At 53.7% G+C, this 57,671-nt stretch carries 34 protein-coding genes (3 of these 34 running past the window's edge); 9 read left to right on the forward strand and 25 right to left on the reverse strand.

Annotation, left to right across the window (positions count from 1 at the left end):
• On the reverse strand, positions 1 to 4 hold the beginning of the coding sequence (gene yjfF, locus MHH78_RS23795; protein WP_339313733.1) for a galactofuranose ABC transporter, permease protein YjfF. 965 nt of this gene lie to the left of the window's left edge; 4 of the gene's 969 nt are visible here — the first part of the coding sequence; it begins with the start codon at positions 2 to 4; its stop codon lies beyond the left edge, outside the window.
• Positions 1 to 1,034: the 5' portion of an ABC transporter permease gene (locus MHH78_RS23800; protein WP_341169020.1), read on the reverse strand. It extends 7 nt beyond the left edge of the window; the window shows 1,034 of its 1,041 coding nt (coding positions 1-1,034); its start codon is at positions 1,032 to 1,034; the stop codon falls past the left edge of the window. The genes yjfF and MHH78_RS23800 overlap by 11 nt, the downstream gene beginning before the upstream one ends.
• Before the next feature lie 7 nt (positions 1,035 to 1,041).
• Positions 1,042 to 2,553 carry a sugar ABC transporter ATP-binding protein gene (locus tag MHH78_RS23805; RefSeq protein WP_341169021.1) on the reverse strand — a complete coding sequence of 504 codons (1,512 nt, stop codon included), beginning with the start codon at positions 2,551 to 2,553 and terminating at the stop codon, positions 1,042 to 1,044.
• Between the two features lie 85 nt (positions 2,554 to 2,638).
• A complete protein-coding gene (locus MHH78_RS23810; RefSeq protein WP_036729933.1) occupies positions 2,639 to 3,679 on the reverse strand; it encodes an ABC transporter substrate-binding protein in 1,041 nt (346 codons plus the stop codon).
• A gap of 269 nt (positions 3,680 to 3,948) precedes the next feature.
• On the opposite strand from MHH78_RS23810, the gene MHH78_RS23815 reads away from it, so the two are divergent.
• Genes MHH78_RS23815 through MHH78_RS23825 form a run of 3 tightly spaced genes read left to right on the forward strand, consistent with a single transcriptional unit; the run spans position 3,949 to position 8,311 of the window.
• Positions 3,949 to 5,751: a cache domain-containing sensor histidine kinase gene (locus MHH78_RS23815; protein ID WP_076073783.1), complete on the forward strand. Its 1,803-nt coding sequence runs from the start codon at positions 3,949 to 3,951 to the stop codon at positions 5,749 to 5,751.
• Between the two features lie 2 nt (positions 5,752 to 5,753).
• Positions 5,754 to 7,352 carry a response regulator transcription factor gene (locus tag MHH78_RS23820; protein ID WP_341169022.1) on the forward strand — a complete coding sequence of 533 codons (1,599 nt, stop codon included), beginning with the start codon at positions 5,754 to 5,756 and terminating at the stop codon, positions 7,350 to 7,352.
• Positions 7,349 to 8,311, forward strand: a complete 963-nt coding sequence (locus tag MHH78_RS23825) for a sugar ABC transporter substrate-binding protein (protein ID WP_341169023.1) — start codon at positions 7,349 to 7,351, stop codon at positions 8,309 to 8,311. The genes MHH78_RS23820 and MHH78_RS23825 overlap by 4 nt, the downstream gene beginning before the upstream one ends.
• 3 nt (positions 8,312 to 8,314) lie before the next feature.
• On the opposite strand, the gene MHH78_RS23830 is transcribed toward MHH78_RS23825, so the two are convergent.
• From MHH78_RS23830 to MHH78_RS23865, 8 genes are all read right to left on the reverse strand, one after another.
• Positions 8,315 to 9,670: a hypothetical protein gene (locus MHH78_RS23830; RefSeq protein WP_341169024.1), complete on the reverse strand. Its 1,356-nt coding sequence runs from the start codon at positions 9,668 to 9,670 to the stop codon at positions 8,315 to 8,317.
• A 515-nt stretch (positions 9,671 to 10,185) separates the two neighbouring features.
• Positions 10,186 to 18,324, reverse strand: coding sequence for an endo-1,4-beta-xylanase (locus MHH78_RS23835; RefSeq protein ID WP_341169025.1), 8,139 nt, complete (start codon positions 18,322 to 18,324; stop codon positions 10,186 to 10,188).
• Positions 18,325 to 18,630: 306 nt separating this feature from the next.
• The gene (locus MHH78_RS23840) at positions 18,631 to 19,548 is read right to left on the reverse strand and encodes a carbohydrate ABC transporter permease (protein WP_339313724.1); all 918 of its coding nucleotides are present in this window, start codon (positions 19,546 to 19,548) and stop codon (positions 18,631 to 18,633) included.
• A 15-nt stretch (positions 19,549 to 19,563) separates the two neighbouring features.
• Complete coding sequence (locus tag MHH78_RS23845) at positions 19,564 to 20,481, reverse strand: ABC transporter permease (RefSeq protein ID WP_341170367.1); 918 nt, start codon at positions 20,479 to 20,481, stop codon at positions 19,564 to 19,566.
• A gap of 97 nt (positions 20,482 to 20,578) precedes the next feature.
• Entirely contained in the window at positions 20,579 to 22,261 is a 1,683-nt protein-coding gene (locus MHH78_RS23850; protein WP_341169026.1) for an ABC transporter substrate-binding protein, read from the reverse strand.
• Positions 22,262 to 22,394: 133 nt separating this feature from the next.
• Complete coding sequence (locus MHH78_RS23855; protein WP_341169027.1) at positions 22,395 to 24,119, reverse strand: sensor histidine kinase; 1,725 nt, start codon at positions 24,117 to 24,119, stop codon at positions 22,395 to 22,397.
• Positions 24,120 to 24,128: 9 nt separating this feature from the next.
• Complete coding sequence (locus MHH78_RS23860; RefSeq protein WP_341169028.1) at positions 24,129 to 25,688, reverse strand: response regulator transcription factor; 1,560 nt, start codon at positions 25,686 to 25,688, stop codon at positions 24,129 to 24,131.
• Positions 25,689 to 25,795: 107 nt separating this feature from the next.
• Positions 25,796 to 27,148: a glucuronoxylanase gene (locus tag MHH78_RS23865; RefSeq protein WP_341169029.1), complete on the reverse strand. Its 1,353-nt coding sequence runs from the start codon at positions 27,146 to 27,148 to the stop codon at positions 25,796 to 25,798.
• A gap of 249 nt (positions 27,149 to 27,397) precedes the next feature.
• On the opposite strand from MHH78_RS23865, the gene MHH78_RS23870 reads away from it, so the two are divergent.
• Positions 27,398 to 28,255 carry an AraC family transcriptional regulator gene (locus MHH78_RS23870; RefSeq protein ID WP_036729948.1) on the forward strand — a complete coding sequence of 286 codons (858 nt, stop codon included), beginning with the start codon at positions 27,398 to 27,400 and terminating at the stop codon, positions 28,253 to 28,255.
• Between the two features lie 182 nt (positions 28,256 to 28,437).
• Positions 28,438 to 28,830: a GNAT family N-acetyltransferase gene (locus MHH78_RS23875; protein WP_341169030.1), complete on the forward strand. Its 393-nt coding sequence runs from the start codon at positions 28,438 to 28,440 to the stop codon at positions 28,828 to 28,830.
• 81 nt (positions 28,831 to 28,911) lie between these two features.
• Here MHH78_RS23875 and MHH78_RS23880 read toward each other — a convergent pair whose 3' ends face one another.
• The gene (locus tag MHH78_RS23880) at positions 28,912 to 30,888 is read right to left on the reverse strand and encodes a hypothetical protein (RefSeq protein WP_341169031.1); all 1,977 of its coding nucleotides are present in this window, start codon (positions 30,886 to 30,888) and stop codon (positions 28,912 to 28,914) included.
• 149 nt (positions 30,889 to 31,037) lie between these two features.
• Between MHH78_RS23880 and MHH78_RS23885 the strand changes: the two genes are divergently transcribed.
• Positions 31,038 to 31,880, forward strand: a complete 843-nt coding sequence (locus tag MHH78_RS23885; protein ID WP_341169032.1) for an AraC family transcriptional regulator — start codon at positions 31,038 to 31,040, stop codon at positions 31,878 to 31,880.
• 519 nt (positions 31,881 to 32,399) lie between these two features.
• Here the strand turns inward: MHH78_RS23885 and uidA are convergent.
• Genes uidA through MHH78_RS23905 form a run of 4 tightly spaced genes read right to left on the reverse strand, consistent with a single transcriptional unit; the run spans position 32,400 to position 37,351 of the window.
• Positions 32,400 to 34,211, reverse strand: a complete 1,812-nt coding sequence (gene uidA, locus MHH78_RS23890; RefSeq protein WP_341169033.1) for a beta-glucuronidase — start codon at positions 34,209 to 34,211, stop codon at positions 32,400 to 32,402.
• Between the two features lie 36 nt (positions 34,212 to 34,247).
• A complete protein-coding gene (locus MHH78_RS23895) occupies positions 34,248 to 35,597 on the reverse strand; it encodes an ABC transporter substrate-binding protein (RefSeq protein ID WP_341169034.1) in 1,350 nt (449 codons plus the stop codon).
• A gap of 27 nt (positions 35,598 to 35,624) precedes the next feature.
• Entirely contained in the window at positions 35,625 to 36,455 is an 831-nt protein-coding gene (locus tag MHH78_RS23900) for a carbohydrate ABC transporter permease (protein WP_076073726.1), read from the reverse strand.
• Positions 36,456 to 36,466: 11 nt separating this feature from the next.
• A complete protein-coding gene (locus tag MHH78_RS23905; RefSeq protein ID WP_083684391.1) occupies positions 36,467 to 37,351 on the reverse strand; it encodes a carbohydrate ABC transporter permease in 885 nt (294 codons plus the stop codon).
• A 250-nt stretch (positions 37,352 to 37,601) separates the two neighbouring features.
• Here MHH78_RS23905 and MHH78_RS23910 point away from each other — a divergent pair, with 250 nt between their 5' ends.
• Both MHH78_RS23910 and MHH78_RS23915 read left to right on the forward strand, forming a co-directional pair.
• Positions 37,602 to 39,401: a sensor histidine kinase gene (locus tag MHH78_RS23910; RefSeq protein ID WP_341169036.1), complete on the forward strand. Its 1,800-nt coding sequence runs from the start codon at positions 37,602 to 37,604 to the stop codon at positions 39,399 to 39,401.
• On the forward strand, positions 39,391 to 40,998 hold the full coding sequence (locus MHH78_RS23915) for a response regulator transcription factor (RefSeq protein ID WP_341169037.1): 1,608 nt from the start codon (positions 39,391 to 39,393) through the stop codon (positions 40,996 to 40,998). The genes MHH78_RS23910 and MHH78_RS23915 overlap by 11 nt, the downstream gene beginning before the upstream one ends.
• 93 nt (positions 40,999 to 41,091) lie before the next feature.
• Here the strand turns inward: MHH78_RS23915 and MHH78_RS23920 are convergent, their stop codons facing one another.
• The 7 genes from MHH78_RS23920 to MHH78_RS23950 form a co-directional block, all read right to left on the reverse strand.
• A complete protein-coding gene (locus MHH78_RS23920) occupies positions 41,092 to 42,210 on the reverse strand; it encodes a GNAT family N-acetyltransferase (protein ID WP_341169038.1) in 1,119 nt (372 codons plus the stop codon).
• 79 nt (positions 42,211 to 42,289) lie between these two features.
• A complete protein-coding gene (locus MHH78_RS23925) occupies positions 42,290 to 43,597 on the reverse strand; it encodes an ABC transporter substrate-binding protein (RefSeq protein ID WP_341169039.1) in 1,308 nt (435 codons plus the stop codon).
• Positions 43,598 to 43,697: 100 nt separating this feature from the next.
• Positions 43,698 to 44,528, reverse strand: a complete 831-nt coding sequence (locus MHH78_RS23930) for a carbohydrate ABC transporter permease (protein WP_339313710.1) — start codon at positions 44,526 to 44,528, stop codon at positions 43,698 to 43,700.
• A gap of 11 nt (positions 44,529 to 44,539) precedes the next feature.
• Positions 44,540 to 45,451, reverse strand: coding sequence for a carbohydrate ABC transporter permease (locus tag MHH78_RS23935; RefSeq protein WP_341169040.1), 912 nt, complete (start codon positions 45,449 to 45,451; stop codon positions 44,540 to 44,542).
• A gap of 63 nt (positions 45,452 to 45,514) precedes the next feature.
• Complete coding sequence (locus MHH78_RS23940) at positions 45,515 to 46,828, reverse strand: ABC transporter substrate-binding protein (RefSeq protein ID WP_341169041.1); 1,314 nt, start codon at positions 46,826 to 46,828, stop codon at positions 45,515 to 45,517.
• A 383-nt stretch (positions 46,829 to 47,211) separates the two neighbouring features.
• Positions 47,212 to 48,798, reverse strand: coding sequence for a response regulator (locus MHH78_RS23945; protein WP_341169042.1), 1,587 nt, complete (start codon positions 48,796 to 48,798; stop codon positions 47,212 to 47,214).
• A gap of 2 nt (positions 48,799 to 48,800) precedes the next feature.
• On the reverse strand, positions 48,801 to 50,621 hold the full coding sequence (locus tag MHH78_RS23950; protein ID WP_340826861.1) for a sensor histidine kinase: 1,821 nt from the start codon (positions 50,619 to 50,621) through the stop codon (positions 48,801 to 48,803).
• A 435-nt stretch (positions 50,622 to 51,056) separates the two neighbouring features.
• On the opposite strand from MHH78_RS23950, the gene MHH78_RS23955 reads away from it, so the two are divergent.
• On the forward strand, positions 51,057 to 56,309 hold the full coding sequence (locus tag MHH78_RS23955; RefSeq protein WP_341169043.1) for an S-layer homology domain-containing protein: 5,253 nt from the start codon (positions 51,057 to 51,059) through the stop codon (positions 56,307 to 56,309).
• A gap of 679 nt (positions 56,310 to 56,988) precedes the next feature.
• Here MHH78_RS23955 and MHH78_RS23960 read toward each other — a convergent pair.
• Positions 56,989 to 57,671 carry the final stretch of an alpha-L-fucosidase gene (locus MHH78_RS23960; RefSeq protein WP_341169044.1) on the reverse strand. 742 nt of this gene lie beyond the right edge of the window, so the window shows 683 of its 1,425 coding nt (coding positions 743-1,425); its start codon lies beyond the right edge, outside the window — the gene reads right to left on this strand; its stop codon occupies positions 56,989 to 56,991.

The following is a 57,671-nucleotide window of genomic DNA, read 5'->3' on the forward strand; positions in this document are numbered from 1 at the left end:
ACATGACGGCTCATCTCCTTCTCAGCGGGGTAATGCCGCGACTTCCAGCGGGCGGCAATCGCGGCGCGGAAGGTATCCGACTGGATCAGGCAGACGGCCAGGACGACACAGGCCTTAACAACCAGCGTAATCTCCGGCGGGACGCCGATCATGTAGATGGTGGTGGTCAGCGTCTGGATGATCAGCGCTCCGATCACGGTGCCGGTAAGATAGAAGCGGCCGCCGTTCAGCGACGTCCCGCCGATGACCACGGCGAGAATAGCGTCCAGCTCATACCAGAGACCGGCATTATTGCCGTCAGCGCTGGAGACATTCGAGCTAAGCAGCAGGCCGGCGATACCGGCGCATAAGCCGCAGAACACATAGACAGACAAGATAACTAAGTGGGCACGGATGCCGGACATCTTACTGGCGGCCGGATTGCAGCCCACCGATTCGATGAACAGGCCGAGGGCCGTCCGCCGGGTAAGCAGCAGAGCGATCACCAGAACCAGAGCTACGACAAAAATAGAGAATGGCAGCGCCGCCAGTGAACCGGACCCGATGTACGCATACTTGGTGCTGGTTACCGTAATAATCTGTCCGCCGGTAATGAGCTGGGCGATGCCTCTTCCCGCAACCATCAGAATCAGCGTGGCAATAATCGGCTGAATCCCGGCCCCGGAGACCAGCAGTCCGTTCCAGGCCCCCAGCATCAGGGACAAGCCTGCGGCGAGCAGCACCGAGGTCAGGATCAGCCCCAGACTGTTCTGATCCGCTGCTCTGCTGATGCTCAGACAGGCGATGGCGCCTGAGATGGCTACTATGGAACCGACCGACAGGTCGATCCCCTTGGTAGCCACTACCAGCGTCATCCCGATAGCTACCAGAATCAGCGGGGCACCGAAGTTCAGAATATCGATCAAGCTGCCGTATAAATGCCCGTCATGGACGGTGATCGAGAAGAAATCCGGCGAATAACACAGGTTGAACAGCAGCAGTGCAGCCAGAACGCACAGCGGCCAGAATAAGTGATGCTTCATTATTGAGCTCATGATCGGTTCAGCCTCCCGCAATCGCCTGCATAATCTGCTGCTGCCTCATGTCCTTCTCTGAAATTTCCTTCACCTTGCGGCGGTCGCGCAGAATGGCGATCCGGTCGCTGACCCGCAGCACCTCCTCCAGCTCCGAGGAGATGAACAGGAACGACATCCCCTGCCGGGAGAGCGTCAGCACCAGCTTCTGAATCTCTGCCTTGGCTCCGATATCGATGCCCCGCGTCGGCTCATCGAGGATGAACAGCTCCGGCTCCGTCAGCAGCCAGCGGGCCAGCAGCACCTTCTGCTGATTGCCGCCGCTGAGGTTCTTGATCAGCTGGTCCGGGCTGGGAGGGTTGATATTCAGCATGCGGATGTATTCTCCGGCCAGCTCCTCCTGCCGCTTGCGCGGGATCGTCTTGAACATCCCGTCCTTGGCCTGGAGCGCCAGAATAATGTTCTCTCTTACTGTCAGATCGCCGATGATCCCCTCGGTCTTGCGGTTCTCCGAGCAGAAGGCGATCCGCCGTCCTATGGCTTCCCGGGGGGAGTGCACCCCGCCGCCAGTTGACGGCAGGATCACTTGCCCGAAGTCCGGCTTGTCGGCACCGAACAACAGGCGTGCCGCCTCCGTCCGCCCGGAACCCAGCAGCCCGGCCAGTCCGACGACCTCTCCCTTACGGATATTCAGGTCGAACGGCTCGATTCCGCCCCGGCGGCCCAGCCCTTCCGCCCTCAGCAGCTCTTCGCCCAGGCTGTTCTTGTCCTGTGCCGCAAGCGTTGGCAGCTCATCCAGCAGATTAAGCTCCTTGCCGATCATTTTGAGTACGAGATCCAGGCGGCTTAGCTCGTTCGCCATGTATTCACCGACCAGCTCGCCGCCGCGCAGAATAGTGACCCGGTCGGAGATTTCATACATCTGGTCCAGAAAATGCGTCACAAACAGGATCGACAGCCCCTCCTGCTGAAGCTTCCTCATAATGCGGAACAGCTGATCCACTTCGTTCTGATCCAGGCTTGAGGTCGGCTCATCGAGAATCAGCACCTTCGCCGAGATATTCAGCGCTCTGGCAATGGCAACCAATTGCTGAACCGCTACAGAGTAGCTCTGTAGAGGCAGGGTGACGTCAATGTGCAGATTCATCCGTTCCCGGAGCAGCTCCGCTGCCCGCAGGTTCATCTGCTTCCACTGGATGCAGCCGAACCGCCGCGGCTCCCGGCCGATGAAGATATTCTCAGCCACGGTCAGGTTGGGGCACAGATTCACCTCCTGATACACGGTGCTGATGCCCGCAGCCTGCGATTCCTGCGGGCTGCGCATGGAGATCGCTGTGCCTTCCATCTCTACAAGGCCCTCGTCAATCGAATAGACGCCGGTCAACACCTTGATCAAGGTGGACTTGCCGGCGCCGTTCTCGCCCATCAAGGCATGAACCTCGCCGGGGAACAGGCGCAGACTCACATCTGTCAGAGCTTTCACCCCCGGAAACCGTTTATGGATCCGGGTCATTTGCAGTATGGGCTGCTGTGTGCTCATAGCTATATCCACTCCTTCTTCTCCATAGACAACCGCTCCGGCGGTTCAAGGACCGCCGGAGCAAGTTTTCTACCCGACTTACTGATTAATACTGGCGGCTAGGCAAAGCTTCCTTGGCCTGCTCGGAAGTGAAGGTTGTCTCCTCGGTCACGATCCGGGCCTCTACCGGCTTGCCGTCGACCACATCTTTAACTACCTGCATCAGCTGAGGTCCAAGCAGCGGGTTGCACTCGACGATGAAGTTGATTTTACCTTCACTGGCCGCCTGCATGCCGTCCTTCACGGCATCGACAGAGATAATCTTGATATCCTGGCCCGGCTTCAGACCTGCTGCTTCAATCGCCTGAATCGCCCCCAGCGCCATATCGTCGTTATGGGCATACAGCACATCGATATCCTTATTGGCCTTCAGAAAGGCCTGCATGACTTCCTTGCCCTTGGCGCGGGTGAAATCGCCGGTCTGTGAAGCAATGACCTTGAGGTGCGGGTTATCCTTAATGGTCTCGGCGAAGCCTGCCATCCGGTCATTAGCCGGAGCTGAGCCTGTAGTTCCCTGCAGCTCTACAATGTTAACGTCCTCGGAAGCGTCCTTATACTGCTCAGTCAGCCACTTCCCTGCCTTGCGGCCTTCTTCCACGAAATCGGAGCCCAGGAAGGTAACATACAGTGAGGTATCCTTGGAATCCACCGCACGGTCTGTCAGAACAACCGGGATGCCCGCAGCCTTAGCCTCCTTCAGCACCGTATCCCAGCCGGATTCTACTACCGGAGAGAAGGAGATGACATCGACCTTTTGCTGGATAAAAGAACGCAGTGCCTTAATCTGATTCTCCTGCTTCTGCTGGGCATCCGAGAATTTCAGCGTGTAGCCTGCTTCCTTGGCTGAATCCTGAATGGACTTCGTATTCGCGCTGCGCCAGCCGCTCTCCGCCCCAACCTGTGAGAAGCCGAGCGTGATGTCCTTGGCCTCTTTGGTGGCATTGGCCGCCGGCGCCTTCGTTGCTGCACTGTCTGTCTTACCCGCATCCGCCGCCGTGTTCCCGCCGTTATTGCTGCTGCATGCCCCTAACAGGGTCATGGACAGGGTCAGGGCCAGCACAGCCCCCACTTTTCCAAGCTTCTTCATATCTCCTTATTCCTCCCCCTTGACGTTCACCTTGTTCCGGTGTTGTGCCCATTATAGAACGCTTACAGAAGAGCATTATACGGGCAGCCTTTGGCGTTTACTTTCTAATTTTGGGTTTATTCCCTCCGAATAGGTATTTTGGTGTACTTTTTTATTCAAAAGGTGGATATTTTGTTTGCGCTTTCTTTTTTGTTTCGGTATTCCAATATTTGTTATAAAATAGAGTTAGGAACGGCATCTACTCTACTTGTGAAAGGGAATTCCCGATAATGCGGATTACACGCTGGATCTCCTCCAGTCTTAGAGCCAAACTGCTGGCTTTGTTCATAGTGCTGTCCACCATACCGCTGATTGCCGTCGGCCTCATTTCCTACCAGAAATCCTACCAATCCATTTCCAGTCACAGCAAGGCTTCAAGCATGCTTCAGGCCGAAATGCTGGGAACGAATATGGACAACCTGTTCAAGGATACCGAGCGTCTGCTGGAGCTTAGCAATAATCCTCAGGTCATCCACTTTCTGTTCTCACAGTCGGAGACCTATCAGGAGGCCAAGGACATTCTGCAGACCTTCACCCTCTACCGGGACACCTACAAGTATGAGAATGTGCTCAACATCAGCCTGATTAATCTGTACGGCAAAGGCATCAGCGAGCGCCGGGGAATCTTCCAGTCGGCTAGCAACCCGCTGCGCAATCCGCATTTTCAGGCGTTATCCCAGCATCCGGAGCTGATCCTCCGGGTGCCCCCGCCGCTGATAACCGGCTATGACCGGGTGGACGGATTCACCTACGGGGACGAGGGCGTGATCTCGATTATGACGGCGGTCAAGCAGCGGATTACGCATGAGGTCATCGGTTATATCATCGTGGATCTGAGCGATTCCTTCATTAAAGAGTTCTGCGACAAGGTGACGATCGGCACTACCGGATTCTTCTACCTGCTGGACGAGCAGAACAATCCCCTCTATGTTCCTCCTGTGAGGGCGGGAGAACTTGCCGTTATTCAGGACAACCTGATTCCTGCGGGGGAACGCGGCAGAAGCGGCAGCTTCGTGCTTCAGACGGGCGGACCGCCCCGGTTCATCGTCCATACCTCCTCGCTGGCAACAGGCTGGACGATTATCGGCATAGCCCCGCTGCAGGAGATCGTGGCCGAGGCGAACCGGATCAGGCAGCTGATTATTGTGAGCGTGGCCTTAAGCATTATTTTTGCGATCACGCTCCATTATCTGTTGACCCGGCGGCTAACCCGGCCCATCCAGCTGCTCCAGCACAAGATGCGCCTGACCGCAAGTGGCTATCTGGAAGCCAAAGTCAAGCCGGACGGTACCGATGAGATCGCCGATCTCGGGCAGAGCTTCAACATTATGGTGGAGCAGATCAAAGAGCTGCTGGCCCAGAGCATCCGTAAGCAGCAGCAGCTGCAAAAGGCAGAGCTGCGGACGCTTCAGGCGCAGATTAACCCTCATTTTCTATATAACACGCTGGATTCTATTGTCTGGATGGCGGAAGCGGGGAATCACGATGGCGTGATCCGGCTGGTGAAGGCGTTATCCGCGTTCTTCCGGCTTAGCCTCAACAACGGGCGCGACTGGATACAGATCCGCTCCGAGCTTGCCCATGTGCAAAGCTATCTGATTATCCAGCAGATGCGCTACCATGACATCCTGGAGTTCAAGCTGGAGGTGGCGGAGGAGCTGCAGGAGTATCCGATTCTGAATATGACCCTGCAGCCGTTGGTCGAGAACGCCCTGTATCACGGAATCAAGAATAAGCGGGGCATGGGACTGATCCGCATCGGCGCGTACACCGACGGAGGCTCCATTATGCTTACGGTCTCCGACAATGGCATCGGCATTCCCGCCGGGCGGCTGGAGACGCTGCGGGAATCGATCGAGCATCCCATCCAGTCGGAGGAACCCGAGGACACCGGCCAGGGCGGCTTCGGTTTGCAGAATGTGCATCAGCGGCTGCGGCTGTATTTTGGACCCGAATATGGTATCCGTCTGGACAGCTCGGAAGGCTATGGCACACAAATTACGGTTCGCATACCCAAGAACAGGGGGGTCTAGTGATGAAGAAGATTATGCTGGTGGATGACGAGATCCTGATCCGCGAGAATATAAGGGAATGCATCGATTGGGAGAAGGAGGGCTTCCTCTATTGCGGTGACGCTCCCGACGGTGAGCTGGCGCTCCCTATTATTGAAGCGCAGCTGCCCGACATTCTGATTACCGATATCAAAATGCCGTTCATGAACGGCCTGGAGCTTACCTCTGTCGTCCGCCAGAAATTCCCGCAGATCAAAATCATCATTCTCAGCGGCCACGATGACTTCCAGTATGCCCAGCAGGCGCTGCGCCTGGGGGTCGAGGATTACTGCCTGAAGCCGTTCAGCGCAGCCGACCTGCTGGAGCTTCTGCGCAGCGTCAGCGCCCGGATTGATGAGGAATTACGGATCAGGCACAAATATGCCTACACCCCCGAGAATCTGTTCGCCGATCTGTGCGGAGGCCTGATCAGCACCGCTGCCGCCTACGAAGCGGCGGCCCAGCTTGAGCTGCAGTTAACAGCTCCTTACTACGCCGCCGCTATATTTACTCTGCATCCGCCCAATATGGAGGAGTCCCCGGAGCTTCCCCCCGCTTCACCGGATGCTGAGGCGCTGTTAGCGGGCCTGCTCAAGGAGGCGGCCGACAGCTTCATCTACAAGCGCAGCCGGATGGAGATGGTTCTGATCTATAAAGGCAGTGATCCGCTCCGGATGAACCATACTCTGGATGACCTGTGTGCGGCTGCGAAGAAGCGGCTGAGGGAAGGCTGGGGGCTGGAGCTGTCCGTCAGCCGGGGCAAGGTCTGCGAACGTCTTCAGGGCATTCACCTCTCCTATCTGGAGGCCGAGAATGACCGGATGTTCAAGCAGATGTCCAGAATGCATTCCGCCGCTATGCTCGAGGCGTATTATGACCCTAGCGCCCATGGGGTTCTGCTCGATAGAAGCCGGCTGGTCCAGTTCCTGAAGTCAGGCGACCACAGGCAGATGTCCGGCTTCCTGCTGGAGCTGTCCAAGGAGCTTGAGCAGATGAACTGGAACTCAGGATATGCCTGTTACCTGATGAACGATATCACCCTGGAGCTGGTGCAGACGGCGAAGAACGGGTTCCGCGCAGCCGCGGGCTACGCCGGCATACTTCAAGAATTGCAGACAGAGCTGAAGCAAATCTCCAGTAGTGATGACGGCCTTCAGTATCTCAAGCAGCTGTACGAGCGGCTGTGGGAATGGCGGTCCGAAGGAGCAGACAAGCACCGTGAGCTGATCGACCGGGTGAAGCAGTATATCCGTGAGCAATACGACAAGGAGCAGCTCTCCCTGAATGACATCTCCAAGGTGGTCAGGGTCAGTCCCAGCCATCTGAGCAAGACCTTCAGTCAGGCGACCGGGCAGACCATCACGGAATTTCTGACGGCTACACGTATGGACCGGGCCAAGGAGCTGCTGAAATCCACGGGGCACAAAACCTTTGAAATCGCCTATCTGGTCGGCTACAACGATCAGCATTATTTCTCCAATCTGTTCAAAAAAGTAACGGGGATGACGCCCATGGAATTCCGCAGGCAGGGAAATACCGGGGAGCAGCTGCACACGATCCGCAGAGGGGCGGGACATGCGTGAGCGTAAACAGGCTTAGGGGATGGTCCGTGGTTCTCCTGCTGCTGACGGCAGGCTTCCTGCTTGGCGGCTGTCTTAAGGCAGCCGGAGCAGCGGATATTCCTGAGAAGACAACGGGAGATTCTCCGTTAAGTGCAGGTGAAGAACCTCCGCTGACCTTCGGCATTATCTACCCTATGGTGAATGCCACTTACGAGATGATCACCGGAAAAGCGGAAGCGGTAGCCCGGAAGCATAATGTAGAGCTGCTGGTCCAAGCTCCCGATGAAGCCAATCTGGAGCAGCAGATCCGCATCATGGAGATGATGATTAAGCGGGGGGTAGACGGCATTGCGATTGCTCCGGTGGATTCGCAGGCGATCACCGCCATGATTAACAAAGCGGCCGCCCAAGGAATTCCTGTGGTCTGCTTCGAATCAGATTCGCCTGCCAGCCGGAGAGCAGCCTATATCGGGGCGGATAACCGGGCAACCGGCGCAGTGATGGGACAGACGGTGGAACGTCTGCTAAGCGGCAAAGGAATGATTCTGGTGGAGTCCGGAATGTCCCGGATGCAGAGCACCCGGGAACGACTGCTGGGACTTGAGACTTACCTGACTCAGCATACGGACATTGATGTACTGGAGATCCGTCACAATGACGGCAGTGAGGAGCGGGCTGCCGGGCAGCTGGAGCAGATGATCTCGGATCATCCCCATTTCAGCGCACTGGTTAATCTGGATTTCGTCTCCAGCACCAGCTCTGTCCTGGTCTGGAAGGCCAAGGGGCTGAAGCGTTATAACCTCGCCCTCGGCCTGACCCCAGCCTTGCAGCAAGCGCTGGATAACGGCCAGATTACCCGCGTAATCTCACAGAACGAGCAGAACTGGGGCGAGGATATTATTAACACACTGCTTCTACAGGCCAAGAGTGTAGACACAGCCAAATGGATCAACACGGATATTGCGATTATTGGGGAGTAGCCATTAATAAGACCCGGCGCTCAGCTTCAGAATCGTGCCGGTGGAAGCCGGAAGGACGTCGGCATAGCTCCCCAGTCCAAAATAGAAATCGCCACTCTGTTCCTCGAAGGAACGGGCGAACGTATCCCGGCTGAAGTGGAAGACCTGGCTCCAGCCTTCCCCGCCGGCTGCGAAGCTGGAGGTGCTTTTGCGGTAGACGTAATTCGTATATTGTCCCGAGGCTTCCTTGACATAACCGAGCACATATACCGTCTCCCCGCGCTCCAGAATATCCATAGGCACTACAGCAGAGTCAGGCAACAGCTCCTTGCGCACATTCTGGAAGTTGGCCGCTGCCGAGTACAGCCCTTGCGGGATAGATTGATGGTCGTTATAGATCACACCCGGAATATAGAGCAGCCGGTCGTTCACCGGGGTCGTACGCAGGAGCTTCAGCCAAGGCTGGCCGCTGACACCGGGAACATTCACTTCACCCGCTTTGATAACGAAGCTGAGACCCGGGAACAACTGGGTACTGGTAAAAGTCAGCTTGGACGTCTGAATTCCCCCGCTTGTGCTCTGCTTGATGGAGGTCATATACCCCTTTTCATTTGGAATCCCCTGGGTCTTCCCTGCCGTGGCTGAGGACGCATACAGTGTATCGCCCAGCTCGAACAGATTGTAGGCACGCATAATCCCGTACTGCGAGACGGTACCGAAGCGGGTCCAGGTGCTGCCTCCGTTAGAAGATACGTAAATCAAGGGCCCTTCGTTAGCGCCCAGTGCTGCGTACAGCTTGCCTTTGTAGTAAGCCATATCGTATACATGGATGCCTCCGGGAATGTTCATGTATTGGTCCCAGTGATCCCCGTTCAGGCGATAAAAATTCCCGTAAGCCCACCCTGGTACCCTGGAGTCATGTCCGGGAATATACAGCTCCCCATTCAGCACCTTGAAAGTGTCGATCTGCTCATCCATGACATAGACATTGGTGGTCACCTTGCCTGTCGCCGGGTTCGTATACGTAACATCCTGCACAGAGAATTTATTCTGGGCAAGATCCCAGTAATAGATTGGAACCGGCCCCGCATTGGGCGAAGGCGCATTGTTGCTGCTGTTGCCGTGGCCCAGATAGATTTTGCCGCCAAAAAGCTGCATGTCCCAGACATTACGCGCATAAGCCGCTTTCTTGAACGGGCTGCCCAGCACTGTAATGGAAGAACTGACGTCCACAGTAGCCAGAGCTGCTGCCCCTGTCCCGATCACCTGTCCACTCTGGACAGGCGAACCCAGTACCTGCTCCCCTCCCGCATATGTTACAGCACCCAGCAGCATAAGCCCCGCACACAATCGGCTTATATGTTTTATTACTCCACGCATAGTAAATCCTCCTAATCTTTGGAATGAAGCAATGATAAACTAATTATTTGTAAAAAAGAAGATGCAGAGGAAATATTAGTACTTCCGGTATAACAGCAAGGTAAACGCGTAGCGGCAGGTCTGGGCGGGAAGACCCAGGGATGCGGGATGCCCGATGCTATGTATTAGAGAGGATGAATAGTTGAGTAATTCAAGCAGTAAACAAATGGAAAAGTGTATCTTAATTCGCCGGTTTCCGTGAAATGTCCGGAAGCAAGTGGATAAACAGCATCTAATTTTTCCAGTTTCGCTACTTTGGATGAAATGGGATAAATTAAGTGTATTTTTTCCAACTGCTATTGTAATAGAGTCTATTGGTTCATCAGCAAGTGTACATTATCCAACTAATTCCGTTCTTGTTAGCCTTCATACTACTCAAAAAACCCTCCGGCCAGCCAACGTCTATCCCATCTTCCGATGTCTGTAGACGTTGACTGCCATAAGGGTTGTGCTTCTACGGATCTAACTATGGAGTGTTACTTCTGCAATATCCGGAAGATCATGACAGCAGCTTCCGCCCGCGTGGCTGTTCCGGTGGGATGAAGGGATTTCCCGTCTCCCCGGACAATTCCCTCTTGGACCAGTGCCGCTACACTATCAATGGCATACTTCGCCACCTTCATTCTATCTGTGTAGCCGACCAGGTCTCCGGCACTGCCGCCGGCAGATAATTTGTTCACTGCCTTCAAGGCTCTGGCTGCAATCACCATCATATCCTGCCGCGAGATTTCGCCCTTCGGATTGAAGTTGCTGCCGTCTGTTCCATTGATAATCCCCAGCTGCTTCGCAATACTGAGCGCTTCATAATAGTAGGCTCCCTGGCTTACGTCTGCAAAGCCGGAACCGGATTCCGCTTCGAGACCCAATGCTCTCACTACCAGCAGCACAAAGTCCGCTCTCGTAATATTCTTCTCTGGGCTGAAGGTGGCCGCGGAGGTTCCTTGGATGATGCCCAGACTGTACAGTGTGTCAATCGCCTCCGAAGCCCAGCTGTATTTGGCACCTACATCTTTGAACGGGCTGCTTGGCACTGGTGTCTGCGTAGGTGCTGGTGTCTGTGACACAGCCGGTGTACCTGTTGCTCCCGGCGTCGATGTTGGTGTCGGTGTTGGCGTAGCTGTTGATGTTGGTACTGACGTTGGTACTGACGTCGGTACTGGCGTCGGTACTGGCGTCGGCGTAGGTGTTGGTCTTGTTGTTGGTGTTGGCGTCGGCTCAGACGGACCGCCACTGTCTTTTAGCGTAGTTACAGAGAGGGCAGGACCATTCTTGCTCCAGTTCCCGGCTTCATCCCCGGCCTGCACCGAGAAATGATACTCTGTTCCCGCAGCAAGCCCGGTTACCTCGTACCGCAGCTCTGTTCCAGACAACGCAGCGATTTCCTCTGCCCCCCTATAGACTTTGTAGCCGGTCACTCCCGTATCGTCAGCAGCCCGCGTCCAGGTTAGTGTCAGACCGGATGCTGTGATCCGTGAAGCTTCAAGCTTGCTTCCCTCCATCCAGACCGGAGGTGTGGTGTCGGTAGCAGGCAGTGTCGTTGCTGACACAGAAGGCCCACCCTCGCTCCAATTGCCGCCCGTGTCTCCCGCTTCTACTTTGAACGTATACTGCTTACCCGGCTGTAATCCCGTTACTTGATGACTGTATACAGCACCGGTTACGGTCTCCGTATACACAGCATCTGTAACCGTAATCGGCTTATCTCCGGTTCCATTCGTAATCTGGTACCCGTAGATGCCGCTGTCATCTGTGGCCGTAGCCGACCAGGTCAGCGTCAGTCCGCTACTCGTGATACCGGAAGCGGCAAGCGTGCTTCCTTCCGCCCAGACCGGCGGCGTGATATCTTCACCTGGAAGGGTGGTCACTATAACGTACGGTCCGTCCTTACTCCAGTTCCCCGCTGCATCGCCTGCCTCTACCTTGAAGGTATATGACGTGTTCGGCAGCAGTCCAGCTACCTCATAACGATATACGGCTCCGGTTGCGGTCTCCACCGGCTCAATGCCTGTTACAAGCACCGGCTCGGAATCGATCCCGTTGTAGATACGGTAGCCGGTAACACCAAGATTATCCATTGCAGCCGGCCACGATAAGGTAACCCCTGTACGCGTAATACCGGTAGCTTCAAGCTTGCTTCCTTCAGCCCACACAGGCGGAGCTGCGTCTCCCTTGCCGCTGAGGGTAAGGTTGCCGAACACCTCTGTTGATTTTGCAGCCCGGCCCAGCAGATCATTCCAGGTAGCTACGCCGATCAGATTGGACCCGGTTGCATTGTTCACCTGCGCATCGAACCGGATCTGTGTCCCGTTCTCCGGCCTCAGTGTGCGGAATGGAATCTTCATCTCCACCGTATAAGCCGTCCCTTCGGTTACCGCCGCCGATTCAAATCCCGGTGAGACCGCCGGTGTCGAATTACTGAGGAACTTGAAGGACTGCTCCCCGGCATAGTTGACCCGGTATTGCCCGTCATCCTCTCGGTACGGCCAGGCGTTGATACGGTCTTCGTCCACATAAGCTTCCACGGAGTCCTGCTTCGTCTTATCCGTGCTGGCTTTGCTTAACTGCGTATCCTGGACCTGGAACAGCACATAGAGATTCTCTTCATCCCACAGCGTCCGGGCGGTTCCTGTGGTCTCCGCTGTCGCCATCAGATGATTGTCAATCCGGATCTCCGGCGCATTCGCCCAGAGGTCGTCTATGCTTCCATCAATGTCAGGGGTACCATACAGCGCCGTAGAGCTCTTAGTCTCTGGAGTCACATAGAGCGGATGCCCGGCCAGATACTTCTCAGGATCAAGGATGGCATAATACGCCGGCTTCGGTGCCAGCGAGCTGATGAACGGCAACGGATTCTGGCCTGCTCTCCAGCTCGCGCTGTCTGCATATCCCCAAAGGGTGACACGCGCGATTACATCCGCATGCTTCTTGTAGATCTGGAACAATTGGGCATACAGGTTCGCCTGCTTCTCTGCCCACTCTGCTGAGAGGGAATAATTCATGCCTGCCAGCACATCCAGCTCGCTGATGGAGAGCTCCACGCCCAGGGAAGCATATTTCTCAATCGCCGCTTCAACATTGGCAGGCTTGGTTCTCATGTCATAGTGGGATTGCAGCCCGATGCCGTCAACCAGTAGCTTGCCGGGATGGGCCAGCGCATAACGGTCATTGATCTCTTTGACCATGTCATAGATGGCATCCCGCTTCTCCGGGAAATCATCGTTGAAATCATTGTAATACAGCTTGATATTCCACGACGGATGCTCATCCAGCACTTCCCTGGCGGCAAGGAATGCCTGCTCTACAAAGTCAGGGCCGACAGAATAGTACCAAGGGGACTTACGCAGCGCATCCTTCCAGTCTGTTACGGCCGGAGGACCATCCTGCATCGCCTCATTGACCACATCCCAGGAGATCACCGAATCCTTGTAATGCTCCATGACCGTACGGATATGGGTTTTCATATTTGCCAGAGCCTCACTGCGGCTGAGATAGACCGGATTCCCCGTCCCATCCTTCACGGCATTGCCTGAGGCATCCACCTGCTGCGTGAACCACGCCGGAGTCTGGCTATGCCATACCAGCACATGCCCATGGACCTCCGCCCCCATCGCCCGGGATTTGGCAACCATATCGTCTGATTTGTTGAAGGTAAAATTACCTTTGGTCTTCTGCAGCGCGTCCGGCTTCATCTCGTTCTCGAAGGTCACGGCATTGAAGTGGTAATTGAAGAACGCATTCTGCCCGTTGCCCGGATTAAGATCATTAGTGCCGGGTATATTGCCTAGCAGGAAGTCGTTCTTATACACTTCTTGGAGCGGAAGAATGCTCTCCAGACCAGTGTCTGTGAAGCTGAAATCATCGATATAGTAAGATGCAGTAGTGCTATTAGGGCTCTCTACATATAAAGTGACATCATCATGCAGATAACGGTAGGTTCCCTCCAGCTTCACCCAGTCTCCGCTTGCACTGACCGTCTGTGTAGCCAGACTGACATAGTACGGCGTAGGTGCATTGACCTGTGCCGTCAGCTTGAGCTGTGCGCTTGCAGGGCTGATCAGCTTCACCCATACCGCCGCTTTGTACTCGTTGCCGATGGTGACGGTATCCTTGACCTGGACCGCAGGTCCGTCCGGGTTAGCCGCTCTGCCTGTGACCTTCAAGGCATAAGCGCCGCCCGTGGTATGGTTAGCTTCCTTGGTGACCTCCAGCTTCACGCCAGCACTTCCCTTCGGCTGGAAGCCCTGCACGGTCCCATCTTCGAAATCTCTTACCGCCTTCACCCCCGCTGCAACAGTGAACGGGCTGACCTTTATACTGACACTTCCCTTAGTTAGAGTCAGCGTGAATCCGCCTCCCTGGAGAGTAATAGCGGTCTTAACTCCCAGTTGCTTCAGCGCTTCATTGCCATCCAGAATCGCCTGCGCTTTGGCCATCAGCTTAGTGTTATCTTCACCCTCCACTGCATTAGGAACGGTAATCCGGTTGCCAATCAAGGCCGCCGCTTCCTCTACAGCCTGTTGATCTGCAGTAATTTCCCCCGTCTCTCCCATGGTCTTCACCAGGGTAACCCCCGAGAAGGTAACTTTGAAGTCCGTTACAGCGCTCGTATTGGTTCCATACAATTGCACCTTGGCAGCCTTGAAGAATTCCGGAGTATACGTGGACGGATTGCCCATCGCAGTCCAGGAAGAACCGCTGTTGGTCGAGAAATAGCCTTGCACCACATTGCCTTCTTTTACAATCCGCAAGAAATAATTAGTACCGCTCAGGTTAGTCTGGTTCGTATTGTTGGTGAAGGATTGGGTGCCAATTTTGCCTGAATTATTGACTTTGATATTGCTGCTGACCTTCCTTGCATTGATTCTGTAAAATTCTCCGCTTGCAGTAGCGCTGATGCCAAGTCCAACCTGGGCATTCTCACCCATGGACGGATCATTCAGCGGTTTGTCAACGGTGAGCTTCGCTGTCAGCGTCCAGTTGCCTTCAGCAGAGCCCGGAAGCTGCAGCATATTATGGCTGCCCGGATAGTCCGTATCGCTCTTCAAGGTCTGGATGGCCGCACCCTCCACGCTATAGCCAAGGGCAGTCTGCGGATCAGCCGGATTGATGACTTCCCAGCCCGCCGGAAGGCCAGCCGCGAAATCAATGACTTCGTTCGTACTGAAAAAGATTTTATAAGTCTTGATCTGTTCTCCTTTGACGAACCGGACCACTGCCGTGCCTTGCGCACTGTCCGCCTGCGAGATACTCACAAGCTCAGCCGGATCGCTGGTTACCGCTGTAACCTTCGGAATGGCGTTCCCGGTGACTGTATATTTATATTCATGCTTCGCTTCGTCAAAATCAGACGGCTGAACGCCATCAATAAAGAGGTTGTGCGACACGACCGCCTCAGGAGTAAGCGACATTTGATCAGCATACAGGATGTTCGCATCCTTCGCATACACCGCCAGGACCACCTTCGCTGTGCCTGCGGGCTCCTCATACGTGAATGGCTGATTAGGCGTCTCATGCCAGTCCGCCACCTTCACATCCACGGGCTGGAAGGAGCTTAAGCTAAGCGGCCCGCCCTCAAGAATGCGTCCGATGAATTTGCCGCCCGCCCAGTATGCAGGATCACCGGCTTCACGGGCTGCGTACGGTTCAGGCATATCGCGGCCATTGATCGGAGTCACTCCGAGCTGATTCCCGTTCCCGTCGTAATACACCAGAGCCGCTTCAACATCACCCGGATGCTCTGCAGCAACATCATAGCTGTCCGGGCGGCTCATCATCGAGAGGAAGTAGCCCTTGAAGTTATAGCTCTCTCCCTTGTTCAGCTTACCGGTAACATCCTGCCACATTCCATCATACTGCTCCGCAGCGTCGATGCGGCCAGCAAGCTTGCCGGAACCGGCAACCTTCGAGGTCGAGCTGTTCTTCAGGTAACGTGACAGACCCGAATAGCTTTGTATGGTATCCGCCGTTAACACAGGTCCTGCGGCAGCAGGCTCAAAGGTTCCCTTGTTGTAACGTCCGGCAGACCAGTTGTCTGTATTGGAAGCGGTTGCCGTATCAAAATCCCCGTTGAGCAGCAGATTGCCCGGAATGGATACTGTAGAATTGTTGGCGGCAGTACTCCAGTCGGAATCGCCTGCTCCGAACAGGAAGCGGTCAACGGTGATCGTACCCGCAGTCCCGTTTGGTTCGGCCACAATATACAGATCCTTATGGCCGTAAGCACTAAGATCGCCTGTATCGACCATGTCCTGGAATTTGCCGTAGCTGTCATTGGCCGGTACCGGAATCTCTGCGACCCGCGTACCTTGGGACAGGATATCGGCGCTGCTGCCGGCAGCGGCCCCCAGCGGAAGCACATAAGCAGCAAGCTTGCCTCCCTGGGCCGACTTACTCTGGGCGGTAAGATACAGCAAGTGTCTGCGGACCACACCGCCGTTCGCCGAGCCGTCTGCAAAATTCACATTATTGTAAGCGAGATAACCGCCTGCCCCCAGCGTCACTGCCTCATTGGCACGGCCCGCATTACCTGCACTGTCGCCGGGCACGCTGTTGTCATTCCCCTCTGCTTCCAGCGTGGAGAAGATATCGCGTTCCCCGTCCAGCCCCTGATAGGTGGCAAAGGTTCCCTTGGACGGAACAACCGTCACAACGCTTGCGGGCGGAATATCAATGACGAACTTGCCGCCCGATACAGGAATCGTACCCAGCTTCTTCTGGTTCTCGCTTCCCGAGGTGCGGAACACCGTTACACTATCTGTTCCTGCCGGGAAGTCCTTCAAATTGAATTCCAGCGGCTGAACGCTGTCATCGTTGTTGGCATTGGATACCGTCATCGAGAAATCACCCGTAGCCGGATTCTTGAAGCCGACCACATTCAGATCAGGCGCCGGTACGCGTGTAACCTCAAAGCGCACATCGCCGGGATTCATGAACCGGGAGAAATGCCCGTAGCTGTAAAAGCGCTTGAACAACCGGTATTCACCGGTCAGTGTGCTGATCCGTCCCGGCTCCTGCTGGGAGTTGGTCGTCACGAAGCGGATGAGGTCAGAGCCGTCTGCTCCGTTGCTGTCCCACATGCTCCACCAGACAAAGCCGGTGAAGCCCGGGTTGCTGGTGAACATATTGGTCATCAGATTAGACCAGCGCACGGCATCATTAATATTCTGATTACCGTAGCGCTGCGTATACGCTCCAGCCGAACCGTCACCGGTGTCCTGGTTCATGAATTCTGCCTGCCAGAGCTTATACTTAGTAAGATATTCGGGATACTTGCTTCCATCCTTGGTATAATCCAGAGGATTCTTGGAGAAATCCCCGGTGTGGTACAGCTTGGTCTCATCCGTACCGATGCCAACTGTACCATAGAGATGGGTAGTGAATACATCGAGATAGGGATTCTTGTCGAGCGCATTATCCGGGTCCGTCTGCGAGAACACCTCGCCGCCTCTGCTTAAGGAAGCGCCCAGATTGGTGCCGTCCACTGCGGCAAGCTGGGGAATGAAGTCAATGAGCTTGCCTTCCGGGTTCTTAATATCATAGAGGTCGCCGCCAGGCTGCATCGATTTTTTCAAAGCAGGTCCGATGTAACCGTTAATCAGTTCCGTAACGTAAGCAGCTGAGCCGCCCGCCAGATCGACTTCGTTGAAGGGATTGATGTGAGTAACCGGAATCCCATACTGCTCCCACATGCCGCGGATATAATTGACAAGATAATCTGCATAGGCCTGATAGTATATTTTTACCGGTTTTCCGCCAATGGTAGCGATGTCGCCACGGACAATTTTGCTGGGAGAATTGGTGTTGGACTGGCTCATCCAGTAGGGTACGGTCCAGGTGCAGGCGTAGAATTGCTTGACGCCATACTGCTGTGCCTGGCGCATGGTCCAGACCTGATCGATATCGAACAGCTCTTTGCGGGTACGCGGGGAATTCTTGATGACTACAGGCTGTTCACCGGGCTTACTGAGGAGATTGGTCGGGCCGCCGTCGTCATTGCCGATCGGCTGATTCCAGGAGGGATAATCCCATACAAAGTCTTGCACAGGTACAAGCGTTCCAGGAGCATGCTCCGGTTCAACCGGCCAGATGCTGTCGGTATTGCCGTCATAATAGCGGTTCTCCGCTTCGATCTTGTAGCCGTATTGTCCTGCTGTTCCACGCATGGGAATGGCATTCCCCTCAATGTCGAAGCCGGGATTATTCACATCGGCCAGGAGACTGGTGAGCGGGTTGAACCCCGGGCTTGCCGCAGTAGCCCCGGAAGTGGTCAGGCCGCCGTTGTCACCGATGATCACCCGGACAATGTCGTGACCTGTACCCTTCTGTTCACTGAAGGTCAGATCCAGCAGATGCCGGACCGTATCCTGATGGCCGGCCGAAGCGAGCTGCAGCATATGGACGGAATCCGTATACGCATAGGCGGCTCCTACACCATCCATCGTCTGATAGCTCTTGTACCAATCGGCGGTTACCTGTGCCGGAGCAATAGCAGCCTGCATGGCAGCAGCCGGAGCAGCTTGAAGCGGGTTAGAGAATGGCATAGGGGTAATAACGGATAGCAGCAGCACACCAGCCATTGAAACTGAGAGTGCCTTTCTCCTGATCTTTTTACTCATCCTAGAGATTCCTCCTCTTGTATGCGCTTACATTGTTTTGCCTGGTAATATCCTAACAAATCAGATTGTACATTTATAGAAGAAGGATGCACGATTCATTTTAAAATAACACTAAAACACTTTGATTTTTAACGATATGAGAACTTCATGTTAAAATCATGTATCCAGCTTGCCACTGCTTGTCGTTGTGCTATCAGGGAGATGCCTCCCGGATGTACAAACGGCTGCACCATCCTTGAACAAGGATGGTGCAGCCGCTTCAGCAAAAAATCGTATCTATATAGTCCGACATAACCATACCCGCAATCAGCCCTTCACCCCGCCGACCGTCATCCCCTGCACGAAATATCTCTGCAGGAACGGATACACCACCAGGATCGGCACACTGGCGATGATCGTCATCGTTGCCCGCAGCGAGGTAGGCGTTACCCTCACGGCATTTTCTGCGGATTGGTACGCGTCTACCGCCCCTGCGGTCGCAGAGGTGTTGGTGGTCTGCAGGATTTTCATCAATTCGTATTGCAGGGTACTTAGTTTGATATTGGAGGAATTGTACAGAAAGACGTCGAACCACGAATTCCATTGCCCCACCGCGACGAACAAGGATACGGTTGCCATTGCGGGAATGGTGAGCGGCAATACCACACGGATAAAGGTAGTGAATTCTCCCGCACCGTCAATCCGGGCCGATTCCAGAATCCCTTCGGGAAGGCCTTCGATGAAGGAGCGGATAATGATCATATTGAACACCCCGATCACCCCCGGAACAATATAGACCCAGAAGGAGTCTGTCATGCCCAAATTACGGATCAGCAGATATCCGGGGATCAGGCCTCCGCTGAAATACATGGTAATGACGAAGAAAAGAGTGACAAACTTGCGCAGCACAAACTCCTGGCGGCTGACGGTGAAGGCCAGCATTGCTGTACAGAAGACCGACACCGCCGTACCAATCACGGTGCGCAGCAGTGAAATTAAGGTCGCGTGATAAATCTCCGATTCTCCGAAGATATATTTATAGTTGTTAAAGGTCCACTCGCGCGGCCACAAATAAATACCGCCTCTCACGGCATCATTGGCGTCGTTGAAGGACACGGCGATCATATTAACAAAGGGATACATCGTGACAATCATCAGACAAATCATAAAGATTACATTGCAGATATCGAATATCCGGTCCCCCGGACTGGAGTTCCGTAAGCGGGACGCTTTACTTGATTGCATGACATAAACCTCCTTTTAGAATAATCTGCTTTCTCCCATTCTCTTGGCAATATGATTGGCGGAGAAGAGGAAGATAAAGCTGACTACGGTTTTGAATATGCCTGCTGCGGTCCCTAAGGAAAAGCTGCCCATTCCCAAACCATATTTCAGAACAAAAATATCCAGGTTCTCCGAGTATTCCAGATTCATCCCGTTCCCCAGCAAATATTGCGGCTCAAATCCGGATTCAAGAATGTTACCCAAATTCATAATCAGCAGGATAATGATCACCGGCTTGAGTCCGGGAAGCGTAATATTGAGCATACGCTGAAAGCGGCCCGCCCCGTCGATTTCAGCCGCCTCATATTGAGAAGGATCGATTGCTGTAATCGCTGCCAAATAGATAATGGTGTTCCAGCCGACGTCTTTCCATACCTGGGTTCCCGCGAGAATCCCCCAGAAATAATTCCCTTTCCCCATCCACAGCACCGGTTTGTCCAGGAGATGCAGCTTCGTCAGCAGCAGATTCACGATCCCGTCGGGCGATAACACGGTCAGCACTATGCTTGACGCCACAACCCAGGAGATAAAGTGCGGCAAATAGCTGATGGTCTGAACCACACGTTTAAACACAATATTTTTAAGCTCATTCAGTAAAAGAGCCAGCGTAATTGCGGTTACGAAGCCCAGTACCAGTTGAAGGGTGCTCATTACCAGGGTGTTGCGCAGTACCCGGTAGAAGGTACTGTCTTCAAACAGAATCCGAAAATGCTTCAAACCCGCCCATTCCTGCTCGGCAAAGCTTCTGGCGGGTTTATAGTTCTGAAAAGCCATACTCCAGCCCCAAATGGGCAGGTATTTAAACACAAACGCCCAGATTACGAATGGAATACACATAAAGGCCAGCGTTCTCTGCTGGACAAGGCGGCTAATGAACAAACTGGTTTTATTTATGCCCCCTCTATTATTCTTAAGGCTTGGGGGTACAGAATTCACTGGTTTCTCCACTTGATCTTACTCCCTTCCGGCTCCCTGCTGATTAATCTCTATATCACCATTTACCGGCGACGCGGTCCTGTACCTTTTGAGTAATGAAGTCCTCATAGGTCTTCTTATCCAGCTTGTTGAGCTGATTCATGTAATCGTCCCAGTTCTTGCCGAAGTTGGCCGGTGTGTCCAGAATCATCGAAGGCAGGTGGTTCCGCTGGAGATCATCTGCTTTGGTGATGAACATCTGCTGGGGCGATCCCTGTTCAAGGGCAATCGACCACGCGGGGAACCATGATCGCTCGTCCGGATTGCTGAACAGCTCACTGAAGGTCTTCACCCCATATGCTGCAAGGAGCTTCTTGTCACCCTCCGTGTAGCTGAAGGTTGCCACCTCCGGCTGGCTGCCGGGACCATAGGCGTTGCCGTCCTGAAGAACAGAGGCGTTTCCATAACGAGGCCAGCTGTAATTGAAGTAGTCGAACCCGAATTTCATGCTCTTTTCCGGATCTTCATGCATTTGCCGTTGTTCATCGTTGGCATACGTGAAGCGGCCGTTCTCGTCAACTGCATAGCTCTGGTCCTTGATGCCCCATTGGACCAGAATCTGATTCTCTTCTTTCAGCAGGTTATCGAAGTACTTGATAATGCGGACCGGATCTTTGGCTTTGACGGTAATGCCAACCCCGTAATTGTTGACAAAGCCGGGAGGATCAATATATTGATCCTTCGTTCCTTTATCGAACACGATGGGCAACGATACATACCGTTTATCATCATTGCCGGCTTTCTTCAGATTGTTGGTTGCGTCCCCAACCTGCCAGGAGTAGCTGAAATAACCGAGGACGCGTCCGGAGGTCAGCTTCGCCAGATACTGGTCCTTGTTCATGGTGAAGGACTCCGGATCAACCAGCCCTTCGGCATTGGCCTCATTCAGCTTCCCGATCCACCGCTTCTGATATTCAGAGCCCGCCACCAGCTTAGCCTCATGGGTCTTCATGTCGATGATGGAGCTGCCGTCGTTAGGTGAGCCTGCCAAGTGCATGGCCGGATTCTGGAGGGTATAGAAGCTGCCCTGCTCACCGGCAAGAGTAGCGAAACCGATGGTATCCTTGCCCTCTATCTGAGGGTGCTTTTCCTTGTACTGCTTGATCAGGTCGAAATATTCATCCAGTGTGGTGATTTTAGGGTAATTGAATTCCTTCAATACGGAACGCTGGATATAGAACCCCGTCTGGAAGTTAGGCTCGGACAGGTAACCGATATTGGCTCCGTAAGGGAAGAAGTAGATTTTACCGTCCTTCTGTCTGAATTTATCAAAATAAGGGCCATAAACACGCTTGATGTTGGGTCCATACTTCTCAATCAGATCATCCAGCGGAATGAAGGCCCCTGCTTCCATCAGCTTGGCCATTTGGCCGCTGGAATCAATAATGTCAGGATAATCACCGCTGGCAATCATCACTCCAGCCTTCGTATCCCCATCGCCAACCAGATATTCAATGTTCCAGTCCACGCCGGTTTGTGTCTGCAGCTCTTTCCCGATCGTGGTCTCACTGCCCAGGACCTGCTTCTTCGGCCCGCCAAAGCTGAAATACTTGTACGTAACCGCTGCGTTATCTTCTTTTCCTTGATCCGTGGTACTGTTCGCTGCACTGTCAGACGAGTTATTGCTGTTACCGCAACCTGCCAAAGTCGCCGCCAACACGAGTGCCAAACCAGCGGTCATAATCCTGCTTTTTAACATTTCGACTAAATCCCCCTTATGATTCTTAAATTCCTTCAATGCTGTAAGCTCTTTCAATATAACAAGTAAACGCTTTCTTGATTACCCAACAAACCATACCTCATACTTAGAAAAACATATCCAAGTACATTCCTCATCCCGGCTTCTCTTCCATAACAGGAAGCGAAATTTCAATAGATGTCCCCTCCCTGTAGCGGGCATTCATTGAAAAAGCAAAGCCCTCCCGATAACAAAGCTTCAGACGGCAGTATGCGTTCTTCATCCCGACATGCTCGCCGATATCGTCGCCATCCTGCAGATACCGGTGAAGCTCCTCCAGCTTGTCTGAATCCATGCCGATCCCGTTATCCTGGAATCTGAAGATCAGCCTGTCCGCCTGCAGAGTGACTGAGATTACGATACTCCCCTTATCCGGACTTGATTCAATGCCATGGATACTGGCATTCTCTACGAACGGCAGCAGAACCATCTTGGGAATCCGCAGGCCGAGTGCTGCCGGTTCAGCAACAATGCTGTATTCCAGCTTGTCACCGAACCGGTATTGCTGGATCGTAAGGAAGCTCTCAATCAGCTCCAGCTCCTCGCGGACGGTAACATCGTTATGACTCCAGGAGAGCGATTTGCGGAACATTTTGGCCATATGCTGGATGATCTTCGCGGTCTCCTTCTCCCCCTTGATGATGCTGCGCATACGGACCGATTCCAGCGAATTGAACAGAAAGTGGGGATTGATCTGGCTGTGCAGGGCATGAAGCTGGGCCTGCTGCTGCTTCAGCTCCAGATTTTTCTTCTGAATATCTGCCACATAGACCTCATTGATCAGACTGTTGATCGTCTCGGTCATCCGGTTGAATTCGGCGGTCAGCTGTCCGATCTCATCTCTGGCATCTTCCGGGGGAATTGTCTCGAAGTTCTGCGCCTTCACCTTCTTCATATGCCGCAGAATCCGCACCAGCCGCACATGAATGGACCTCGACATGACGGCTATGATGATCGTTGGCAGTACAAAGTTGATGCATGCCAGCCATATAACAAAGGACCGCGACTTGCGGACCTCCTTCAGCACGCTTTCCTCGTCCATCACGCCTTTCAGGGTCCAGCCCTTTAGATAATTAATGTCACTGTACGCTTCATCAAAGATCCGGGAGCTGCCAGGAAAGCTGATCTCATGAAAATAAATATCCTTCGTGAGGTTCGCCGTCACATTCCCGAACTGTACTCTGCCCTGAGGGTCCACCAGATAGACCTGGCCGTCAAATCCGCTTCCCTCAAAAATCTGGTGAATCTGCTCTATATTCAGGTCAATCTTGACGAGCTGCTCGAAGCCGCCGGTATTGTAATTATTCAATCTCTGAATCAGGCTGAACTTCTGGTCTGTATAGATAAAGGTTGGATAGGAAGCAGAGGAGGCCAGAGACCGGGTATACCAGCCGGACTTTCGGATCTCGCCGGTTAACCGGTCCATATAGCCGGAGGCTAAGATGGTGGGATTATCCGTATATACCTGATACCAGCGGACCCCCTGCATATTCTCATCGGCAAGCGCGCCCCTCAGGTAGGAATTGAAGGTATCCACGTAGTCTTTCTGGCTGGTGAATTTACGGGTAATGGTTTTGTTGAAGATGGAATCGGTATACAGGGAATACGAAAGTCCGACCCCCTGATCGATTGTCACCCGCAGGTCGTTTTTCAGATTATTCAGTGCCATGTCCGCATCGCGGATTTTTTGATTTCGTATATTGGAAGTGGTCACGTTATAGAACACTACATTGGTCAGTACGATAGGAATGAACACGGACAGCATATACATCAGCAGCAGCTTGTCGCGCAGCTTCAGGTAATTCAGGAAGTTCTTCATAGGCCCCCCCTATTCTTTGCCGATCAGCATATTCCGGTATTCAGACGGCGTCAGCTGTTCCAGCTTTTCAAATTGGGTTACGAAATAATCAGCATTCTGAAAACCGACCCTGCCAGCAATCTCGTACATTCTCAGATCGCTCTGCCGAAGCAGCTTCTTGGCTTCCTGCACTCTAAGCTCCAGGAGATATTCATTGAAATAGACGCCGTAAGTCTTGCGGAACAAGCGCCCCAGATAGACTGCATTCATATAAAACATGGCTGCGATGTTCTTCAGGCTGATATTCTCATGGTAATGGGTGTCGATGTACTGCTTGATCGGTTTGATTCCGCCCAGACTGTTCAGCTTGCGGAGCCGTGCAATAGCTTCCGCTGCTTCTTGTATAGCCTGCTGGAAATGCTCCTGCAGCATGGCCAGACTCCACTGCCCGTGCCCCCGTTCAGCCAGCTCCTTCAGCCGGAGAATTTCCGCTTCGGTGCCGTCCATCTCCTTGATCACGCCAAGAATACCTGCCATACACCGGGCGAGGGAGCTGCTCACGGCTTGCGGGGTGAAGCGCTGCTCATGGAATAACGTGAACATGCCGTTCACGGTTTGCTGATAGTCCGTCATGTTGCCCTCCTCCAGCTCCAGAATCAGCTTGCTTGCCAGTACCGGATTCATATCAAACACGTACAGTGCTTTATCCTTAATCTGTGCATATGTAATGACTCCAGTATTCTCGGCATATTTGTGCCTGGCTGCTTCGTTAGCCTCTGAATAAGAGCGGTGGACATGGGCCAGCGTGTCAACAGGATCACCGGCATACAGGCTCAGCTCCATATATAGCCGCCCCGCGAGGGCTATGCGAAGCCGCTCCAAATGAAGCGCAAGACCTCCACATCCGCCTTCGATCTGGTCCGTACAGAACAGCATCCCGAAGGTCCCCGGCTGCTGTTCCAGGACAGGAATGCCGGCACCTCCCACCTCTGGGGAGTACAGCGCCTCCTGGAATTGCTTCAGGGTGGTTGGCTTGTCCTGCCCCCCTCCCGCATGAATCTCGGTCATGGTGTAGAGAAAGCCGCCCACTCCTTCCAGACCCAAGGCTGCTGCATAAGGTTCGGCCTCCTCCGGCTGGAGACTCTCCTGCACGAGCGCTTCCATGATTGCACTGGTCGTAAGATCATCATTAGTCAGCGAGGCAATCCGCTTCCTGCCCATGGCATACGACAGCTTCCGCAGCGCAGCGGTCATCTCCTCTTCATCTATGGGCTTCAAGATGTAATCATGAACCCCGTAGCGCAAGGCCTGCTGCGCATAGTTGAAATCGTGGAAGCCACTGATAATGATGAAGATCAGAGGAAGTCTGGCCTGTGCATACACACTGCGGATCAGATCCAGCCCGTCCAGAGTAGGCATGCGGATATCCGTAATCACCAGGTCAGGCTCCAGCTGTTCAATCATCTCCAGCGCTTCAGCGCCATTATTGGCCTCTCCCACAACGCTGAATTTCAACGCTTCCCAAGGAATGATTTCCAGCAGCCCTTTGCGAACATACACCTCATCGTCTACCAGCAACACTTTGAACACGATACCCCTCCTTATATTCTAAAAAATCCCGGCCCGCAAACGCACTGTACAAGCTGCTGTTTACAGGCCAGGATAAGGTTGCTTATGGAAACTGGAGTGAATGGTTTCTATTCTGCAACGATTAATGTAGTGTCGGCTTCGACTTCGGTGTCGGCCTCATAAGTAGTATCCGTTACTGAGCTTTTGCTGCTTCCGAGTGTGGCTACGAAGGTAGTTACACTAAGAGCCGGGAGTTGGGCAGTGAAGGCACCATTCGACACATTAATGGCTGATCCGGCGGCTACCTTGCGGCTGGCGTCTGTGGTCCATGGGGACACACTCGATGCGGAGCCATTTTGCAGGACGAACCGCTGGCTAACCGCCGAATTGCTTTTATTAATAGCGACAATCACTGCCTTGTTACTGCCCTTGTAAGCCGAGACATAGACATTGGTGTTAGGGTTCTTCGTAGCATCAACTCTTACATAACCCGGGCGGACGAACTTGGAGAACTGGGCCATGCTGTCCCCGCGCTTACTGATACTGCCGTCTTCATTCATCGGGCTGTATTGGCGGCGGATATACCACCATACATAAGCCTGGAAATCCCCTTCCACCAGCGCATTGTGCATATGGTAGGCTACTTCCAGCGCTTCCGGCCACAGGTTGGCCGAGTTGTTATTGCTGTTCGGGTAATAGACCTCGGTCATCCACAGCTCTTTGCCTGCACCCTTCTGCTTGAAGAGCGGATAAGCGAAGTTGTTCACCTGAGTTCCATACAAATGTGCACCCAGAATGTCCATATTAGCCAGCGCCTGGGAGTCATTCAGAATCGGATCGGACATATTCTTCAGATATTGGAAGGACTCCGGAGCAATGACCCGGCAGTTAATGGAACCGGCATAATTCTTCATAAAGTTCAGCATTTCGGCAGGTGTCCACCAGGTCCAGGTCTCGGCATAGTCCGGCTCGTTCTGCACCGAGATCGCATACAGGTTAACCCCGTTATTCTTCATGTACGTCACGAAGTCATTCAGATGCTGGGCGTATGCGCCGTACTGGTTATATTTGAGACGCTTGGCTGAGGTATTCCCGTTGCGGTTGAAGGTCTCCGTCATGCTGCTAGGCGGATTCCACGGCGAAGCAAAAACGATGGCTCCTTTGGCAACGGCTGCCTTGGCCGTATCCAGCTCCTTATACCAGTTGTTCTTGTTCTCGTCCACAGAGATTCTCAGAATGGAGAATCCCAACTGGTTCGCCCCGTTCCCGAAGGCGGTCTCCCGCTGCGCGGCGGTCAGATCCCCGATCCAGTTCGGATGGTTAATGCCGCCGAACCCGCGGATCACCTGCTTCTGGGCGGACAGATTGACCGTCACATCGCTGGCTGCTGAAACTTTGGGCGGCGGTGGCACCACCAGCATAGACAACATAGTTACCGTTGCCAGCAAGGTACATAGTGATTTTTTAAACGTTGATTTCATTGCTTCATCTCCTTATTATATGATTTCTGCACAACATTCCTGCCGAATTCTGCCTCTGGTCGCACCTCCTGTCTAATCGAAGCGGCAGCTGTACCCTGTACAGGCTTGTCCTTTTCCCTTGCAACACTTGCAAGCGCTTCCTATTCCTGTATTATATTAAATAGTTGATATGTCGTCGTTGCATATCAGCGATACTATATTGCGCGGATACCGATAATCCTTATATATCCAATTAAAGGAATGGATGCCATGGAGCAGCTTGCCCAGTATGTGTTCACCCCGATCCCCGAAGAAATGATCTGCTTCCACAAATCAACCACCACGGAGCAGCTCAGCCCGGCTCAGCCTTACCACCGGCACGATGCCTACGAAATCTACCTGTTCCTGAGAGGCAATACCTATATGTATGTGGAGCAGTCCTGCTACAAGCTCTCCCCCGGCGATCTGATTCTGATCCGTCCAGGTGAGATGCACCGCTGTGTCTGTGCCGACAACCAGACCTATGAACGAATCGGGCTGAACCTGCGAAGATCCGCCCTGCGGCGGCTATCCAGCAGCCGCACGAACCTGTTGGCCTGCTTCAACGCCTTTCCCTCGGGGCTGAACACGCTGATCCGGCTCTCCCGCGACCAGTGCGCCTTCTATTCCAGACTGGCGGACCAATTGATCTATAGCCTTCACTCCGAGGAGTACGGACAGGATCTGCTGGCCGATTCCTATGCCACCCGCCTGCTTGTATTCATCAACACTCTGCAGCAGTCCTCCGCCGCTTTGCCGCATAATCTCATGCCGGAGCTTGTCCGCCGGACGATGGCTTACATCGAGGAGCATCTGCTCGAACCGATCTATTCCGCCCAGCTGGAGCAGGAATTTCATTACAGCGGCAAATATATAAGCCAGCAGTTCAAAGAGCACACGGGACTTACCGTCCGCTCCTATATCGTTAACAAGCGCGTCTCCCTGGCCATGAGCCACCTTACCTCCGGCAAGAGCGTCGCGGCCGCCTGCGAGCTGTCCGGCTTCAGCGATTACGCCAACTTCATCCGCAGCTTCACCAAGGTGGCCGGTATGTCCCCGGGCAGGTACCGGGCTGGTATGCTGCCGTAAGTGCCCGGGCATTCTTTTGAAAAAGGTAACGTTAATTATAGCTGTCTTTTCACCTTACGTTCGACGTAATGTGTGATACTGTATCTTTAGGGTAGCAAAGGTCTCCGTCAAACAGAGGGCACTGAAAAGAAAATAATATATGGGGGTCACAGGAGGATATTGGAGCAGAAGGTACATTCGAAATGGAAGATATCTCGCCATATTATAGGGACGAACGGTTATATCCTCACTTCATCACGTTTAATGACAAAATCGTTGGCTTTATTCTGGTTACCTCCCCTCCTTATGTTGCAAAGGAAGTGGACTATTCAGTGCAGGAGCTATTTGTATTGCCCAAATACAGAGGCACGAATATAGCCAAAGATGCTGTCATGCAAATCTTCAAACTGTATTCTGGCCGCTACGAGGTGGGGATGTTCAAATCGAATGTAAAAGCTGTTAAGTTCTGGACGAAGTTGATATCAGCACTTGAAATTCCGGTATTCGTAGAAGATGGTTCCACTGAAATTCAAGGAAATGCAGTGCAGACGATGGGTATGAAATTTACGGTATCCTGCGAGTCTACTTGCAACTAATGGGAAACAACAGCTTAATTAACCGCCCTCTGCAGGGCGGTTATATTTTTGGCAGAATATCAACATTGAGAATTAACAGCGCTACTCGCTGTCCGCCTCCCAGTAATCGCCAACCAGACCTTCAATAATACTGCCGCTGGCCCAGGGCATCAGACAGAACCAGGTGCTGGCCGGTGAACCGTCACTGTAGGTCTCGGTTACCAACCCCTCAGAATGGCAGAATCTCTCGGACATCCAGCCTGTCAAGCCGTGATCGAACTCCCGGTCATACCGGTTGTAGGTCTGACAGCCCCAGCCGACGGTATCCAGCATCCGCTGCCGGACGTAGGGATCATCGCGCTGCTGCACGAAGTAATACAGCTCATCCACCACGCTGCTCGACATGGGATGAATATGCGGATTGGCGACGGAGGTCACACTCCCCCCGGAGCTGGACCAGCCCACTGTGCTGAGCGGCGGCACCTTAACCGGTGAATTATAAGCGAATTTGAAGGTGAACTCGTAAGCAAGCGCATCTCTCATATGATCCAGATACAGCTCATCCCCAGTGAGGGCGTGCAGATATCGCACCGCCCGGATATACGCCAGAATCCCTTCAGAATCTACCGCCTTATCCGCATCAAGCGGCGCCCCATAACACTCCATCCGTCTCACATAGGTCTCATAATAATGCCGCTCGCTGCGCTTCAGGCTGTCCAGATGCGACCGGTTTCCCGTTAGCCAGCTATAGTAGGCTATGGCAGCCATGATCCAGGTCCCGCTGAAGGAATCGTATTCAAGCCCGGCACCGGTTCGCTCGGAGAGAATCGTAGGGTATTCACCGTCCGAATTCCGGCTTCTCTCCAGTACAGGGAGAATCTTCCGCACGAACTCCACCCACTCCTCGTGAACGACATGCTTGAGCCGTTTCTCGTATTCATAGGCCTTCATAATATAGAACAAGGCCTGTCCGCATAGATAGGCGGAATGTCCGGGCGTGCGCATCCCGTCAAACCACCAGCCGTGAATGCTCCATTTCCCGTCCTGATAGGCCTCATAGGGAAGACCGGAAGCCGGGTTCAGGGAGTTCCCGATGATATGCTCAATGCAGGAGAGCGCCTGCTCGCGCATAGGCTCATCTCCCAGCCGCAGCGCAGCCATCAGCATAGGGGTGGCTACAGTCAGACCGTTTGTCCAGCTGATGGAGATGATTTTATTGTACCGGTACCCGCCCGTCTCCTTGTCCTCATAGACAAAGGTTGTGTAACTCCGGTCCTCAGGCAGCCACGCATACTGATAGATGGCCTTCGACAGATCGGCCGCAGCGCTCCTGATCCCGCTGCCGGGTCTTGGGGGCTGATGATAGCGGGAATAGATCTCTTCCAGCGCAGCATTAATGCTCAGCTCAGACTCAGCCTTGTAGTCATACAATTCCAGCAGGAACGCTACTGACTCTGAGGCCGCCAGTTCGAAGCAGTTCTCCTCCAGCGGTGCCCGTTCCTTGACGAGACGCGATTTGATGAACAGAAGCGGAGCATTCTCATACCCCAGCGTATAGCCGACCGTTCCCTTGGCAAGCGAGCAGGTGAGGCCGCCATACTGCAAGAACTCCCCCTCTAGCCCAGGCTTCCACTGGATCTTCTCTCCCTTCCTGTATATAAAATAAGGGCTGGCGCATAATCCGTACACTTTGCCAGTGTCGTATACCAGCGCCGCCGGATGCGACAGCCGGTCGCTCCGGACCATCCACCAGGGAGAAGAAGGACGCGAGGGCTGGCCGTCTCTAAGCCGCGGGAACTCATTCGGAACATTCTGCGGAGCTTCCCCCCGGTTACGGCCATACATAAATGCGGGAAGAAAAAAGCGCGGATCAGCCTTGGCGAACGGCAACTCCACATGAATGACGCCTGACCAAGGCGTGCTGTTCAGATTCTTAATCTGTACATGAGCCTGAAAGGGGTGCTGTGCACTGCCTGTCCCGCCTGTTATCTCAACGGATGCATGTAGTCCATGCCCGTTAAGTCCGGTATATTCAGGATCTTCCTGAGCCTTGCTTCTTGCCGTTATGATCAGTTCCACTACCCTGTCCTCCAGTCTGTTGTAATACGATAAAAGGGTTGCAAATCATATTCCTGCATGCTAGGATAATGTCATTTTAAAGTAGTTCCAGAGAAGAATCATTGCAGGTTCCGCTGTTATTATTGCGCGAAATGATCCGGAGGTTACCCATGAACGAGCCATTTGAGCTTCGCTATGACCCAATCCATAAAGATTACCTCTACCTGCACAGGACAACCACCTATAATATGGGAACCTTCTATCACCGTCATGAAGCGTATGAGCTGTACTTATTTCTGCGCGGCAACGTCAAGTTCTATATTGAGAACAGCTGCTACCACCTGCAGCGCGGAGATCTGCTTGTGCTGAACCCGGAAGAAATGCATCGTTCCTTCAGCCAGGATGAATCGGAATATGAACGGATTACGATCAATCTCCAAAAATCTTATCTGCACCGCCTGTCTACTCCGGCTACCCCTCTATCCTGGTGCTTCGACTACCGCCCGAAGGGTAAGGGCAACATCGTGCATCTGGAGGAAGCCGAGCTTCAGCAGGTTCTCAGGTTGACCGGCGATCTGGAGGAGGTCCTCTCATCGGATGCGTATGGGGCAGATATCCTCGCCAACAGCATGCTTGCTCAATTATTGGTGCTGACCAACAGCGTGTTTCATAGAACAAGCATCGTTCCTGCGGATATCATGCCGGAGCTGGTCCGCAGGACCATGGAGTATATTGATGCCCATCTAGGCCAGACCCTCACGCTTGAGCAGCTTAGCAGCACCTTTCATTTGAACAGCACCTATATTAGCCGCCAGTTCAAACAGCACACAGGCTTAACGCTCCGTTCCTATATCCTGGACCGCCGGATTTCGTTAGCCAAGGCCTGCCTCCGCGAAGGGCTTAGCATCACCGAGGCCTGTTATCAATCCGGCTTCAGCGATTACGCTAACTTCATCCGCAGCTTCACCAAGGTGGCCGGAGTATCCCCTGGAAGGTACGCCAGGCAGGAATAAAACAGAATGTAGAATGTTCGCGGGAAGTGGAGCGGGAAGGCGCAGTGTCTGCGGAAGGCGGGACTGGATCATTAGGGGGCTGGGGATTTACAGATTCGAGAGAGTGTTGCTTACAGTTGAGAGCGCGGGGGACTTACAGCGTCTGACTCATGGCGGCGGACTTATACAAGTGGAAATTGTACATCTAATTTGGCGGTAAAGGGGTACGTAAACTAATTAGTTGGAAAAATGCAGCTTACTCAGCCCGACTTCTGCTAAATCCATCGGATTCCAGGAATTAAGTGTACTTTTTCAAACTGCTTGCCCTCAACCCTCGATTTCGGCAAAATTAAGTGCCTTTTTTCCAACTATATCCGCCCTTCCCTCTTGCAACGTATCACATAAGGCCCCCAGCCAAGCCGGGGGTTATTGTTTAAAAAAAGCCTCCCATAACGGGAGGCTTGAAGGGTTGGAGACTTGCAAGCATGGAGGCTTGCAATCTTGCAGGCTTGCAAACTTACGCTGCAACTTAAACTCAATCTACTTCTTATACCCAAAATCCGGTATAGCCGTCCATCTCCGGCGCAGCTCGTGGGCTGCCGCTTTGGGCTTGCGTTCCCGGGTGAAGATGCCCTTCTTGTTGCCCTGCACGCGGATGATGCCCTGGCTGGTAGCAAAGTCGGCGAAATTCCATACCTGCTCGCCCACAAACTCCTGGAACTCGTCGAAGACTTCATGGTTCGCCCGGTAGAACGCCACCTGGTACTCTTCCGTGAACATGATCGGCTCCACATCATGCAGTCCGGCTACGGTATCGGTTCCATATTCGGTCATCATCATCGGCTTGCCCGGGCACCGCTGGCTCCAAGCTTCCAGCTCCAGCCGCAGCTTGTCCTTCGCCGACTCCAGATCTCCCCCGTCCACATACCAGCCGTAATACCGGTTGAAGGCCAGCACATCGATCAGCTCAGAGATCCTGTCGTTCGCCGGCGAAGCCTCAATATGCGTTACCAGCGTAACCGGACGATGCTGCGGGTCTTCTTCCCGCAACTGCTCAATCAGCGGCTTGAAATATTCATAAGCCCCATCCTCATAAGAGGCTGGTTCGTTCGCTACATTCCACATCACTACACAGGCATGGTTCTTATCCCGGTTAATTAGCTCCCGGATCACCTGCCGGTGATGCCCGAAGGTCTGGACCTCTGCCCAGGTATCCTTCTTCGAACCTCCTGAGAACATCACCAGGAAATTAAGATCCAAGCCTACCGCCGGAGTCTCATTAATCACGACGAAGCCTTCACGGTCAGCCAGACGCATCACTTCCTCGGCATACGGATAATGCGCCGTGCGGAAGGAGTTGGCCCCCGACCATTTCATCAGATTGAAATCCATAATGTTCGCGGCTTCATCCAGTCCCCGTCCATGGAACGGAGTGTCCTCATGTCTGCCGTACCCCTTGAAGTAGAAGGGCTCGCCATTGATCAGGAACTGCCCGTCCTTCACCTCTACCGTCCGTACACCGAACGGCAGCTCATAGACATCAACCAACTGCTCCGCTTGCAGAAGCTCAATCTTCAGGGTGTATAGATAGGCATTCAGCGGCTGCCATAGGATCACGCCGGGAATATCCAGAGTGCCGGACCGTCCTGAACCTGAGCAGACCGCCTTCCCCTCTTCATCCAGTAGCGTGACCCGGACCTCAGCTTCTCCGCTAATGTCCACGCTATAGCGGACTATCCCCTGCCTCTCCTTCCCCTGCTCCTCCTTGTAATCGGTCACTACAGTAACGTCCTGAACGAAGGTCTGCGGCGTGGAGTAGATTTTGACAGGCCGCTGCAATCCGGCAAAGTTGAAGAAATCAAAGTTCGGCTGATTCTTCACCTTGGTCTTCCCGTCCGGGCCTTCAGTCTCTGTGTACAGGCCTACAGGCAGTGTCGTGTAATCCACGACATTATGAACAGCCACCGTCAACCGGTTCGTTCCAGGCCGGATATAGCTGTTAATCACGCCCTCGAAGGGAAGGAAGCCACCGGCATGCTCCATCACCAAGCTTCCATTGATAAATACCTTCGCCTTATGGGTAGCCGAGCCGAAGCGCAGCACCAGCCGTTCATTCAGGATGTTCGCCGGGAGCGTCAGCTCCCGCTCGTACCACACCCAGCCGACATGATTACGAATCTCCGGGCTTACGCCAAGATCATTGTAAGCCGAGGGCACCGCCATTGGGATCGTATCTGTGAGCTTCGATGCCTGCCAGCTCTCGTCCCAGCCGGAGCCATCGTCCAGCTTGAAATTCCATACCCCGCCCAGATCATACAGACTGCGGGTTTCCGTCATTATTGGATACAGCACGGGCAGCACTCCTATCTAATCTGTGATATCTGCTTCTTAGGATTTGGAATCAATAATCTTCTGAATCTTGGTTTGTGCATGCTGAATCGTATCATCAATACTTTGACCGGACAGCATCATTTTGTCGAACTCCTCCAGCAGCACCTTCTCCAGCTCAGCGTGATAAGGTACTGCCGTAGCTGCAGTAGTAGATTTGGTATTCTCCAGAACATAGAGCAGGGAAGCTTTGTCGATCATTTCCGGGGTCTTGCTGCCTGCGATGATCCGGTCCACCACATCATTCAGATCAGCTTTTTTCCAGGACGGGATATTCTTGCCTTGCAGTACAATCCCTTCGGTGGAGAACCAGCGGATGAAGGTGTAGGCTTCGTCTTTATGCTTGGACTTGCTGTAGATGCTCAGGACATCCCCGCTCACGTTCGATGACATTGGATCTTCCGCTTTCATCTTAGGCAGCGGAGCGAACACGGTCTTGAAGGTAGCTGGAATGGTATCCGTTCCGCCAGTCTCCGGGATCAGGAAGGTCCCCGTAACAAGCATACTGGTGTCCTGGTTGAAATATTGCGGTCTGTAGTTCAGCTTCTGGCTGACCACCTCGGAATACGGGGTTGCGGAGCCTTCCGATTCTCCCCGAAGCCGCAGCTCAAGCGACTTGCGCATGAACGGATTGTCGATATTGGCGGTCTTGCCGTCATCGGTAGTCAGATTGGCATTCACCGGCTGGCCGAAGTTCTGCGCCACATATCCATATTGAATCCAACTGTGGAAGTAGGTGCCGTACCGGGTCTTATCGCCATTCTTTTTCGACATCGCCTTAGCGTAATCCATGTACTGATCCCAGGTCCAGTCCTTAGGCAGCTCAAGTCCCGCCTCCTTCAGATGATCCTCGTTAATAATCACAAGACCCTGGGAGGACTTGCCGGGCAGTCCATAGACCTTGCCGTCAATACTGGTATCGGATGTATATTCGTCCTTGAAATTAATGCTGTCCTTGGCCAGATAATCATCCAGCGGCTCAATCATCCCCAGGCCTGCACGCTGGGACAGGAAGGTCATGTTACTGAACATGAGGATATCCAGATCATCGCCGCCGGCCACCGCCAGGTCGAGCTTCTTATAATACTCGTTGGAGTTGTTGTCCTCTGCAGAGGCGAATTCCACCTTAATGTTCGGATGCTGCTTCTCGAACTCGGCAATGACGATATCCCAGTTGTCCATTTTTTTGGCATACCAGTTGCTAAGCTTAATGGTTACCGCTTGTTCTGCATCTGTTCCGGCACCCGTTGCCGCCGGCTCCTTCTCTGCATTGCCGGCCCCTCCGCAACCGGATACCAGCAGGGATAACAGCGGTATAGCGATGAATAGATTGCGTTTTACTTTTGACATGATACAACCCCCTGTAATGTAATTAGTCTAGCCTTTGACACTGCCCATCGCAACTCCCTCAATCACCTGCTTCTGGCCAATCATGAAAATAATTAACAATGGCAGAATGGCTGATACGGCACCTGCCATCATTAAGGAGTAGAACTCGCCGCTGAAATCAGCGAATTTCCGGATGCCCAGCTGCAGGGTAAACAATGAATCGGAACGAAGGAAGATCAGCGGATTCTGGTAATCATTCCAGGTCCAGATAAAGCGGAGAATCATATAGGTAGCAAGGGCTGGCTGCACCAGTGGCATGGCAATCCGCATGAAGATCGTCCAGTGGCCCGCTGCATCAATCCGCGCCGATTCAATAATTTCATCATGGATTCCCAGGAAGAACTGCCTCAGCAGGAAGGTTCCCAGCACGCCGGAGGCGGCAAGCAGCACCAGCCCGAAATGGCTGTCGAACAATCCAAGCCAGCGGTACATAATGAACTGCGGAACCAGAATGGCCTGCGTCGGAATCATGAAGGTGGCCAGGACAACCAGGAAGAGAATATCCCGCCCTTTGAAAATGATTTTGGAGAAGCCGTAAGCCGCCATAGCGGAAATAATCAGCGATAGCGCTGTAGACATCAGGGTAACCTTCGTCGTGTTCCAGTAATAGAGTGTGAACGGCACGGCTCCCGCCCATACCTGCTTGTAGTTCTCCACCGCATTCCATTTCGAGGGAATCCATTCTATCGGATATTTCATCACATCCAGCTCGGGCTTGAAGGAGGCGGAGAGCATCCATAAGAACGGCATGATGAACAGGATACCCGCAACCGCCATGAAAACGGTAACAATAACACGGTTAAGTTTGATCGATCGCATGTGTATACCTCCTAGTAGTTGACCCATTTCTTTTGTCCGACCCATTGAAACAAGGTCACCAGCAGGATGAGGATCAGCAGAATAATGCCCATCGCCGAAGCATAGCCCGACTCCAGATTGACGAACGCCACCTCATACAGATAGTAGACAATAACTGAGGTTGAGCCTGCCGGGCCGCCGCCGGTTAACACCATAATGAGATCGAAGACCTTGAAGGACCCGACAACTCCTGTGATAAGCAGGAAGAAGGACGTAGGCGACAGCATCGGCAGTGTAATTCTGAAGAATTGTCTGAGCGGTGAGGCCCCGTCCACATCGGCGGCTTCATACAGATCCCGTGAGATATTCTGAAGGCCCGCCAGATAGATGACCATGTTGAAGCCCAGTGAAGTCCACACCATAATAATCATGACCGAGATCAGGGCGAACTTGGGATCAGCCAGCCACATGGGCGGATGCTCGATCCCTATAGATCTGAGGAAGCCGTTGATCGGACCGTTGTTCGGGTGATAGAGCACTCTCCAGAGCAGGGCGATGGCCACGAAGCTCGAGATGAAGGGCATGAAGTAGATCACTTTGAAAAAGGTTTTGAAATACGTTGCCTTGTTGATCAGCACCGCCAGCACCAGCGCCAGGAACATCGCAACCGGAACGACGGCAATCATGATCAGGTTGTTGTAGAGCGAGCGGTGAAAGGACTCGTCCTGCACCAGCCGGGTGTAGTTATCCAGACCGACAAACCCGAACCCGTCCAGCCCGGACACAAAGTTCCAGTTCGAGAAGCTGATCACACCGGATAGAAGAATCGGAATAATTACCAGCGTTACGGTCAGAATGAGCATGGGGGCAATGAATAAATACCCTGCAATATTGTCGTAAAAGGATTGCTTGCGCATCTTGCTTATCCCGGGGCTGCCGGACCGTTTTGCCGTCCCCTCTTCAGTAATAAACTCCACTTTATCCACCTCTTTTTATGTTTGTAGCTTTATTATAGAAGGGCAACTTTTATTGCACATGCAACGAATTTATCTGTGGTGAAAACTTTGTATAGCATTATTTTTTCTAAATCGAAAAATTTATTGGATGAGCCGAACCGCAGAATCAAGTACCATAAGTCTGTGAAGGTCTACTACTGGAGGGATATTAATGAAAGAAAAGCACAGGCTCAGTCAGCTCTCCTTCCGGCAAAAGCTAATCCTTACCTCCATCGCCTGCCTCGTAATTCCGGCACTGGGGATGCTCTATATTACCAACGTCTATTCCAAGCTGATTATCCGGGAGCACTCCTTGGAGAAATCCACGCAGTCCCTGAGAATTGTCCAGTCACAGATTGATGTCATCTTCGAAGAGATGGTGTCGGTGTCGAACTTCGTCCATTTCGATCCGGAGATCAAGACCCTGCTGGAGGATGCCAAGACCAATCCCGTAGCTGCGCGGACCCTGACCAGCCGCCTGGAGCAGGTGGCCGGAGACACCATCGATCTGAGGATCACTCTGCTGGATAAGGAAGGACATGCCTATTCCGATTATTCCTTCTATGATTATGATCCCCGGCAATTTCTGAAACGGGGCTGGTTCTCTACTCTGGAGCAGCTCCCGCCGTATGACACCTTATTTATGGGAGCAGAAGACAATTACCTGACCTCCCTGCAGGCTGAGCAGCCGTATATCTTCATGACAGCACGTGCCTTAAGAGAAGAAACGACGGCCGCTCCCTACGCTTACCTGATTGTCAGCCGCAGTGAGGCTTCGATCCGTGAACGGTTTGCTTCACTGGAAGAGGATGTGTATCTGCTGGATGAAGAGGAGAACATTCTGTCGAACCGGAACCAGGAGCTGATAGGCACAAGCTTTGATCAACTGCTGCCTGTAGATGAGCTGGTCTTCCCTGACATCGTCAAGTTCAAGGGGCAGAATCAGCTCCTCCTTGAACTGCCGCTGAAGTTTGCCAGATGGAGACTCATCAGTGTCGCTCCCTATGAGCAGCTAACGGAAAGATTGAACGGGATTAACCGGACCGGCCTGATTATTCAGACGATATTTGCAGTCAGCTTCTTGTTCGCGCTGACGGTTCTGCTGCGGAGATTCACCAAGCCCGTGCTTGTCCTGGGTAAGGCGGCCCGCCGGGTGGAGGACGGGGATCTCATGGTGCGCTCGGGCATCCGGGGAGCCGATGAGATCGGCAGCCTGGGGCACTCCTTCGATAACATGCTGGACCGGGTACAGCTGATGCTCAGGCAGGTGGAGACGGAGCAGGAACTCAAGCGCCAGGCGGAGATTGCGATGCTGCAGGCCCAGATTAACCCGCATTTTCTATTCAATGTGCTTAGTTCGATCCGGCTGAAGCTGCTGATGAAGCAGGATGAGGAGAATGCTGCGATCGTCGGCTCCCTCTCCGCTATGCTGCGGGCCAGCTTCTCCAGCCGGGAGGAATTCGTCTCCATTGCCAGTGAGCTTGATTTCACGAAGCAGTATATGGAGTTAATGCGGTTCACGATGAGATACCCTACGGAATATGCAGTGCATGTGGACAAAGAGCTGCTGCTGGAGACGGTGCCGCGGTTCATCCTGCAGCCCATTATTGAGAATGCTTACAAGCACGGGTTCTTGCAGGGCGGAGGGCGGGTCGTCATCACCATCGGACTCGTTCAGTCCAGGCTAACCATTAGCATCGAGGATAACGGCACGGGAATGGAGGAGCATACGCTCGCAGCCCTGCTTCAGCACATCAGGCAGAAGGATGCGGAGTTAGGTGCCCTGAGTGCTGACGGGACGCCAGTGGCAGAGTCCGCTCGCGGCATCGGATTAATCAACGTCTACCAGCGGCTCAAGCTAATCTACGGGGAGCGCTTCGAGATGAACATTGAGAGCATTCACGGGGAGCGCACCACCGTACAGTTAATCATGCCCGTGAAGCGGATAGGAGCAGATAATCATGACCTATAAAGTAGTACTGGCAGACGATCATTATCCGGTGTTGGAGTATTTAAGCACTTCGATTCCCTGGGACACCCTCGGCCTTGAATTATCGGCTTGCTGCTCGGACGGCAGACAGGCCTGGGAAGCCTGCCAGCTGCATCAGCCGGATATTCTGCTTACGGATATCGGCATGCCGGCGATGAATGGACTGGAGCTAATCCAGAAGGCGCGGGAGGTGAACCCTCAGCTGCAGACGATTATCCTGTCCTGCCACGGGGAATTCGAATATGCCCAGAAGGCTGTGAAACTGAATGTGGCCGAATATATATTGAAGGAGAGTCTGCAGATCGATCAGGTGATTGCCGTATTGACGGAGGCGGTGGCCCGGCTGGAGGTGAAATTGAAATCCCGTAACCACTATCTCCAGATGGAGAAGCTGGTCAGCCAGAACCATGCCGCCATCCGGACCCGGTTCATCCGCATGTTCGTGGAGCAGCCGGTCTGGGATGAAGCCGAGTGGTACGGACAAGCCGAAGCGATGGGCATTAGCCTGCACACAGGCACCCCGTATCTGCCTGTACTGGCGGTCCCGGAGCGCTCCTATGAGCTGGAGAGGCGGTTCGGCGGAGTGGTGAACCTGCAGTTCGTGATGGATAATGTGCTGCAGGAATTCCTGGAGATAGACGGCATTATCCAGTTCGCGCTGACGGAACGGCAGTTCATCCTGTTCATTCCTTTGCCGCATATCCTCGTCCGCAATCTTTATGAGGAGTTCCGTGAACACTTCCGGCATGTCCAGAGAATGGCGAAGCTGCATCTGCGGATGGGAATTTCCTTCTTTTATGGGGAGGCTACTCCAAGTCTGATCGATATCAAGAAGCAGATTCAGGCGCTGCTGGATTCCCATGCCCTGCGCTTCTATACCGCCGAGGGAGCGGTTATGAAGTATGCGCCTGTCCAGACCAGCGGCGAGGACCTGTTCGTGCATTATTCGGAGATCCTTCAGCAGCTAAGGGACTGCATTCAGCAGGAGAACAGCTCGCAGCTTGCGGCCAAGGTCAGGGAGATCAAGCAGTATATCGGGGACCAGAAATATCCGGTGGAGAGTGTGAAGAGCTGGCTGCTCAAGATGGTGATGGAGCTGGAATTGAAATATGTCGTCATGCAGAATTTCGTCAGCAACTTCAACAGTGAGCGGCTCCAGCGCTCGATCCAGGAATTCGAAACGCTGGAGCAGCTCATGGAATGGCTGGAGGAATTCCTGAAGGATAAAATACTCATGCTAAGCTCCATGTGGAAGCAGAATGTCCGCAAAGAAATAGCCGAAGCCAAACGGTATGTAATGAATCATATCAGCGAGAAGGTTGGCATGGAGGAGATGGCGAAGCGTCTGGGCCTGAACCCCACCCATTTCAGCCGGTTATTCCGTCTGGAGACCGGGCTGACCTTCATCGAGTACGTGACCAGAATGAAAATGGAACAGGCCCGCGATCTCCTGAATCAGACGAACCTGACCATCGTGGAGATCGCGGAACAGCTCGGCTATGACAACGTCAGCTACTTCATCAAGCTGTTCCGTAACTTCTCCGGCATGACTCCGGCGGAATTCCGGAAGTCCTTCTAGACTGGTGTATAACAATAAGCCGGAAGCAGACTCTAAGGGTCCGCTCCCGGCTTGTCCATTGTCTTATTTAGGATTATCCAGAACTATGATTACTCAGTATTTATCAATCTTGTACCAGAACAGAGGCAGCGGGAACCAGCCTGCGGGTGCATCCACTGCCATATATCGGCCATGCTGGGTAAGCAGAAGCGTCTGAGCCTGCTGCTTGCTGAGGACAACTGCATCCGGCATGGCAGACCGCTCGACGCTCACGCCCTCTTCGTCCACCCGCGCCGTCACCGGCTGTCCGTCCATTACTGCGGAGAATTCTCCCGGGATAATGCCTGTGGTCTTGTACTTCAGCGTAAGGTAAGCCTTCAGGATGTTGGCGAAATCCAGAATATGATACATATCCGAATTCTCGATTACGAAGTCTTCGGCAATGCTGCCAAGAGCCTTATTCAGCGGGATGTCATATTCCGGCGCGTGCAACGTTATTCGCCCGGCTCTGCTGTAAGCCACGTAAGCCTTAATTGTCCGCAGAATATCGTCCGGATTCTCCACTGCGAATTCAGCTATATCATCGCCCGCTTCGTTGACAACCAGATACCCGATCAGCTTGCCCTGATCCAGAACGCCGAGTGCCTTTTGACAGAGCGTACCGAAAATCAGCGGCAATTGCTCTAAGCTGCGTTCAACATAAGCAAGCCGTGAGGTGTTCAGGTTATGCGCAAATTCTGCTCCTCCTTCAACCTCAAACAGCGGACGGAAGGAGATCCCGGTGTCATCCACCCCTCTTAAGCTGTGGCGCACATTGGCCTCTGCCACGGTATATTTGAACTTGACACCGCCAAGCGTGAAGCCGAAATACTCATATCTCTGCCGCTGTCCATATAATACAACCATATCACAGGTACCCCGCAGCTCTTCAAGCCACAGGTTCATAAGCGCTTTCATATGCCCTTCGCCTCGCGCACGCGGATGAACAGATACCGTACCCAGATAGCCGGTGCGCAGCGTATGATCACATACCGTCAGAGACTCTGGAAAAACAGCCACCAGCGCGCGCAGCCTGCCTTGCTCATCCACAGCAACCTTATGCATGGCGGAAGAATCTACACTTTTGTCATAAGCCTTGGGCATCAGGACCTCAAAATCAAAGCGGAAGGCAAGGTTGGCCAAATCTATGTATTCCTCGCGTTCGTGCGGAGCTGCCGTTCTGTATTTAACCATTATCTCCTACCCTTTCAGTCTATATTTTCAACTGCCTACCTGACTATATTCTAGAGGCATCTCCCATCTCCTGCTCAGGTCACTCTGATTTCCGCCGCTTGGCCGCAGCCTCATCAATCGCCTGCTGGATATTGGCCAGAGCGGTCTCCAAGGGCTGTCCGGCAAGATACTGGTTGACGCCCTCCAGAATCTTCACCTGGAGCGACTCGGTCGATACCGTATGCGGCCAATAGAGCGTGGCGTCCTCGCGCGTTACCGCAGCGGCAATGGACGAGACCGAATCGCTCCGGTCCGTCGGGGCCGAGATAACCGAAGGCACTGCCAAAGCGCCTGCGGCCAGCTTCTCCTGCGTAGCCCTGCCGTTCATGAACGCCACGAACTGCTTGGCCTCCTCGGGATGCTCCGTCCGCGAGCTGATCACCCGGTACGTGCCGACATTGATATTCGGCACCGTCCGCACACTGCCCGGCACCATCATGAAGCGGATATCCTGAGCCGGATTCCGCTCCTTGATGCTGGGGATGTCCCAGGTTCCGGTAATAATCATAGCCGCCTGGCCTGTGCCGACCAGATCCTTGGCCTGCTCATGCTTCAGGCTCTTCCAGTTCGGCGGCACGAACCCCCGGTCGATAATCTCCCGGTGCTTCTGGATGGCATCCACGAACACCGGATCATGGGTCCGGATCTCCCCGCTCTCCAGCTTCTTCGTCCAGGCGGCATCCGCCCCGTTATCCGACATGATAGACCCCCAGAAGAACTGGGCTGTGGACCACTCCGCATCCATTGCCACCGGAATAAGCCCTTCCTGCTTCAGCTTCACGCAGAGCGCAAGGAACTCGTCCCAGGTGCGCGGAACCTCCAGCCCGAGAGAGTCGAACAAGGTTTTGTTGTAGAGCAGCCCGTCACTGTGCATGACCTCCGGCGCTCCGTATACCCGGCCGCCCACCGTAACCGGCAGCAGGGAGTTCGGGTAGAATTCCTTGAGAAAATCGGCTCCGGTCAGGTCCAGGTACATATCGCTCCGCAGAGCGCGGAATTCCTCGAACAGGCTGGGCGACCACGTATCGAATACATCCATCGGCTCACCGCCAAGCAGCCTGATCTTAATCCCCGCCGTATAATTATTGTTCTGTATGAAATCTGCATCGATCTGGATATGGGGATACAGCTTCTCGAATTCGGCAATCGCATCAAAATACACTTTGCCTGCTTGCGCCGTATCCAGCAGATAGCTGGAGTACCGGAGGATGACGGGTTCGCGGGTGTCTGCCGCTCCGCCTCCGCCGGACAGCAGGGAAGCGTCTGTACTGCTCCGGGTATCACAGCCGCCAATCATGAACAGCAGCAGAACAATGCTGACCCCAATACCGGGTCTCCACTTCTTCATGACGCTTCCCCTTCCTTAATCTATTCTCCGTTCGCTTCTGTAACGTTCTTGCCCTATCGTTATATTCTGACCGATCCAATAGATTGCAGTCAACGGACAATCAGAGCTTGCCCCCCGAAGTTGCAATCCCTTCGATAAATTGCCGCTGGAACAGGATGTAGATGAGCAGCATCGGCCAAATCGCCAGCACGGAAGCCGCCATCAGCTCCGGGTAGTCCACGGCGAAGGCGCTTTGAATCTTAGCCAGGGCCGAGGAGAGGGTCGCCGCGTCCGAGCTGGTGTTGACGATCATCGGCCACATCAGGTCCTTGAAGGAGAAGAGGGCCGTGAATATCCCGAGGGCCACCAGACCGGAGCGGACCAGCGGGAGCATGATTCTGGCGAAGGTCTGGCCGATATTGCAGCCGTCGATCTTCGCCGCCTCCTCCAGCTCCTTAGGCAGGCCCATGAAGAATTGTCTCAATAAGAAGGTGCCGAAGGCACTGACCAGCCCTGGAAACAGCAAGGCAAAGATCGTATTGCGCATCCCCAGCGCATCGACCATCAGATATTGCGGGATGATGAAGATCTGGGTCGGCACCATCATCTGGAACAGCACCAGACTGAAGCAGAAGTCACGCCCCGGAAATCTTAGTCTGGCAAAAGCATACGCCGCCATCGCGCTGAACATCACCGCGCACAGCACCCTGAGCGCCATCATCGCAAACGTATTCCAGTACAGGATCAAAAAATTATTCTGCCGCCATACCTCCAGATAATTCTCCACCCGCCAGGTCTTGGGGAAAAAGATAAACGGGTTCATCGAGGTGGACTCCGTAACCGACTTGAACGAGGTCAGCACCATCCAGACGAACGGCAGAATCATCGCGGCTGCTCCCAGGAGCAGCACAAGGTGGGCTAAGATACGGTTAAGTTGTTTATGTTTGGCCATAGTGCCGCCTCCTACATGTAGTTGACCCATTTTTTTTGCGCTCGCATCTGGAAGAAGGTGATGATCATGATCAGCGCGAGCAACACCATTACAATCGCTGAGCCATACCCCTTGTTCGAGTACTTGAACGAGTTATTATAGAAGAGATACACAAGCGATACTGTATGGTCATAGGCCGGGTTACTCACATCGATCATCATATAGATGACATCGAACACTTGCATGGCCTGGATAATCGTGGTCACCACAACAAAGAACAGGGTTGGCGTTACAAGCGGCAGGGTAATCACGAAAAATTGGCGCACCCGGCTGGCTCCGTCGATATCCGAAGCCTCGTAGTAGTCCTTCGGGATCTCCTGCAGACCGGCGAGCAGCAGCACCATATTATAGCCGATGACACTCCAGATTCCGATCACCGCGATGGATAAGATCGCTACCCTCGGGTCCGTCGTCCAGTTGACGGCCGGAAGGCCCAGCTTGGACAGCCCGTAATTAATGAGGCCATAGTGCTGGTTATACATCCAGCGCCATACCATGGTCACTGCCGCAGGAGCGGCGACCATCGGAATGAAATAGATCGTGCGGTACAGCGAGCGGCCCGCGAGCTTACCGTTCAGCAGGACGACCACCAGCATGGCGATGGCAATGCTGACAGGAACGACCAGCAAGGTGTAGAGCAGTGTATTGCCGACAGCATGCCATACCTGGGGATCATGAATCAGCTTGCGGTAATTCTCCCCTCCGATGTAGATATTGCCTTTGCCGAAATCTCCGCTCTTGAAGAAGCTAAGGTAAGCGGTCTGCACTATTGGAATGAAGTTGAGGACGATAAGGCCGATCATCGTTGGCGCAATCAGGAACCAGCCCCAGGACCATTCATTCCAGGTTTTGGCTCCAATTTTCCTCTTGACGGTATGATTCATCTGCTTCCCTCTCCTATCAAACTTGCGGCAGCCCTGAGGCTGCCGCAGGCATATGACTCTTGCTTATTTCTCTTCCGCGAGACTCTCATTCATCACCTTCGCTGCATTACGGGCTGCTTCCTCTACGGACACCTTGCCGGAGAACGCCGGCTTCAGCGCTTCATAAGCCTTGTCTTCCCAGACAGCCGTTGTATTGGAATACGGGCGGATTACGCCATAGCTGACCATGTCAACGAATGCCTTGATGTTGAAGGTCTTGTTCGAATCCACCCACTTGTCAGCCGCGCCTTTGTACGCCGAGATGGCAACGCCCAGCTCCGCCTGGCGCTCCTGGCCTGTCTTGGAGCTTAAGTATTCCACGAACTTCCACGCTTCCTCCGGATGCTTCGTCTTGGCATCAACCGCATTGCCGAGGCCGTTATAGATGGAAGCCTGCGCAGCCTTCTTGGGCAGGACGGCCACATCGAAATTATTCGCCATGAATTCGTTCTCTGTGAAGCCGCTCAGGTTCCATGAACCGAACAGGCCCATCGCCGCCTTGCCGTTCTTCAGCAGATCGGCACGCTCGGCATCTCCGTACACCTCAGGGGACAATCCGTCACGTACGAAGCTTATATAGAAATCCAGGGCTTCGATCGTCTTCGGATCATCATAGCCTGACTTCTTGTCCGCTGTAATAATGGTGCCGCCATTCTGATAGACGAAGTTGTAATAGCCCTCCTGGTTGTGCATCGGCGCGAGGAAGCCGTATACCCCATCCTTCGTGAGCGCTTTCGCGGCGCTGTGAAGATCATCCCAGGTCCAGTTCTCATCCGGGTATTTCACACCCGCCTGGTCAAACAGCGTCTTGTTGTACCACAGCCCGATGGTATCGAAATCCTTCGGAACCGCATATTGCTTGCCCCCCAGATTATAGATCTGGTTCAGTCCTTCCGGGTAATTCTCCAGCTTGACGTCCTCGCTCTTACTGATGCGGTCTGTCAGGTCAAGCAGCATGCCGTTATTCGCATAGCGGTAGATCTCATTGGAATGCATCCAGAAGACATCCGGCAGCGAGCCGCCGGTGGCTCCCGCTTCCAGCATCGTCCAATAATCGGACCAGCCGGTCACCTCGATATCGACCTTGATGTCCGGGTTCTTGCTCTCGAATTCATCGGCAATGGTCCGCAGACCCTTCTCTTGATTGGAATCCCAGATCGCGTAGGTCAGCTGGACCTTCTCTCCGCTTGCTTGCTGTGTAGCCGCTGCCTCTGCGGACGCGCTTGCCGATGGTGCAGCCGCCTCGTTATTGCTGTTGCTGTTACCATTGCCGCAAGCGGTCATGGTGGCCGCTGCAAGCAGGATGGACAATACGGTTGCTAAGCTTTTTTTCTTCACTAGAATTACCCCCAACTTCCATTTAGGATATGCTGCATCTGCTGCACCTCCAATAGTAGGCGAAGGCGGACGGTATCGAAATGGCTGTTTTTTACGGAACATTTCCTTTTTTTGACCAATCCCCGGAAGCGGCAAAAAGTGCACCCGCAGCGGATGCACTTCTTTTACAGACTCTGTTCTTTTTTTGACAATTGCCATTCTAGTACAGCGGCAGATTTATACTGTTGGATGGGCAAGTTACGGACCTCATGGTGCTTATTCTTGAAATCTCTACTCCTAAACCTCTCGTAGAGAGACGATAAGGGCTACTGAGTCCGTTAATCCGCAAAAGGTGGCGTTTTGCTGGGAATAGGGTCTCTCAGGTCCGTTAATCTGTTGCTTTTCTAGCCCCGGTATTCCTCCGGACTCATACTGTTCAGCTTCTTGAACAGCTTGCTGAAATATGCGGTATTCGGATAACCCACACGCTCAGCAACCTCATAGACCTTGATATTCCTGTCCCTGAGCAGGCTCTTGGCCTTCTCCATGCGCAGCCGGGTCAGGAAGCTGACGAAGTTCTCGCCGGTCTCCTGCTTGAATACCCTGCTGAGATAGGAGGCGTTCACGTTGATCCGGTCCGCTACGGATTGCAGGGAGATATCCTCCGCATACAGCTGCATGATGAGTTCACTCGCTTGCTCTGCATAGCTCCGGGAGGATTCGCCTTCCGACATCTGCGCCCTGCACTGCTCCAGATAACCGGCGACGGTCTGGTGCAGCCCCTCCAGACTCTCTTCATGGAGAATGCTCTCGTACACCGTAAGCCCGGCTTCATTCGGCTCGGGAAGCGCCGGGAAGCAGGACAGAATCGCGCCAAGCATCCGGATGTAGGTCGAACGCGCCGCCTGCTTCGTGCAGCCCTCCAGCAGCATAGTATCCTTCAGGCTGTTCAGGAAGGCAAGCGCCCCTTCGCTTCCGCTCTCGGTATCCTGCCTGAACTTTCGCATGCAAGGCTTGTCGATGAACAGCCGCTCCCCCCTTCTCTGACGGCTCCTGGCCTTATCATAGAAGGACAGGCCGCTCCCGCTGGCGAAGAACAGCTCGTCAAGCGCCATGTCCGCCTCCTGATAGGCCCGCTTCAGGCCGCCAAAGCCGGGAGCCGGACTGCTGACGCCGATGGACAGGGTCAGCTTCAGGAAATCCTTCATCGCCGCCTGGATCTTGGCGGCGGCGCGCTCGATCTCCGCGCGGACAATCCGCCCTTCCTCCCCGAGATCGAGCAGCAGCACATATTCCGCAGAATTCATGACAATGATCTCCTTCGCCCGCTTGCGGGGCAGGATCTCTTCCAGAATATTCGCCACCGAATAGCGCAGCAGCTTCTCATCCTGCTCCACGTACTTGCGCCGCAACTGGTCGAACCGGTTGATCCGCAGCTTCATCAGCACCATCGGCCCGTCCGGCAGGCGGATATGCAGCGCTTCACGCCGGGCGAGCACCTCTTCGGCTCCCTTGAAGCCGCTCAGCACTTCCTTGAACAGTGTCTCCTTCAAATGCTCAATGCTCTCCTTGTAGGAGCCGGGCGGCATTCCGGAGGAACTGCCTGCGGAGAGGCGGACCGCCCGCTTCTTAACCGTCTCCAGCACATGCACCAGCTCTTGCGGCTTCATATCGCTCTTGATCAGATAGTCCGCCGCCCCGAGCCTGAGCGCCTCCTGCGCATACTGGAATTCCTCCAGACAGCTAAGGATGACGAATTGCCCGCCGATGTCCAGCCGCCGGGCCTCCCGGATCAGCTCCAGACCGTCCATCACCGGCATTTTGATATCCGTAATAATCAGATCCGGCCGGTGCGTCCCGGCCAGTTCCAGCGCTTCGCGCCCGTTTGCGGCCTCCCCCAGAATCGTAAATCCCTCATCTTCCCATTGAATAATCGATTTCAGGCCGATACGCATCAGCAGCTCGTCATCCACGATAAGCACACCCAGCATACTCAATAGGCCCCCTTCCTGTCCCGAATGGGAATTGTGATCACGAATACCGCACCCTGCCCCGGACTGCTCTCGAACGATACCCCGTACGGCTCGCCGTATAACCGGCGTATCCGCTGATGCACATTGGTAACGCCGATGCCGCCGCTGTCCTCTGCACCGCCCAGTCTGCTGCGCAGCTTCGCTGCCGCCTCAGCGCTTATGCCCGCACCGTTGTCTCTGACCGTAATGGTGAGTTCTGCATTTCCGGCCCGCCGGACCTCGATAGACAGCAGCCCGTCCTCCTGGTCGGCAATTCCGTGGAAGATCGCATTCTCGACCAGCGGCTGGATGCTCAGCTTCGGAATCTCCTGCTCCGCAAGCGTCTCCTCCACTTCCGAATGGAACTCGATCCGGTTGAAATATCGCACCTTCTGAATGACTATATAATGGCCGATGTGCTCCAGCTCCTCACGGATCGGCACCAGCCGATTGTCCGTCTTGGCAGTATAACGGAGCATAGAGATCAGCGCTCCGGTCATCTCAACAATCTTCTCCGACTGCTGCATGGTGGCGATCCATTTGACTGAATTAAGCGTATTGTACAGGAAATGCGGACTGATCTGGGCCTGCAACGCGCGAATTTCAGCCTCGACCTTCTGCTCCTGCTCCACGTAGATCCGCTCCACCAGCTGCTTGAGTTCAGCGGACATCTGCTCGAACCGGCTGGCCATGACACCGATCTCATCATTCGAGCGGACCGCCGGGAGATTATCGAATTTCCCTTGCTCCACCAGCGTCATATTGCGGATCAGCTGCTTGATCGGCCGGGTGATCAGATTCGACATGTACACCGAGCTGGCCAGGGCGAACAGGATAAGCACGACAGCAATCGTCCACAGATTCCGCTTCAGGATGTCGCCTTCCACCGCGAGCTCTTCCACGGGCATATACATATAAGTCTTCCAGTTATGTTCCTCAAATGGCGACTGGATCAGAATATAGTCCTTGCCGGATACACGGACAATCTGCCTGCCTGAACCTGCGGCAAGTTCTTCCTCACGGACCGGAAAAAGTGTCCTGAACGGCTTGCCGATCAGGTTATAATTGTTGTTGAATATAATCATGCCGCTGTCATCGGTAACGGTGAAGGCCGAGCGGTTGCCTGCCTCCATCCGCTTGTTCAGCCGGTTGATGAAATCTATGTCTACACTTACCGCCATTACGCCGATCAGCTTGCCGTTCTCCATATCGAAGATTTTACGCAGATTGTAAATCGTCCAATTGCTGTCCGCCTTGGTCTGCAGGTCCAGCCGGGTCGGCAGATCGCGCGTAATATCGTCAGAACGCAGGAATTCGGTGAACCAGTCCTCCTCACGGGGGTTATACGTATAGTCGACAGGCTTGTTCGGGGCCACATAGAGGTCGCTGCCATTCACCAGATTGTAGACATAGATAGAGATGGCGCGGTCCTTCATAGTGATGTAATTCATCAGCAATTGCGTGGCCTGAAGTTCGTTCGTCACAGAGCTGTCGTGCAGATAGTTCTGTACCGGGTAGTTCTCCTGCGAGACGGCTGAGATGTAGCTGTTAATCCCGTAGCTGGCGATGAGCGAAATCTGCTTCGTGTCCTCCAGGAATTCCTCGATGCGGATATTCGACTGTCTCGTCACATCGGCCAGCAGGTCCGTATATTTACGTTCAAGCATCTGCTGGGAGGAGATATAGGAGGTAACGAACAGAATCACAACCGGAATCAGAATGGCCAGCAGGAAAAAGAACAGCATCTTGTTCTTCACGCTCACAAAACGGCGACTGGGCTTCAAGGTGAAGGGAGCTTTCAAGTCATAACCTCCGGCGGCAGAGTTGGTGGAACACCTTTGTAGAATACCTTTAATGATAGACTCCCGGCTGCTTTCCCGCCACCCTGCTCTGCATGTCTTTTTTTTACTCTTTTCGTTCCCTTTTTTACATGTAGGGGGATTACGGGGAAAGGGCTGGCAGGATTCTATGGCTCCCGCCTCAGCTTCCCTGTCTGTTCGCTCCAGGCAGGAACCCAGAGACGTAAAGAAAGGAACAAAAACAGTAAAAAAGCTTGATTTTATAGTAAGGGTCATTCACTTAACATTCTCGGTGAAGCGAAGCAGCAATGACAGGGAGGTTGCGGTGCCTATGCAGAGATAGCGGAGATAAGTGTTAGTGAATAGAGAATTGTTTCAAGTTCGCAGACCGTTCTATTAGGACAGGTATCCCCAAAAAACAAAAGAGGTGAGTATCTATTGAGGCTATATCTTAAGCGTTCACTGATATCTATACTGGCAATTCTGACCCTCCTGCCTTCCAGTTTGGCAAGCGCTTCCACAGCTCCGACCGCAGACCCGGTTCCTGTGGCAGATTCTGTATGGGTGACTGATTCGGAGTTAGTGACCGATCCGGTTACGGCACCTGACTCCGATGAAGTGCCTGCTTCCCCGGCAGAGCCGGATGCTGCTAAGGTGGCGGACGCTGCTGCATTGCCGGAGGCGGCTCCTGTTCAGGAGACTGCGCCAGATCAGCTCCAGTTGAAGACCGCTGCTGAGGCGGCCCCGCTGTTCCAGTGGAGCTTCCGCCAAGGACAGGTGCTTGACCGCACCACGGTGGTGAACAGCGTCTACCCCGATGCGGCCGCTGAACGTGCTGAGCTTAAGGGAGTAGCAGCCATTGTCTATGACGACCAGCGCGGAGACGTCCTCTCTTTACCCGGCGGCGGGAACGGTACTGCCTGGCTGAAGCTGCCCGATCAGCTCTACAGCAGGATCAAGGATGAACTGTCCATCTCCTTTTGGGCCAACATCGACTCTTCGGCTAACGCCTATAACCGTCTGCTGTCCTCCACAATTGCCGAGAAGGGGCTGACGAATGCCGGGGTAAGCGGCTGGCAGGACTCCGAGTTCATTATCATCGCCGGAGACGGCACATTCAGCAACCGGGTCTATACCGGCACGAACCCAAGCCAGATTGCCAGCTACAAAGGCGATATCGTCTGGAACCGTAACCCGGCCAAGGGCAAGTGGCAGCAGGTGACCGTCACTATGACCAGCAGCGGGGCCTATGAGGTATACCTGGACGGTGTTCCCGTTGGCACCAAAGGTCTGGATCAGAGCAAAAGCTCATCAGGAGCGACCATGTCCTCCGTTCTGGAGCATTTCTTCTCGCGTGATTATCTGAACGCGCTGAAATTCAACGATTTCGGCAGATCGCTCTATACCTCGGATGGAGATATCAAGGGGAGATTTGACGATCTGCGGATCTACAATGTCCAGTTAAATGCCACTCAGGTAAGCGCACTCTATGCGGCGACGAAGCATGAAGAGAACACTTCAGCCAAGCCGGCCAAAATCTCGGTCGATCTGGCAGACCGCTCGCTCGGACCTGTATTCCACGGCTCTTCCGGCGCACTGTATGCGATCAGCGAGCCGAATGTGCCGGATATCAATACACTGATTCCGATCAAGCCCTCGCATATCTCCCAGAAGCCGCCGAACGGCATCCAGCATCCGACCGGCGACGCGCTCCGGGTGTCGGACTATTTCTTCGAGGCCGGCGGGGAAGCTGTCAATATTGTCATGCAGGATTATTATCAGCATTGGTACTATCCGTCCAGAACGGCTGAAGAATATATCCAGGAGGCCGTCATTCCGATTACAACAGCTGTCAAGGCCTACAAGCAGCAATGGGAGGCCGCGAATCCGGGGCGGGATGCGGATGCCAGATTCATCTATATCCCGTTCAATGAGCCTGAGCAGAACAATACCCGTTATCCCCAGCTGCTGGCGGATAACCAGACAGGCAAGAATTCAAGAGCCGTATTCAACAGCGACTGGCTGGCGGTAACGAAGAAGATCAAAGAGATTGACCCCGGTGCAGTCATTTCCGGAGTGAATCTGACCCAATATGGAGCCAAGGTATTCGAGGATTTCATTCCCTACTGCGTAGAGAATGACTGTCTGCCTGACATTATCAGCTGGCATATGCTGTGGGACAAAGCCTTCAACCAGGCTCCCTCGAACGTAGCCACCTTCCGGACGGTGGAAGAGAGGTCCGTACAGCGCTATAAAGAGCTGTATCCGGACCGGACGGTTCCGTTCCCGATCAAGGTGGATATCAATGAGTATGCCGCAACCTCAGAGATTGCCGTAGGCGGCTCGCTGATTCATTACATTGCACGTTATGATGAGCTCAAGATGAACAGTATGCTGCCGTATTGGAACACGGCCAACTCCTACGGTTCCCTGCTCGCCGGGCAGAACGAGCCTAACGGAGCATGGTGGCTCTACAAGTGGTATGCCGACATGATGGGCGGCGATATGGCCAAGATAGAGGTCATCAACGCCAGACATGAGAATGACGCCTTCGGCCCCGGCTTGTATGGGCTAAGCTCCATTCAGGACAACAAAAAGCAGGTCAGTATCGCATTCGGAGGCACTCAAGGAGACGGCCAGATCGTGTTCAATAACGTGACCGGCAATGGGAGCAGCCCCTCCTTCCTCACAGAAGCAGAAGCCGTGCATATCACCGTATGGCACGCTGGATATACAGGTTTGACCGGATTTCTAGTAGAGCCTACCCAGATTCTCGACCGCGATTATCCCGTCAAGAACGGATCGGTCACTCTGGATGTCAATCTGAACGATTACACCTCGGCGTATTATGCAGTCATTACTCCGGCTGTAGATCATGCCCCGAAGGAGACTTTCTATCAGCGCTTCGAGGCTGAGAATGCGCAGGTGCGGACCAATGTGACCCTGACGGACCACTATCCGCGCAAGAGTACCGGACGCTCTGCCTCGAACGGCCAGTATGTCCAAGGTATCAAGGCTGCAGACAGCCTGGTGAAATGGACGGATGTTACGGTTCCGGCAGACGGGAGCTACCGTCTGGATCTGATTGGCGGCAGCGGCGCAACCTCCACCCTGCGCAATCAATCCAATACCGGAGATGCGAATCAGCGCATCAATTCCGAATGGTTCATCAAGATTGATGATCAGCCGGCAACGAAGGTGGTTCTGCGTGCGGATTACAACATGCAGCTGCTGGGAGGCAATACGATCTTTGCCGATCTGACACAAGGGACTCATTCCATCGGCATCAGCAAATACAACCCGGATACGGGAGAAGCAGGCCAGGGCGAATCCACCCTTGACGCGATGGAATTAACTTATAGCGGTGTGTTGGGCGCAGAGCCGAGCTACCGTGTTCAAGCGGAATTCGCCGACTATGATTCTGCGCTGGGATTATCCAGAGAGAGCAGCCTCGAAGGCTTCGAGGGTGCCGGATATGTGAGCGGTTACGGCAGCAGCCAGAATGCCAATACCCGCTTTGTGGTAAGTGTGCTGCAAGACGGCATGTATGATCTGCAGATCCGCTATGCGGCATCGGGCGCAGGCAAATTGCAAGTTCAACATGACCGCAAGCCGCTCGTAGATCTGCCTGTTACCGATACCGGCGGACAATGGCAGACCGCTACAGTACCAACCTTCTTACGCACAGGCATTAACCTGGTTGATGTGCGTTCCAGCGCTGCGCTTAGCCTGGATTATATTAACGCAGCCTTCGTCAGCCAGACTTCTGTATATTCCGTTGAGGCTGAGGCGGCAACGGTCGTAGGTACTCCGGCCGGCTCCGAGCTGCCGCTCATCCGCGAGGATGCCTTTGCCAAATACGCTTCCGGCGGCAAGTATGTGAACGGCATTACCTCCTTCGATGGAGCAGAGCGGTATCTGGAGCTTACTGACATCACGGTGTCCAAAGCAGGCACTTATAAGCTGGTCGTTACCTACGCGAACGGTGAGAGTGCGGGGACACATGCTTATAATAATGACGTTGTGGAAAGGTATGCACAGATCAGCGTCAACGGCGGCGAGCCGCAGACAGTCTACTTCAAGAACACCATTTCATGGCAGCAGTTCGCCACACAGACCTTTGATGTTGAACTGAAAGCTGGCACCAACAGCATCCGTTTCTCCAATAATAATACGTATGACGGCGGCTCCAACCCTTATGGAGGAACCGGGGCGCAAGGCTTTACTCCTTATACGGCAGTCCCGCGCCAATACGCGCCTGCGTTCGACCGGTTCGATATTTATGCGCGGCATACGCTTGCGACTGACGACGGTGGCGAACCTGGCGGCGGTGATCCCGGCGGTGGTGATCCCGGCGGCGGCGAACCTGGCGGCGGCAACAACGGCGGCGGTGATCCTGGTGGCGGCAATAACGGCGGCGGTGATCCTGGCGGCGGTAACAACGGCGGCGGCGATCCTGGCGGCGGTAACAACGGCGGCGGTGATCCTGGCGGCGGTAACAACGGCGGCGGTAACAACGACGGCGGCGAAACCGGCGGCGGCAATAATGCCGGGAGTGGCAATGGCGGTGGCACTACCGTTGGTTCGGTCACCCCTGTTCAGCCGGAAGCACCAAACGGCAGCGGCCATGTGACCGTCGAAGCAGAGGTTACAGGAACTACTGCCACAGCCACACTGGATGCGGAGAAAGTAAAAGCGGCAGACCAGATCACCGTCTCGTCTACGCTCGGCACCTTCCACTTCCCTGTCAAAGCGGTTGATACCGCAGCTTGGGGACAGCAATTGGGAACCGGGGACTGGAAGCTTAAGGTCAGTATGACGGTCCTGCCGGAACAGCGGCAGCAAGAGATCCTTCAGGCTGTCCTGGCAGCCCAGGGCAAATTAATCAGACCTGCTATTGAATACACGGTAACAGCTGAAGCCAATGGGCGTACAGTGGAGATTCCGGGGTTCAAGGGAAGCTATTCCCGGGGCACTCTGCAGCTTGACAATCCGGCGGACAGCCGGAATACAACCGTGGTCCGGATCGAGAAGGACGGAAGCTTCACCTTCGTCCCGGCGGTCTTCAACGGCACTGGTGTAACGTTCTATAGTCCGAGCAACGGCACGTTTGCAGTGATTTCAAGCAACAAGACATTTGAGGATATCAAGGGGCACTGGGCACAGCTATCCGTCGAAAAGCTGGCCTCAAAGTACATCCTCACCGGCTTAACGGACAGCAAATTCGCACCGAACGCTACCACAACGCGCGCGGAATTCGCAGCGATGATGGTTCGTGCGCTGGGCTATTCCTCCTCCGGTTCGGCAGATGTTTCGTTTAAGGATACCCCCTCCGGCGCATGGTACACCGGAAGTGTCGGAACAGCCGCTGAGCTGGGTCTGGTGCAGGGCGGAACGGACAATAATTTCCGGCCGAACGACATCATTACCCGCCAGGAGATGACCATTATTCTGGTTAAGGCGATGGCCCTTGCAGGCTCGCCGCTCCCAGCTTCAGAGCTTCAGCCTGCAGCCTTCAAGGATGCAGACAAGATTGCGGGCTGGGCGCAGCAGGATGTGGCCAAGGCGGTTCAGGCAGGCCTGATCACCGGGACACCGGCCGGGCAATTCCAGCCGGGACAATCCGCAACCCGTGCGGAGGCGGCAACCGTCATCCTCCGCTTGCTGTCACAAGCGCAATTAATGAACTAAGCTATGCGCTTAAGCACCATGAAAATCAAGCAGAGCAGCGATTCTCCAATAACAGGAGAATCGCTGCTCTGCTGTTTTTGGTTTATGGAGGCTTGACAAATTGAAAGAGGGCAGTCTTAACCAACTATTACAACTCTTTGGAAAATCGCAGTGTGCCTAAAAGTACCTTTATCTTTATTATTGGAGCAAGGTATGTTAGAAATGGATTAGAACAATACTCTAGTTATTCAGAGTGGATTGATGTTAAGGTAGTAGCATATAGCTCGCCCCATAGCGGCCTGTAGCAGACTTTCACCGTCAAGTTTCATCCATGAGGACGCTCTTAAAAGTGAATTGGAGGTGCGATTAATGAAACTAATTCGTTTAATGAAATCATTCCGATTTTGGTTAGTTTTAATTTCATTTGTTGCTATTGTTGTAAATATTTCAGGGAAGGACGACTATAACATCCTGTTGACCATGACTAGTCCGTTGGTCTGGATATACGAATCATCTCATTTTGTACGAAAAACAGACATTCCAATAGCAGTAATCTATCTCACAACATTAGCTTTCTGGTATCTTGTTGGTTTCATTTTAGATCGACTGTTACAAAAAATAAGGAACAACAAATCCTAGGATAAAGGGGTGTCCCACGCAGCCATTACATGGCTTACGGGACACCCCCTGCTGTTTCGGCTTACTCCACCTTGCTAAGGTACACTTCAAACGCGGACAGGGTCGGGCACCACCGTGATTTATCTATGGTCAGGCGGATATGCCTTGCCGTAACCTCCTGGAATTTGAGAATACGCTTATGTCCGACAACTGTGCATTCACTAAATTGTCTCCAGGTATCTCCGTCCAGGTATTCCAGATGAAGCTGTTCTATCCGCTGCCCCGACCGGATATGCTCCTTGAGCACGACAGTATCGAAGGATTGCTCCGCCTTCAGATCAATCTCAATGGTAGCCTGCTCCGTACCTTCCTGGGGGCACCAGAACGTATCTTTATTCCCGTCTAATACTCGGCTGGCAGCATTGTTCTCCGACATTGTCTCCGTTGCGGTGGCCCGGGCTCCCACAGCCAGATTATGCTCGAAGGTGGATCTGATCACGCTTCCCAGCTCGGCCATCCGCCGGGCGTCATTCTCATGAATGAGACCACGCTTGTCGGGCGGAAGATTGAGGAGGAATGTCGAGTTCCCGCCAACCGACTTATCATAGATGTCCAGCAGCTCTTCGAGGCTGCGGACCTGGTCGTCCTCAGCAGCGTGGTAGAACCAGCCGGGCCGGATCGAGGTATTCACTTCCGCCGGATACCAGACGAGTTCCTTCCCGGCAATGGCTTCCCGACTGCCCAGATTCTCATCGCGGGAGTTGC

Origin of the sequence: Paenibacillus sp. FSL H3-0333, assembly GCF_038002805.1 — a bacterium.
Taxonomy (GTDB): domain Bacteria; phylum Bacillota; class Bacilli; order Paenibacillales; family Paenibacillaceae; genus Paenibacillus_AQ; species Paenibacillus_AQ silagei.

Excerpts from the sequence above, each read along its gene's own strand:
- MHH78_RS23870 (WP_036729948.1), top strand. The coding sequence starts at position 27,398 with ATGGAGCAGCTTGCCCAGTATGTGTTCACCCCGATCCCCGAAGAAATG.
- MHH78_RS23925 (WP_341169039.1), bottom strand. The coding sequence starts at position 43,597 with ATGAAGAAGTGGAGACCCGGTATTGGGGTCAGCATTGTTCTGCTGCTG.
- MHH78_RS23915 (WP_341169037.1), top strand. The coding sequence starts at position 39,391 with ATGACCTATAAAGTAGTACTGGCAGACGATCATTATCCGGTGTTGGAG.
- MHH78_RS23810 (WP_036729933.1), bottom strand. The coding sequence starts at position 3,679 with ATGAAGAAGCTTGGAAAAGTGGGGGCTGTGCTGGCCCTGACCCTGTCC.
- MHH78_RS23910 (WP_341169036.1), top strand. The coding sequence starts at position 37,602 with ATGAAAGAAAAGCACAGGCTCAGTCAGCTCTCCTTCCGGCAAAAGCTA.
- MHH78_RS23885 (WP_341169032.1), top strand. The coding sequence starts at position 31,038 with ATGAACGAGCCATTTGAGCTTCGCTATGACCCAATCCATAAAGATTAC.
- MHH78_RS23900 (WP_076073726.1), bottom strand. The coding sequence starts at position 36,455 with ATGCGATCGATCAAACTTAACCGTGTTATTGTTACCGTTTTCATGGCG.
- MHH78_RS23815 (WP_076073783.1), top strand. The coding sequence starts at position 3,949 with ATGCGGATTACACGCTGGATCTCCTCCAGTCTTAGAGCCAAACTGCTG.
- MHH78_RS23805 (WP_341169021.1), bottom strand. The coding sequence starts at position 2,553 with ATGAGCACACAGCAGCCCATACTGCAAATGACCCGGATCCATAAACGG.
- MHH78_RS23840 (WP_339313724.1), bottom strand. The coding sequence starts at position 19,548 with ATGCAATCAAGTAAAGCGTCCCGCTTACGGAACTCCAGTCCGGGGGAC.
- MHH78_RS23835 (WP_341169025.1), bottom strand. The coding sequence starts at position 18,324 with ATGAGTAAAAAGATCAGGAGAAAGGCACTCTCAGTTTCAATGGCTGGT.
- MHH78_RS23850 (WP_341169026.1), bottom strand. The coding sequence starts at position 22,261 with ATGTTAAAAAGCAGGATTATGACCGCTGGTTTGGCACTCGTGTTGGCG.
- MHH78_RS23875 (WP_341169030.1), top strand. The coding sequence starts at position 28,438 with ATGGAAGATATCTCGCCATATTATAGGGACGAACGGTTATATCCTCAC.
- MHH78_RS23855 (WP_341169027.1), bottom strand. The coding sequence starts at position 24,119 with ATGAAGAACTTCCTGAATTACCTGAAGCTGCGCGACAAGCTGCTGCTG.
- MHH78_RS23820 (WP_341169022.1), top strand. The coding sequence starts at position 5,754 with ATGAAGAAGATTATGCTGGTGGATGACGAGATCCTGATCCGCGAGAAT.
- MHH78_RS23895 (WP_341169034.1), bottom strand. The coding sequence starts at position 35,597 with ATGTCAAAAGTAAAACGCAATCTATTCATCGCTATACCGCTGTTATCC.
- MHH78_RS23920 (WP_341169038.1), bottom strand. The coding sequence starts at position 42,210 with ATGGTTAAATACAGAACGGCAGCTCCGCACGAACGCGAGGAATACATA.
- MHH78_RS23905 (WP_083684391.1), bottom strand. The coding sequence starts at position 37,351 with ATGCGCAAGCAATCCTTTTACGACAATATTGCAGGGTATTTATTCATT.
- MHH78_RS23945 (WP_341169042.1), bottom strand. The coding sequence starts at position 48,798 with ATGCTGGGTGTGCTTATCGTGGATGACGAGCTGCTGATGCGTATCGGC.
- MHH78_RS23865 (WP_341169029.1), bottom strand. The coding sequence starts at position 27,148 with ATGAAATCAACGTTTAAAAAATCACTATGTACCTTGCTGGCAACGGTA.
- MHH78_RS23930 (WP_339313710.1), bottom strand. The coding sequence starts at position 44,528 with ATGGCCAAACATAAACAACTTAACCGTATCTTAGCCCACCTTGTGCTG.
- MHH78_RS23830 (WP_341169024.1), bottom strand. The coding sequence starts at position 9,670 with ATGCGTGGAGTAATAAAACATATAAGCCGATTGTGTGCGGGGCTTATG.
- MHH78_RS23935 (WP_341169040.1), bottom strand. The coding sequence starts at position 45,451 with ATGAATCATACCGTCAAGAGGAAAATTGGAGCCAAAACCTGGAATGAA.